The 57,671-nt window shown below is 34.9% G+C and carries 53 protein-coding genes; 28 read left to right on the top strand and 25 right to left on the bottom strand.

The annotated features are described in order from the left end of the window. Positions 1–94: 94 nt before the first annotated feature. Together WH188_RS15255 and rocD are read right to left on the bottom strand one after the other, a co-directional pair. Positions 95–1,063 (bottom strand): arginase, encoded by a 969-nt coding sequence (locus WH188_RS15255; protein WP_168126653.1) that lies wholly within the window; start codon positions 1,061–1,063, stop codon positions 95–97. Continuing rightward, the gene (rocD, locus tag WH188_RS15250; protein WP_339424287.1) at positions 1,060–2,328 is read right to left on the bottom strand and encodes an ornithine--oxo-acid transaminase; all 1,269 of its coding nucleotides are present in this window, start codon (positions 2,326–2,328) and stop codon (positions 1,060–1,062) included. The genes WH188_RS15255 and rocD overlap by 4 nt, the downstream gene beginning before the upstream one ends. A 131-nt stretch (positions 2,329–2,459) precedes the next feature. Between rocD and WH188_RS15245 the strand changes: the two genes are divergently transcribed. The 3 genes from WH188_RS15245 (at position 2,460) to WH188_RS15235 (ending at position 4,038) form a co-directional block, all read left to right on the top strand. Further along, entirely contained in the window at positions 2,460–2,912 is a 453-nt protein-coding gene (locus WH188_RS15245; RefSeq protein WP_132768379.1) for an Lrp/AsnC family transcriptional regulator, read from the top strand. A 21-nt stretch (positions 2,913–2,933) separates the two neighbouring features. Further along, positions 2,934–3,431, top strand: a complete 498-nt coding sequence (locus WH188_RS15240) for a GNAT family N-acetyltransferase (RefSeq protein ID WP_183912912.1) — start codon at positions 2,934–2,936, stop codon at positions 3,429–3,431. 76 nt (positions 3,432–3,507) lie between these two features. Next, on the top strand, positions 3,508–4,038 hold the full coding sequence (locus WH188_RS15235; RefSeq protein WP_021188339.1) for a DUF1697 domain-containing protein: 531 nt from the start codon (positions 3,508–3,510) through the stop codon (positions 4,036–4,038). 691 nt (positions 4,039–4,729) lie between these two features. Here the strand turns inward: WH188_RS15235 and WH188_RS15230 are convergent. From WH188_RS15230 to WH188_RS15180, 11 genes are all read right to left on the bottom strand, one after another. Beyond that, positions 4,730–5,176, bottom strand: a complete 447-nt coding sequence (locus WH188_RS15230) for a DUF1572 family protein (protein WP_021188340.1) — start codon at positions 5,174–5,176, stop codon at positions 4,730–4,732. Between the two features lie 79 nt (positions 5,177–5,255). Beyond that, a complete protein-coding gene (locus tag WH188_RS15225) occupies positions 5,256–5,762 on the bottom strand; it encodes a 4'-phosphopantetheinyl transferase superfamily protein (protein WP_021188341.1) in 507 nt (168 codons plus the stop codon). Further along, positions 5,759–6,013 (bottom strand): phosphopantetheine-binding protein, encoded by a 255-nt coding sequence (locus WH188_RS15220; RefSeq protein ID WP_031287231.1) that lies wholly within the window; start codon positions 6,011–6,013, stop codon positions 5,759–5,761. The genes WH188_RS15225 and WH188_RS15220 overlap by 4 nt, the downstream gene beginning before the upstream one ends. 4 nt (positions 6,014–6,017) lie before the next feature. Continuing rightward, positions 6,018–7,289 carry a beta-ketoacyl-[acyl-carrier-protein] synthase family protein gene (locus WH188_RS15215; RefSeq protein ID WP_021188343.1) on the bottom strand — a complete coding sequence of 424 codons (1,272 nt, stop codon included), beginning with the start codon at positions 7,287–7,289 and terminating at the stop codon, positions 6,018–6,020. Next, a complete protein-coding gene (locus WH188_RS15210; protein ID WP_168126650.1) occupies positions 7,286–7,720 on the bottom strand; it encodes a 3-hydroxyacyl-ACP dehydratase FabZ family protein in 435 nt (144 codons plus the stop codon). The genes WH188_RS15215 and WH188_RS15210 overlap by 4 nt, the downstream gene beginning before the upstream one ends. A gap of 6 nt (positions 7,721–7,726) precedes the next feature. Continuing rightward, complete coding sequence (locus WH188_RS15205) at positions 7,727–8,779, bottom strand: type III polyketide synthase (RefSeq protein ID WP_021188344.1); 1,053 nt, start codon at positions 8,777–8,779, stop codon at positions 7,727–7,729. Beyond that, a complete protein-coding gene (locus tag WH188_RS15200) occupies positions 8,776–9,489 on the bottom strand; it encodes a methyltransferase domain-containing protein (protein ID WP_021188345.1) in 714 nt (237 codons plus the stop codon). The genes WH188_RS15205 and WH188_RS15200 overlap by 4 nt, the downstream gene beginning before the upstream one ends. Then, positions 9,486–10,613 carry an NAD(P)/FAD-dependent oxidoreductase gene (locus WH188_RS15195; protein ID WP_021188346.1) on the bottom strand — a complete coding sequence of 376 codons (1,128 nt, stop codon included), beginning with the start codon at positions 10,611–10,613 and terminating at the stop codon, positions 9,486–9,488. Before WH188_RS15195 ends, WH188_RS15200 begins: the two co-directional genes overlap by 4 nt. Before the next feature lie 186 nt (positions 10,614–10,799). Continuing rightward, a complete protein-coding gene (locus tag WH188_RS15190; RefSeq protein ID WP_339424286.1) occupies positions 10,800–11,183 on the bottom strand; it encodes a hypothetical protein in 384 nt (127 codons plus the stop codon). A 598-nt stretch (positions 11,184–11,781) separates the two neighbouring features. Continuing rightward, positions 11,782–12,351 (bottom strand): xanthine phosphoribosyltransferase, encoded by a 570-nt coding sequence (gene xpt, locus WH188_RS15185; RefSeq protein ID WP_339424285.1) that lies wholly within the window; start codon positions 12,349–12,351, stop codon positions 11,782–11,784. A gap of 323 nt (positions 12,352–12,674) precedes the next feature. Next, positions 12,675–13,052 (bottom strand): hypothetical protein, encoded by a 378-nt coding sequence (locus WH188_RS15180; protein WP_021188350.1) that lies wholly within the window; start codon positions 13,050–13,052, stop codon positions 12,675–12,677. A 346-nt stretch (positions 13,053–13,398) separates the two neighbouring features. Here WH188_RS15180 and WH188_RS15175 point away from each other — a divergent pair, with 346 nt between their 5' ends. Beyond that, the gene (locus WH188_RS15175; RefSeq protein WP_339424284.1) at positions 13,399–14,343 is read left to right on the top strand and encodes an SGNH/GDSL hydrolase family protein; all 945 of its coding nucleotides are present in this window, start codon (positions 13,399–13,401) and stop codon (positions 14,341–14,343) included. Between the two features lie 70 nt (positions 14,344–14,413). Beyond that, on the top strand, positions 14,414–15,667 hold the full coding sequence (locus tag WH188_RS15170; RefSeq protein ID WP_339424283.1) for an MFS transporter: 1,254 nt from the start codon (positions 14,414–14,416) through the stop codon (positions 15,665–15,667). Between the two features lie 213 nt (positions 15,668–15,880). On the opposite strand, the gene WH188_RS15165 is transcribed toward WH188_RS15170, so the two are convergent. Further along, entirely contained in the window at positions 15,881–16,705 is an 825-nt protein-coding gene (locus tag WH188_RS15165) for an ATP-binding protein (RefSeq protein WP_339424282.1), read from the bottom strand. A gap of 101 nt (positions 16,706–16,806) precedes the next feature. Then, positions 16,807–18,219: an MFS transporter gene (locus tag WH188_RS15160; RefSeq protein WP_339424281.1), complete on the bottom strand. Its 1,413-nt coding sequence runs from the start codon at positions 18,217–18,219 to the stop codon at positions 16,807–16,809. Between the two features lie 119 nt (positions 18,220–18,338). Here WH188_RS15160 and WH188_RS15155 point away from each other — a divergent pair, with 119 nt between their 5' ends. Then, complete coding sequence (locus WH188_RS15155; RefSeq protein ID WP_021188358.1) at positions 18,339–18,671, top strand: winged helix-turn-helix transcriptional regulator; 333 nt, start codon at positions 18,339–18,341, stop codon at positions 18,669–18,671. A 67-nt stretch (positions 18,672–18,738) separates the two neighbouring features. Here the strand turns inward: WH188_RS15155 and WH188_RS15150 are convergent, their stop codons facing one another. Both WH188_RS15150 and WH188_RS15145 read right to left on the bottom strand, forming a co-directional pair. Beyond that, positions 18,739–19,026, bottom strand: a complete 288-nt coding sequence (locus WH188_RS15150; RefSeq protein WP_339424280.1) for a hypothetical protein — start codon at positions 19,024–19,026, stop codon at positions 18,739–18,741. A gap of 8 nt (positions 19,027–19,034) precedes the next feature. Beyond that, on the bottom strand, positions 19,035–19,829 hold the full coding sequence (locus WH188_RS15145) for a hypothetical protein (protein ID WP_339424279.1): 795 nt from the start codon (positions 19,827–19,829) through the stop codon (positions 19,035–19,037). Positions 19,830–19,930: 101 nt separating this feature from the next. On the opposite strand from WH188_RS15145, the gene WH188_RS15140 reads away from it, so the two are divergent. The 8 genes from WH188_RS15140 to WH188_RS15105 all read left to right on the top strand — a co-directional run bounded on the left by WH188_RS15140 (position 19,931) and on the right by WH188_RS15105 (position 33,750). Further along, positions 19,931–22,342 carry a TonB-dependent receptor gene (locus WH188_RS15140; protein ID WP_339424278.1) on the top strand — a complete coding sequence of 804 codons (2,412 nt, stop codon included), beginning with the start codon at positions 19,931–19,933 and terminating at the stop codon, positions 22,340–22,342. Positions 22,343–23,282: 940 nt separating this feature from the next. Then, positions 23,283–23,786: a hypothetical protein gene (locus WH188_RS15135; RefSeq protein ID WP_339424277.1), complete on the top strand. Its 504-nt coding sequence runs from the start codon at positions 23,283–23,285 to the stop codon at positions 23,784–23,786. Between the two features lie 464 nt (positions 23,787–24,250). Next, positions 24,251–25,642: an RtcB family protein gene (locus WH188_RS15130; RefSeq protein ID WP_168126640.1), complete on the top strand. Its 1,392-nt coding sequence runs from the start codon at positions 24,251–24,253 to the stop codon at positions 25,640–25,642. Between the two features lie 4 nt (positions 25,643–25,646). Beyond that, positions 25,647–26,270: a peptide chain release factor H gene (prfH, locus tag WH188_RS15125; protein WP_168126638.1), complete on the top strand. Its 624-nt coding sequence runs from the start codon at positions 25,647–25,649 to the stop codon at positions 26,268–26,270. Between the two features lie 342 nt (positions 26,271–26,612). After that, on the top strand, positions 26,613–27,155 hold the full coding sequence (locus tag WH188_RS15120; protein ID WP_021190001.1) for an RNA polymerase sigma factor: 543 nt from the start codon (positions 26,613–26,615) through the stop codon (positions 27,153–27,155). A gap of 53 nt (positions 27,156–27,208) precedes the next feature. Then, positions 27,209–28,306, top strand: coding sequence for a FecR family protein (locus WH188_RS15115; protein ID WP_132839727.1), 1,098 nt, complete (start codon positions 27,209–27,211; stop codon positions 28,304–28,306). 248 nt (positions 28,307–28,554) lie between these two features. Then, complete coding sequence (locus tag WH188_RS15110; protein ID WP_237682735.1) at positions 28,555–31,917, top strand: TonB-dependent receptor; 3,363 nt, start codon at positions 28,555–28,557, stop codon at positions 31,915–31,917. A 15-nt stretch (positions 31,918–31,932) separates the two neighbouring features. After that, on the top strand, positions 31,933–33,750 hold the full coding sequence (locus tag WH188_RS15105) for a RagB/SusD family nutrient uptake outer membrane protein (RefSeq protein ID WP_168126636.1): 1,818 nt from the start codon (positions 31,933–31,935) through the stop codon (positions 33,748–33,750). A 244-nt stretch (positions 33,751–33,994) separates the two neighbouring features. Here WH188_RS15105 and WH188_RS15100 read toward each other — a convergent pair whose 3' ends face one another. From WH188_RS15100 to WH188_RS15085, 4 genes are all read right to left on the bottom strand, one after another. Then, entirely contained in the window at positions 33,995–34,522 is a 528-nt protein-coding gene (locus WH188_RS15100; protein ID WP_132768334.1) for an STM3941 family protein, read from the bottom strand. A 120-nt stretch (positions 34,523–34,642) separates the two neighbouring features. Next, positions 34,643–35,113, bottom strand: coding sequence for an OsmC family protein (locus WH188_RS15095; protein WP_168126635.1), 471 nt, complete (start codon positions 35,111–35,113; stop codon positions 34,643–34,645). A 57-nt stretch (positions 35,114–35,170) separates the two neighbouring features. Next, positions 35,171–36,814 carry a serine hydrolase gene (locus WH188_RS15090; RefSeq protein ID WP_168126634.1) on the bottom strand — a complete coding sequence of 548 codons (1,644 nt, stop codon included), beginning with the start codon at positions 36,812–36,814 and terminating at the stop codon, positions 35,171–35,173. A 62-nt stretch (positions 36,815–36,876) separates the two neighbouring features. After that, complete coding sequence (locus WH188_RS15085; RefSeq protein ID WP_168126633.1) at positions 36,877–37,203, bottom strand: DUF6249 domain-containing protein; 327 nt, start codon at positions 37,201–37,203, stop codon at positions 36,877–36,879. Between the two features lie 123 nt (positions 37,204–37,326). Between WH188_RS15085 and WH188_RS15080 the strand changes: the two genes are divergently transcribed. Together WH188_RS15080 and WH188_RS15075 are read left to right on the top strand one after the other, a co-directional pair. Next, on the top strand, positions 37,327–37,914 hold the full coding sequence (locus tag WH188_RS15080) for an RNA polymerase sigma factor (protein ID WP_168126631.1): 588 nt from the start codon (positions 37,327–37,329) through the stop codon (positions 37,912–37,914). Further along, positions 37,911–38,276, top strand: a complete 366-nt coding sequence (locus tag WH188_RS15075) for a hypothetical protein (RefSeq protein ID WP_339424276.1) — start codon at positions 37,911–37,913, stop codon at positions 38,274–38,276. Before WH188_RS15080 ends, WH188_RS15075 begins: the two co-directional genes overlap by 4 nt. 132 nt (positions 38,277–38,408) lie before the next feature. Here the strand turns inward: WH188_RS15075 and WH188_RS15070 are convergent, their stop codons facing one another. The 3 genes from WH188_RS15070 to WH188_RS15060 form a co-directional block, all read right to left on the bottom strand. Continuing rightward, the gene (locus WH188_RS15070; RefSeq protein ID WP_206368289.1) at positions 38,409–39,035 is read right to left on the bottom strand and encodes a carbohydrate-binding family 9-like protein; all 627 of its coding nucleotides are present in this window, start codon (positions 39,033–39,035) and stop codon (positions 38,409–38,411) included. A gap of 191 nt (positions 39,036–39,226) precedes the next feature. After that, entirely contained in the window at positions 39,227–40,456 is a 1,230-nt protein-coding gene (locus tag WH188_RS15065; RefSeq protein ID WP_339424275.1) for a DUF5009 domain-containing protein, read from the bottom strand. Positions 40,457–40,500: 44 nt separating this feature from the next. Beyond that, on the bottom strand, positions 40,501–41,487 hold the full coding sequence (locus WH188_RS15060) for a glycoside hydrolase family 18 protein (RefSeq protein WP_317166815.1): 987 nt from the start codon (positions 41,485–41,487) through the stop codon (positions 40,501–40,503). Between the two features lie 306 nt (positions 41,488–41,793). Here WH188_RS15060 and WH188_RS15055 point away from each other — a divergent pair, with 306 nt between their 5' ends. From WH188_RS15055 to WH188_RS15030, 6 genes are all read left to right on the top strand, one after another. Continuing rightward, entirely contained in the window at positions 41,794–42,357 is a 564-nt protein-coding gene (locus WH188_RS15055; protein WP_339424274.1) for a sigma-70 family RNA polymerase sigma factor, read from the top strand. 9 nt (positions 42,358–42,366) lie between these two features. Continuing rightward, complete coding sequence (locus tag WH188_RS15050) at positions 42,367–42,639, top strand: hypothetical protein (RefSeq protein ID WP_031288290.1); 273 nt, start codon at positions 42,367–42,369, stop codon at positions 42,637–42,639. A 76-nt stretch (positions 42,640–42,715) separates the two neighbouring features. Further along, positions 42,716–43,165, top strand: a complete 450-nt coding sequence (locus WH188_RS15045; protein WP_132839737.1) for a DUF417 family protein — start codon at positions 42,716–42,718, stop codon at positions 43,163–43,165. Positions 43,166–43,176: 11 nt separating this feature from the next. After that, the gene (gene msrB / locus WH188_RS15040) at positions 43,177–44,283 is read left to right on the top strand and encodes a peptide-methionine (R)-S-oxide reductase MsrB (protein ID WP_339424273.1); all 1,107 of its coding nucleotides are present in this window, start codon (positions 43,177–43,179) and stop codon (positions 44,281–44,283) included. A gap of 488 nt (positions 44,284–44,771) precedes the next feature. Continuing rightward, positions 44,772–45,209, top strand: a complete 438-nt coding sequence (locus WH188_RS15035; RefSeq protein ID WP_132768317.1) for a nuclear transport factor 2 family protein — start codon at positions 44,772–44,774, stop codon at positions 45,207–45,209. Positions 45,210–45,416: 207 nt separating this feature from the next. Continuing rightward, positions 45,417–46,361, top strand: a complete 945-nt coding sequence (locus WH188_RS15030; protein WP_132768315.1) for an aldo/keto reductase — start codon at positions 45,417–45,419, stop codon at positions 46,359–46,361. A 334-nt stretch (positions 46,362–46,695) separates the two neighbouring features. Here the strand turns inward: WH188_RS15030 and WH188_RS15025 are convergent, their stop codons facing one another. Beyond that, positions 46,696–47,460: a response regulator transcription factor gene (locus tag WH188_RS15025; RefSeq protein ID WP_168126622.1), complete on the bottom strand. Its 765-nt coding sequence runs from the start codon at positions 47,458–47,460 to the stop codon at positions 46,696–46,698. Between the two features lie 95 nt (positions 47,461–47,555). Here WH188_RS15025 and WH188_RS15020 point away from each other — a divergent pair, with 95 nt between their 5' ends. The 6 genes from WH188_RS15020 to WH188_RS14995 all read left to right on the top strand — a co-directional run bounded on the left by WH188_RS15020 (position 47,556) and on the right by WH188_RS14995 (position 57,398). Beyond that, entirely contained in the window at positions 47,556–48,206 is a 651-nt protein-coding gene (locus WH188_RS15020) for a DUF1349 domain-containing protein (protein ID WP_132839746.1), read from the top strand. Between the two features lie 573 nt (positions 48,207–48,779). Further along, on the top strand, positions 48,780–51,836 hold the full coding sequence (locus tag WH188_RS15015; RefSeq protein WP_339424272.1) for a SusC/RagA family TonB-linked outer membrane protein: 3,057 nt from the start codon (positions 48,780–48,782) through the stop codon (positions 51,834–51,836). Positions 51,837–51,847: 11 nt separating this feature from the next. After that, on the top strand, positions 51,848–53,314 hold the full coding sequence (locus WH188_RS15010; protein WP_315395357.1) for a RagB/SusD family nutrient uptake outer membrane protein: 1,467 nt from the start codon (positions 51,848–51,850) through the stop codon (positions 53,312–53,314). A 32-nt stretch (positions 53,315–53,346) separates the two neighbouring features. Continuing rightward, positions 53,347–54,939 carry an arylsulfatase gene (locus WH188_RS15005; RefSeq protein ID WP_031287920.1) on the top strand — a complete coding sequence of 531 codons (1,593 nt, stop codon included), beginning with the start codon at positions 53,347–53,349 and terminating at the stop codon, positions 54,937–54,939. A gap of 21 nt (positions 54,940–54,960) precedes the next feature. Continuing rightward, positions 54,961–56,586, top strand: coding sequence for an arylsulfatase (locus WH188_RS15000; protein WP_339424271.1), 1,626 nt, complete (start codon positions 54,961–54,963; stop codon positions 56,584–56,586). A gap of 71 nt (positions 56,587–56,657) precedes the next feature. After that, entirely contained in the window at positions 56,658–57,398 is a 741-nt protein-coding gene (locus WH188_RS14995) for a thioredoxin domain-containing protein (protein WP_339424270.1), read from the top strand. Positions 57,399–57,671 lie beyond the last annotated feature (273 nt).

Here is a 57,671-nt window from a genome sequence, read left to right as displayed (position 1 = left end):
TGCGAATTCTCTGCATAACAATAATTGAACAATTGAAATTAGAAACTAATAATTCTTATTTTCAATTGTTCAATTCCAAGAAATCATATCGAAATTACGATACTGATTTTAAAGTTTCAATAGATGCTGTCACTTGGTCTAAAATTTCGAACGCAACCTCTGCCATTCTATTCCCTTGACTGTCTAAAAGGGGATTTACCTCTACAAATTCTAAGCAAACCACTTTATTAGATGCAATAATTTCTTGAAGCAATGATGTTATTTCCGTTTGATTAAATCCTTTGGGTACTGGTGTACCAGTACCGTTAGAAATTAGCTCGCTGTCCATACTGTCAACGTCAAATGAAACATAAATATGGTCACATCCTTCCAATTGCTGAAGGGTGCTCTGAACACAGGATTTAATTCCCATATCACGTAATTGCTCTACTTGGTATTTTTTTATATTCAGTTCCGCAATTAGATTTTCTTCTGGTAATTCGGTATCGCGAACACCAAAGTAGATCAGGTGTTCTGCTATTATTTTAGCTTGGGAAGTTCCTATTGTTTTTAATTTATTCCAATATTGTTTGGTTTCTGCATCAACATTATTAATTTGATTTTCTAAATTGTCCGTACCTAATACCGCCGCTAAAGGCATTCCATGTAAATTACCAGAAGGTGTGGTATAGGGTGAATGTAAATCAGCATGGGCATCTATCCATATTACTCCTAATGTTTTTTCTGGATATGCCGACTTTATACCACTAATGGTACCAATTGCAGATGAATGGTCTCCTGAAAAAACCAGGGGAAACTGTTCTTCTAGTAAGCTATCTTCAACAGCTATTGCCAATAATTTGCACTGCTGTAAGACCTGCTTTATTCTCTTACCAAATGGATTAACAAGCGGATCATAAACTGTGTTATTGCGCGTTTGTATATCTATAAAATTATAGTTATTGAAGTATTGACTTCCTTTATTAATTGCAGCAATTTCGATAGCGTCAATCCCTAGGTCGGAACCGCGGGTACCTGCTCCAATATCCGATCTATTTTTAATTAATTTAATCGATCTATTCATATTTTTTGTGCAAATTGATGAAGTGATTTTTCTATAATTGATAGACTTTCCGTAATTTGATCTTCTGTAATTACTAATGGGGGAGCTAATCTAATTTTATTACCGTGAGTAGGTTTGGCTAATAATCCATTTTCCTTAAATTTTAGACAAATTTCCCAAGCAGTATTATCTTCTTCTTTGCTATCTATTACAATTGCATTTAATAATCCTTTTCCTCTGACTTCTTTAATTATGGGACATCTTATCATCATTTCTTGAAGGCCTTCTCTGAATATTTTACCCATTTTTTCAGCATTTAATGCTAAATCCTCATCTATGATCACTTGAAGAGCTTCCATGGATACTGCACAGGCTAGGGGATTCCCACCATATGTTGAACCATGTTCTCCAGCTTTTATAGTCAGCATAATATAATCGTCTGCTAGAACAGCAGAAACCGGAAGTACACCTGCAGAAAGTGCTTTTCCTAAAATTAAAACATCAGGCTTTGTATTTGAATTGGTATCTTTAATATCAAAAGAGGCTAGCATATTTCCTGTTCTTGCAATACCAGTTTGAATTTCATCGACTATAAATAATACGTTGTAGTCTTTGCAAAGTGCTTTTATACGAGAAAGATAATCATCACTTGGAACGATAATTCCAGCTTCGCCCTGAATGGGTTCAACAATAAATCCAGCAATGTTCGTATCATTTTTTAGTAATTCTTCAAATGCTTGAACGTCGTTATAAGGCACTTGTGTAACCCCATCTAAGAAAGGTCCAAAATCTTTTCTTGCCGAATCATCATTTGAAGCAGAAATTACGGATATGGTTCTACCATGGAAGTTACCACTAGCGAAGACTATTTTGGCTTGATTTGCAGGAAGCCCTTTAACTAAGTAAGCCCATTTACGGCATAACTTCATGGCTGTTTCTACGGCTTCAACACCGGAATTCATAATTAAAGCTTTATCATAACCAAACAGATTACAAAGATACTCTTCAAAATCACCTAATTTATCACTATAAAATGCTCTTGAAGTTAAGGTAAGCTTTTCAGCTTGTTGGGTTAAGGCTTTAATAATCCTTGGATGACAATGTCCCTGGTTTACCGCTGAGTATGCTGAAAGAAAATCAAAGTATCGGTTTTCTTCAACATCCCACACAAATACTCCTTTTCCTTTTGCTAAAACCACAGGTAAGGGATGATAATTGTGGGCACCATATTTATTTTCCTTTGCAATGAATGCATTGCTTTTTGCTAAATTTGTTAAGTCTGCCATATTATTTGTAATTGGAATTATGAAATAAATGTACGATATTTAATTTTAATAGCCTAATATGGATTTAAATTCACTCAATTAGTAGCTTATTAAATTTAATTTAACTCTAAACTTAATAATTAAAAATAACCATGAATCATTTGGATGATTTTGATATACAGATTTTGAAACAGCTCGAAGCAGACGGACGCATGGCGTATTCTGCTATAGCTACAGAGCTAGGAGTTTCCAATACAATGGTCCATCAGCGTATTACACGCCTTATGGATCAAGGTATTCTTACGGGAATTAAGCCTGTTTTGGACGAAAAAAAATTGGGTTACGATTGGGGAGCTTTTACTGGAATATCTCTTGAAAAAGATCATGATTCAAAAAGAATAATTGAGGAGCTTCATAAAATTCCTGAGGTAACAGAATGTTACTATATTACTGGAAACTATACGCTATATTTAAAGATCATCGCTAAAGATCATGAGCATATGAGACAATTATTGTATGAGAAAATAGACAGTATTGCAGGTATTGCCAAAACGGAGACTATTATCGAGCTGGGGTGTGCTTTTAGACGTAATATTGTTTTATAAATCACTTTATCATAGAAGATAATGAAAATAAACTTACAGAAGTATGGACCGGAAGATTTTAACTCTTTCAAAACACTTGTTTGTGAAGATGATTTAATGAAATATATTTCTGGAAATGGATTGAATGAAAATCAGGCTAGAGCAAAGTTCGATCGTATTCTTGAAATCAATAGTAAGGAACGTGAATTAGGATATTTTAAGGTTCTTACTGAAGAAAATGAATTTGTGGGAGATTGCAAGTTGGAGCGATATAAGCATGATGAGAGCATTCTTGAAATAGGTTATATTATAAAAAAGAATTTTTGGAGAAATGGAATAGGATCTTTAATCTGTCGAAAATTACTAGATGTAGCGCATAATTTATATCCTGATTTAGCGGTTATTGGAATTATTGATCCAGAAAATATGGCTTCTAAAAAATTACTTGAAAAATTTGGATTTGAAAGTTATTTTATTGGGATTGAAGATGATTTACCAACTGAGAAATTAATATTGAAGAAATTGCAAGTTGATGAATGAGTCCTATTTGTAAATAAACGTATAATGATATATCGTATGTATTTTGACTTAATTTTAATCTAATTTTTTAAGAATTATGAAGTACTGTGCTTTTCTGAGGGGTGTAAATGTCAAAGGAACCAACATGAAGATGACTGATGTATGTCAGGTTTTTAGGGATGCAGGAATGCAGGATGTTAGGTCCATAATCGCATCTGGTAATATTGTTTTTTCATCAGATAAAAACGAGATCGAATTAAAGTTAATTTTGGAAAAGTCCATGTCAGCTTATTTTTCTTACGACGCTGTTTTATTTATAAAGTCGGAGCGTGATACGGTATTATATTGGGAAAGTGTTCCTTTTGAAAAGACTACGGATTTTCATATCTATGCATTTGTCGGAGATACTGGAATAGAAACAGTTTTAATGGCTGAATTTCAGGACGCGACACAAAATACCAATGAGAGCGCAGAAATAGTTAATCATATTTTCTACTGGCAGGTCCCTAAAGGAAACACGCTTGATTCAGCATTTGGAAAGATTTTGGGTAAAAAGACACTTAGAGATCAATTTACAAGTAGAAATATTAATACTTTTGAAAAGGTTCTAAAGAAGATGAATTCGTAATGTGGTTAAGAACTATTTGAAAGGAAATCCCTTGTAATGGCCTTATAAGTTATAATAATAACAGTATGACTTACAAGGTTAATAGAAAAGAGATTATTAACTTTAAAGAATAGTAGTCAATTTTTATATATTTTAGACTTAAACACATTCCGGTAAAAACAATTATTCCTCCGATAATCTAATACGATAAATTACTGCGTTTTTTATTTGTAAGCTTTACTGAAACATTTTTATGCAAAACAATAATTATTTTTTAATAGATAGCTTCTTTGGTCCCATTTTTGCTATTAAACAACCTGCGCATTTACAGTGTTTAGAAGGAGCGTAATTCGACCTCGTTTTAAATTATATTAAGAATGTTGGATTATGATGGGATCGATCTGGAAATTGAAATAAATCTACCTTTATTTACATAAATAGTAAAGCCATTCTTTTTAAGAATGGCTTTTTTTAATATTCTAAAATTACCCTAATTTGATAATATTAATCAAGTTGTCATATTCATCTGCCTCTCCCAAACTTTTACAAGTTATTAGAATCAAACCTATTGTGACTAAAAGTATCCAACTTAACCTTGCAGGAAAATAATCAGCAACAGTTAGCCGGATTTTTATTTTTGGTCTTTCTGTTATTAAATTGCTAATTTTTATTTGGGATTTTTGATATTGAAATTCAACTTATTTAATTTTTTTTAGCTTTCGATTAAACGTCTATGATAATTTATTTGTCCGAGATGATAAGCGAGATGGGTTGTCAGGTGAATTAAAAAAAACTCTGTTGAAGTCTTTTTCGAAAACACTAAAATGGGATATTCGCTATCTAATTCTTCATCTGCTATTTGGCTTAGTGCAAGTCTAATAGTTTCAATTGTATCTTCTATTTTCGTAATTAGATCTTTTCTCGGAACATTTTTTTCTAAAAATTCAAGATCTCTATTTCTTACATAGTTAGTTTTCCCGATCTCTTTACCTATATAAGTGTTTAAGTTACCAATTAAATGGAGGGTTAAATTTCCCGCTGAATTCAAGATCTTTTTCTCAATCCGCCAAATATTGGATTCATTTTCATAAAGTTCTATTTCAGTTATTAATTTTTTAAGATCTCTTTCAAAAAGGGATACTAATGTATTAGTGAGCATATTTAATTATCATTAAAGTTTTTCCTTGTCTAAAAATGGTTTCAGCAACTTTCGCAATTAAACTGATCCTGATTTAGAATTATTTACTTTTAATTGTCACTGTCTTTTCAAAGCGACCATGGTTGCTATTTGAAGCTGCTTTATATTGATTTGAGTTTGTAATACATAACCAAGGTATTCCATTTATATCTTTTAGCATTTCTTTTTTGTCTATTTCCACTACGAGATCTAGATCTTCTAAGTCATTAACAGCAATAGTATGGATAAAATCATCAGCTAAAAAAGTTCTTGTATGATAGATATTTCCGATATAAAATACTTGACCAGTTGCACTAAAACAGGTTTGTGATAATATTTTACAAATCAGTTTCTTAGGAATGAATTCTCTTTTTTTTGTCTGTCTATTTAGGATTTTGTACGCAGCTTCTTTCATGCTCCACATCAGCCATACTATAATTTCTGGATCAGAACTATTGGCTATAAAGCACTGTTCTTCTTCTGTAAATAGTTTTTCCAGAAACCCATGTCGTTTCCAATTACTTTCTTGACGGGATTTCTGTATATCTATGATATCATTACCAATCACTTCTGCGCTAATTTGATTTCTATAATTTCGACGGCTGTTCTCACGTTTAACATACGTTCCATATCAGTATTATCGATGACAACATCAAATATTTGTTCAATATCGAGTACAATATCTACCAGATTTGCAGAATTGATGTTAAGATCATTAATAAAATCGGTGTCTTCATTTAGGTTTTCGTATGCTTCTAAATTCGTGGTATAAGGTTTTATGATTTCCTTTAACTTACCTATCAACATTTCTTTATTCATAAGATTAAATTTCAAATTTTTTAAATATTACACAAGCATTCACATCACCAAATCCAAAGCTAGCTTTGGCTATTACATTTAAATTAATGTTAAAAGATTTTGTCGGTATTTTTGAGGCATCAATATGAGTTGCTATTTCTGGATGTAGATCATCGCAATTTGTATTTCCAAATAAAAACCCATGATGAAGTTGCAGCACTGTAGCTACACTTTCAATGCTTCCTGCAGCACTGAGGCAATGTCCTATCAAGCTCTTTAATGAATTGACGTAGGGAAAATCAACATGACTTCTGCCCAATGCCTTTGTCCAGTTCTCTATTTCAATACTATCTTTAGCAGTTGCTGTAAGATGACCGTTGATTGCGTCAATATCATTTGCTGAAATAGCTGCGTTTTTGAGAGCATCAATAATGCATCTTTGAACAGCTTTGCTATTTGGAGCAGTCATCGTACCATTTCCCCGCTGTCCCCCACAGTTTACACTACCACCTAGAATTTCTGCGTAAACATTTGCCCCTCGTTTTAGCGCACTTTCTAAGTCCTCAATAATTAGTGCTCCTGCACCGGATGCAGGTACAAATCCTGCTGCTGTTGCACTCATAGGACGGGAGCCTGCTTCAGGATTGTCATTATATTTAGAACTGCAAACTCTTAAAGCATCAAATCCAGCCCAAATGTAGGGGCCGCTATCTGAAGTGCTGCCGGCTAATATGCGTTTTGCTTTTCCTGATCTTATACGGTCATAGGCCATTATGATTGCTTCGGTCCCTGTTGCGCATGCAGAAGAATTCGTGGTTACCTGATTTCCTAGTCCTAATTTTCCGCCCAGATATGCACTTATACCACTATTCATAGTTTGAGCAACAACACTGCTACCAAGTTTACGCGTCTGCAAATCATCAATTTTATAGATACTTTCGCGCAATTTATCAATGCCTGATGTTCCTGATCCAAATATAGTTCCACTGTCCCAATCAGGCTCATTATTATTTTCTATCGGAAGTCCGGCATTTTTCCAAGCTTCAACACCTGCAATGACGCCATATAGTATTCCGCTACTGTTAAAACCTCTAAGTTCAAGATCGGTAAAATACGCTGACTTTATTTCATCTGTAATTTGGGGTTTTCCTGCTATCTGACAAGAAAACTGCAATTGCTGTAATTGTTCATCCTGGCGTATTCCAGATATACCATTTTTAATAGCATCGGTAAAAGCAGGTACGCCAACTCCATTTGGAGCAACGACCCCTAATCCCGTTATTACAACTCGGTTCATAGCTCAGTGGTTAACATTCCTGAAAATATACCTTGACTAACAATCTGTTCGGCTTCGTTTTTCATACTGATGTTACACTTGAGTTTGCCGAATCTAAAATATATTTTTTGAGAAATTACAGTAACTTTTTCATTTGGATATACAGGTTTTAAAAACTGCATTTCGACAGATGTAAATGCAATTGAAGTATTTTTTAGCTCATTATTAAGAAGGTAAATGCCGAGACAAACAAGACCTATCTGCGCCATAGTTTCTGTTAAAATCACTCCAGGAGTAACCGGTTTTTCTTTAAAATGTCCCTTATAGAAATCTAGATTTTCATCGAAGGTATATGTACCCATACTTCCATTTTCATCAATATGAAGCAACTCATCGACGAATAAAAATGGTTTACTATAGGGTAATTTTGCTATAATATCTTTTACGTTCATTGTACATTACCATTTTAATAAAAGCCCTTGGGCAGAAAATCCTGGACCAAAACTTAACATCAACCCTAATTCTCCCTGTATGGGATTTTTATCCATGACGCACTCTAGGACATAAAGAACAGTTGCACTTGACATATTGCCATATTGCAATAATATTTCTTTTGTGTGATCAATATTTTTACCCCACTCTGAAAATAGTTTTTCGACCGTCATTACGATTTTTTTTCCTCCGGGATGAAATATCATATGGTCTATGTCTCTGATCTCTAAATTATTTTTCTTTAAGAATGGATGTATAATATCACCAAAATGTTGTGCTATGGTATCCGGAACTTCAGTGCCAAGTATCATTTTCAAACCACTATTGGTCAGTTTAAATCCCATAATATGCTCCGTATTAAAGAAGTGATACATCTGTTCATCAAGTATGGTGGGACCATAATCTTCTTCATAAGAAGAAAGTAGACAACAAGCTGCCCCATCACCAAAAATAGCCGCGCTTACAATATTTGACATTGAAAAATCATCCAGTTGAAATGTAGCAGTCGGAGCTTCAATCGCTATTACTGCGGCTCGTTTGTTAGGATTGCCTTTGAGGAAGTTTTTGGCATATAACAAACCCGATACTCCTGCTACACAGCCCATCTCTGTAACTGGCAATCTGACGATATCCTGTCGTAGTTTCAGTTTATTTATAAGATACGCATCTAAAGAAGGGATGATAATACCGGTGCAACTTACAGTAATAATATAGTCTAAGGTGCTTGGATCCCATCCCGCTTTTTTAAGTGCTTTCTCAAGCACTTGTTCACCAAGGATAATAACTTCACGGCTGTAAATGTTATTTTTATCTTCAAAAGAAGTTGCTGTAAATACTTCAATAGGATCCATAATTGAATACCGTGTATTTACTGCCGCACCTTCAAATATTTTTTTTACTTTTTTTATAAAACGTGTTTCTTGTCCATAAAGCCAAGTATCTAGCATAGGAAGTATTTCAACTGTATCGCTTGAATATTTCGGTAGTTGTTTTGCAACAGTTACGATCTTTACACTCATATTTTAGGTATAATCCATTGGTAACGAAAGGCCCATTTCCATTGGATGGTATAATTCTTTAAATTTAGTTTTCTTGCAAAACTTTGCAGTTCATTTCTTTTAAATCCTCTCAATATCGATGTACATCCATCTTCTTGCAACATCCTGTTTAATCTAAAAACAAAACATACCATTTGGTAAAGTCTATAAGCAAATTTGCTGCGCTGTAAATCGTTTATAACTATTCCTACAGAGGCATTATGACTAAAGATAGTGATTAAATCTATTATTTTTTCATTAGTAAAATGATGAATAGTTAAGGTGCAAAGTGCAATATCATATTTTAATGTCTTGAAATTTTCTTCAAATATATCAGTGCATACATAGTCAATATTAGCGTAGCTTGTTGATAATTTTCGAGCATAGTTGATCGTATATTCATTTGCATCTATACCGATCATTTTAAAGTTAATATTGTTCTTAATACCGTATTCGGCTAACATACGTAACATATCACCGTTACCGCAACCTATATCTGCGACAGTGATATGTTTAGATCGATCAACCTGTGTTAATAATTGCTTTACGCCATTAAGTGTAGTACTATTGCCTCCAAGAAATTGATTGATGCGTGCAATTTTATCTAGAGCTTCTCGTAATTCTTCACCTTGGAGTGAAAAATCATCCATTAATTCGGTTTTTTCTGTCCTATTATCGGTATTTATTCTCATTTGATTGTTATTGCTTTACCGTGTGTTTGCTTTATTATCAAAGGAAGAAGAGAGGGGAACATCGTTGCGATCCTGATCAATACTGTTGTGATGGTTTGATGTTGAAGTGCTTTCGATAATAGGTTTCCGATTAAGAGTCTCTTTTCGAAATTTTGTTTCCATTGTTGTGTGAATTTTTTTTCTAATAATTTTCGGGATACGATTTTACCTGTGTAATAGTCGACGATTAGCTCTGACGAAATTTTAGCACTGTGCATAGCCATGGCCATGCCATTGCCACAGAGGGGATGGATAAGGCCGGCAGTATCACCGATCATTAATATATGGTTTTCGATGATCGGTTTTTTATCAAATGATATTTGACTTATTGTAAGTGGTTTATCAAAAAGTAATGTGCTATTTTCAAAAAAGTATTTGATGTGTTTATTCTTGTAAAGAATATTTTGCTCAAATTCTGTAATATTCTTGTGCTTTTTAAATGATTTTAAATCAGCTAGGTAGCACATATTTATAATATTGTCTTCAACTTTTGTAATACCACAATAACCACCCTTAAAGTTATGTAGTGCTACTACATCATCAGGAAATTCTCCGGAATAATGTCCTTTTACGGCTAGCCACGGGGCAGTTTTATTCATAAAATTACGTTTTAGTACCTGATCCACGTTCGATCGTTTCCCGAATGCTCCCAATACGATTTCTGCTATTAAAATCTGATTTTCGGTCATCACTGTGAATGCATTTTCATTAAATGTTACATTTGTTACTGTAGCTTTAATAACGGTACATCCCATTTTTACTGCTTGTAGATATAGAGAATTATCCAGCGAATACCTACTGATGCCAAGGCCTCCCAACGGTAAGTCTGCTTTTGCAGTTTTACCATTTTGATGTGTAAATATAAGTGTGTTAATATTTGTTGGATATACTTGTAAAATGTCTGAGTTCAACCAATTCAAATAAGGTAATATTTCTTTTGAAAGATATTCCCCGCAGACTTTATGACGAGGATAACTATATTTTTCAATTAACGTGACATTTAATCCTTTTTTTGTTAAATGTAATGCAGCTGTTAAACCTGCAAGGCCACCACCAATAATAATAACATCAGCATTTTTCTTCATATATATTTAGCTATAAAACAGGAATATCATAAATTTTGGAGTGTTTAGTGAATAGGTGAAAGTTTTTAAGGACGATGAAAGGAACTGATATTGATTTTATTTACCTTTTAGACATCATACAAGAGGGGGAGTTCAGTGCTGATCAAGTTTTGTCTCCCCTCAGATGTTTTAAGAATCTGTTCAATATTAATTAGTGGTGAAATATGTTCGTACAAAAGCGTATTGCTGATTTTCGGTCATTTTATCAGCAGGTTTTATTCCGATTTTAATTTTAGCATATGCTAGACCATCTTTAATAGTATTGTATAGCTCAATTTTTGCATCAGTTGGACCAAAAATGAGTACTTCATCATACTGTTTGATTATTTTAGCTATTTCTTTATAATATTCGGATAGCTCATTCTGTTTTTTATTATGCATGACACTTTCACTACGTTTTAGTGCCTCTTCCTTATCCTCATGGGTAAAGTTGCATTCAATAGTTTTAGTCTGCATAGGATTTGTTGAATAATCCATCAAGTTGGCAAATGAATGGTCCATCCAGATACCAATTTTTGTTTTTTCTATCATATTCATATCGTTTAATTACTGGTTACGATCTATTATAACCTGATTTCATGACAAATTACTTCATAATTATTATACAGATCTCTTATCTTTCAGCATAAAATCGCTCTTTAGCCATCTGTAATCATCATCATATAAGCCATTTAATAAAAATGCAGATTATAGGAGTTTACGTCTTATCAACAATTTTGAAGGGGATTTTGTTTCATTTAAAAAGAAGTATTTATTTGTAAATTATTGATAGACTAGAATCAGGAGATATCAAAACCGGTTTGTACAATTTACAATAATTTATTTTGATATTGATTTACAGAAATGTAAAATATTGGATAAAAGTATACATATGATAAGCTTTGAAAGTATCATATAAACAATTTAGGATTTTAATATTAAGTATGACTAGAAATACTTTTGATTGTTTAAAACAAAGATGTAATGAATTTCCGCTTCATGAGAAGAAGGACTAAAATGATTTTCACAAGCTTAAAAATGAGGCGATAGTGTTAAAACTAAAGCCTCTTAGTATTAATGATGAATGTTGATCCCCATAACCGGATGTTATAGCGTTATGCCAGAAGATTAAATTAGATTGAAGTAATTTTTAGTCTTCAAACTCGATAAGATTATCACCTAATGTTTTAATACGTGCGAGAGATTCTATTTGAATATTTAATTCCTGTAGGCGCTCATTTCCCTTTTGAAAAGATTTTTCAATAATAAATCCCATACCCAGCATGGTGGCTCCAGCTTTCTTTACCAGTTCATAAACTCCAATAGAAGCATTTCCGTTGGCTAAGAAATCGTCGATAAAAACTACCTGGTCAGTTTTAGTTAAGAAGTCAGTACTTACACATATATCATATGTTTTATCTTTGGTGTAAGAATAAACCGAGGCCGTTAACATATTATTCATTGTTTTCGGAACAGCTTTTTTGACAAATACCACGGGAAGTTCTAATAAATATCCAAGCATTATTGCAGGAGCAATGCCACTTGCTTCAATCGTTATAATTTTATTCATTGGTAGATTCCCAAAGCGACGGACAAACTCTACACCTATAGATTTCATAAGAATAGGGTCCATCTGATGGTTTATAAAACTATCAACTTTTAATATTCCGCCTTCAAAGCTTTTACCATCCTTTAAGATTCGGTCTTTTAGTAATTTCATGTTAAAATAATAATGCAAAGCAAAGATAGTTGAACAAAATGAAAACAAAGCCACTTTTAGATTCATCTTTGTTTTCTGTTTTAGCTCTCTTTTTTACAGATACTATTTAAATAGAACTCATTTTTAGAATTGCTATAAGTAATATTTCATCTTCTTTAATTGCATTAAAATTTAATAATGCATATGTCCTTTTATAAAAATAGCTGGAAATTAATTATTAGTCTCAGTGGAGATATCTGAAATATTGGGACTTCATGTTGTTTCAAGAATGCTTCAAATGTAGCGGTGCTTTTTTTGCAAAGCATCTTAATTTACGTGTTTAGTTATAAATCACAGTCAGTTATATTGTTATTTTCTTTATGCCAGTCGTGAAAACAAAAACGGCATTGCTTTGCTGTTGGTGTCCGGGCTAGCTTGTGGCATTTTGGACAATAATTGAAAACGATATCCAGGTGATGGTCTCGCAATATGCGGGTTGCCGTATTTTCATTGAATTTTTCTAAACCATTGTTAAGAAGACCCAATACGGTTTGATCCTTTGTAAGCCATCCGGTCTTCAGGTATATTCGTTGCATTTTCTCTAAATTTTCACTGCCATCTAGTTTTAGCGTGGAATGAGCATGTTTATATGCAAGCTTCTCTTCGGGCGACATCAGATCCAGATAGTAGGTAATAATATAATCCTGAATTTCCTTGTTCATAATAGTAAGTTAAATATGCGATTTGACAATCGCAAAATCAACATTAAATTTTTCTGTTTTAAGCCCTGGTCTAAACCGAGGATATTTTTAAGAGCAAAAGCTCATTTGGTTAATTCCATCAAACTTTTCAAAAGTACTAAATGGTGATTACTATTGTTTTTTTAACTTCAAAAATTCGAGGATTTTAATCAAAAATAGTTTATTTATTACCAGCCAATACATTATATTTAGTCTCTGGAGATAGAATTATCAGATCATATTCGTTAAATTATATAAACATCATAATTTTAATTTGAAAATAGCAAAAATTTTTAACTTGCAAAGTTCCCTGATAAATATACCACTTATGAAAAATTATACTCTTTTAATAATTATTAGTTTTTTTTGTTCGATTTTAGTTGCGCAACAAAAATCTAATTCTCTCTTGCATTTGAATCGAGCCGAAAAGATTTTATTTCTTGGAAATAGCATCACCTATGATGGTCGATATGTCGCGATGATAGAAAGTGTTCTTCTAAGTAGTCATTTTATAAAAGGTACTGCAATAATCAATCTTGGGCTTCCAAGTGAGACTGTTTCTGGGCTTAGTGAGGACAATCATGCGAACGGTGAATTTGCAAGACCATGTTTATTCGATCGGTTGGAAAGTGTATTGCAGAAGATCAAACCTGATGTTGTTTTTGCATGTTACGGAATGAATGATGGTATTTATCTCCCTTTTGAAAGTGTGCGTTTCAAAGCTTATCAGGACGGTATAGAAAACTTATATACGGAGGTGCTTAAAAGTGGTGTAAAACGGATTGTATTGATTACACCGCCCGTTCATGATGATCCAGATCTTGGTCTTGACGGATATAATCAAGTATTGGATCGATATTCAACTTGGCTATTAGAACAGCGGAAGAATGAAAAGTGGGAAGTTATAGATCTTCATTTTCCCATGAAAAAATACTTAGAATCCATAACACGGATTGATCCAACGTATAAGCTGGCTCCGGATGGTATACATCCAGAGCAGGAAGGACACTGGTTAATGGCCAGGTCAATTATTTCCTATCTTAATCCTACATTTCCGCAAGTGATCAAGTGGGATGAGTACGTTGCTAACCATACTTATTTACCCAAGTTGTATGAGACTGTTCTTAAGAAACAAGAACTAATGAAACTAGCCTTGCTGCGTTATACTAAGCATAAAAGACCTGGCATTCCCTCTGGCTTGACCATGGAACAGGCTAATCAGCAAAATAAGCATTTAGAAAAACAAATTTCATCATTGATTGCACATCATTAATTATTTAATATAATTAATAGAATACTGCGCCTTAAAATTTCTTAACTTTGATATAGGTAAAAATAGTAAAATGGGACTAAGCAAAGTAGCGTCAACCACCAGATTATATGTTATAGCATGGGTATTTGGACTTTTATTCTATTTTTTAGATTATGTAATCCGTTCATCTCCTGCAGTCATGCTACCCCAACTGGCTGAGCAATTTAACGTAACACCGGTTAATCTCATTACTATTATAGGCACTTACTATTATACCTATTCTATTGTTAGTTTACTGGCGGGTCTTGCTCTTGATAAATTTGGAGCAAAATATTCTTTGTTTACAGGTACATTGATTTTAGGTATTGGCTGCCTGCTTTTTGTACTTTCTAGTTCTTTCGCTGGCAATACCGGTCGGTTATTACAAGGCGCAGGCTGTGCATTTGCCTTTCCTGGATGTGTGTACCTCGCTTCGAAAGGGTTTTCTGCAAAGTCATTGGCTACAGCCATAGGATTTACACAATGTGTAGGTATGCTTGCCGGCTCTGCGGGGCAGTTTGTTGTTGGCCCATGGGTTGAACAAGGGTTAAAAATTAACCATTTTTGGTTAGGGGCTGGTTTGATCACTATTCTAGTGGCTTTTGGCTTATTACTTATCATACCGAAAAATGAAGATAAAAACCAAGCTGTGAAAACCACAGATTCAAAAGGTATTTTATGGCCCTACAAGGTTGTTTTCTCTAATGCTCAGTCCTGGTTATGTGGTTTGATATCAGGGTTATTGTTTGCTCCTACAACCATATTTGCCATGACATGGGGTGTTGCCTTTTTTCAGCAGGATAAAGATTTTAGTTTTCATGCAGCAACAATCGCAAGTGCCATGATTCCTATGGGATGGGTGCTGGGTTGTCCACTTTTGGGTTATATAACGGATAAAATTGGTGTGCGCAAGCCAGTTCTTTTAGTAGGTGCTCTGGTTATGATTTTAGCAATTGGCCAGATTCTTTTTCTTCCAGATCTGATATCTGTATATACTACTAATTTTATATTTGGTGTTGCTTCCGGAGCTGCAATGATTCCTTATTCAGTTATTAAAGAGTCTAATCCTGATGAGGTTAAAGGTAGCGCTACCGGAGCGATGAACTTTATAACTTTTGGTGTAACTACGCTGTTAAATCCTATATTTAGTAAGTTTTTCGGACAAACGCTGTCTTTAGGAATAAACAAATCATCTCATTTCCAGTCAACTGGATTATTCTGGATAGGGGGTATAATACTAGCTATTATATTAACGTTTTTTCTTAACGAAACTGGACAAAGAAAAGTCACGAAGTCATCGTTATAAATTGTAAAACTTAACATATCTAGTGCAGCTTGTGCACTTATAGCGTATTTTTTTTATAAAGAACTTAAATCGACGATAGATCTTTATTGGATGTATTTTTCATATATTTTATCTAGGCAAAATTATTTTATTGATCAAAAAAAAGAAACTATAGTTGTTTTAAGTAGTTGCAAACAACTATAGTATTATTAAAAAAGGTGTAATTAAATTATGTTATTTTAGTTGATAAGCAGCAACACTCTTTTTGAAAAAGGTAGGGACATAGATGATTTTCTTAATAGGATCGTAACCGATATCTGCTGTGTTTTTCTTTTCTCCTGTGCTATCTAAAAGTAATTCTGATTTTCCATTTGCATGTACGTAATAGATATAGCCACCCCAGCATGAGTATATAAAATCTCCATTGCCGATCGGTTCGATACCGTCACCGCCACAGGGTAGGTCTGCAATTGTCGTTAGCTCCTTTTTTTCATTAGCTTTAAGTAACTGTTTATTTCCTCCGGCGATATATAGATCTTTTCCTATTGCCTTCAATCCGTTGACACCGTCTATATTCTCAAGATACAGCTCAGCTTTATTATTGATGATCTTGTGAATTTTTTTAGTTCTGGTATCTGAGACATAGACTACACCCTTGTCACTTACAGTGATATCATTTAAGAATGCAGATCCGGTTATTGGAATTTTATGAAGCACTTTGCTTGAGGGTATATCGATAATAACAACATCGGTTATATCTGCGGCATAAAGCGTGTTGTCATGCTTGGCAAGTCCTTTTGGTGCATTAAGACCATTAATCCACTCCAGATCGATAACCTTACCATTCATATCCAACTTACCGATACCGCCGATACTATCTTTCTGATCTGAACTGTTACCCATGATTGACACATATAAAATACCTGCTTTGGTATCCGGTAGTACGGATTCAGGCAGATTGATGATACTATCTGTTTCCCATATTTTATCAAGTTTGTGTTGGGCCTGAACAGATAGCCCTAATAGTGATGCTAGTGCTAGACTGAGTGATTTTTTCATAATTACTTTTGTTTTAAGATGGTTCAAATGTTGAAAATAAATAAAAAAATGTAGATTATGAAGTATTAATTTATTCTGTATAGTTATTGAAGATAACTTCTTCATTTTACAGTTCCTGTTTTTCGAATAGGTAAAAGTGTTATAAAAAGACCAGCAACTACCAATAATATAATAGAAATAACAGAAGAAATACCGTAAGCATGATTCAGATTTTCCATGCTTAAAAATACACTATTCTGATCGTGAAAATAAATACCCACTACCAGTGCTATACCCATACAGATAGAAAGTTGCTGAATGGTGAGGTAAATCCCGGACGCAGTACCGATCAAATCTGTCTTGATATCTTTTATTGCCATTGTCATAAGGGAAGGTAGTACGGTACCACACCCTAGGCCATAATAGAAAAATAGGACATGTACCTGATGGATGACAACTGCGGGTTGATTATAAACGTATAGATGTGCGATTAAACCACTGATCATAATGGTTAACCCATATAAAATGACTGATTTTCCATTTCTTTGTACAAGTTTGCTGACTACAATACTGGCAATGACATAGCCGATGCCCTGATAAACAAATGCAACACCGGTCATAGTAGGTGTAAAGTTTTTGTATAGCTGGAGGTAATTGGAGTTGATAATGAAATACGCATCCTGTACCATGTAATAAGCAAATGCCGCTGCCAAACCTAAATTAAAGATTTTATTGTCGAATAATGAGAAATTGATCAGAGATAAAAGACTATTCTGTTCGCGTTTTTTTTGTTGCTTCAGGAATATAAATAAAAGTAAAAGAGAACCTATTAAAAGTAGTATGCTCCATAATGGCCAATGCAATTCTGGACCCAGAATTAAAGGGCAAACCAAACCGATCAATAAACCAAATAATTGGAACATAGGTAGGTAACTAATTTTTGCGTTGACATCAGGTTCGATGCGGGGAATAAGACTATATACCGATATAAGGGCAACGATACCGACAGGAATATTGACTAAAAAAATCAACCTCCAGCTTTCATTGATCCAGGATTGATCGGGCAGGATACCGCCCAACAATTGCCCGAGTACGGATGCTATACCAGCTATACTTCCATAAATACCAAGTGCTAGCGTTCTTTTTTCTTGTTGCTTGAAGAGCGAAGTTATCAGAGCAATACCTTGTGGAACCATCAGTCCTGAGCTGACACCCTGCAAAAGTCTGCCAAAAAGCAGGATATATATATGTTCGGAAACACCGCAGATGACCGAGGAAATCGTGAACCCCAACATGCCTATGAGGTACATTTTTTTTCTGCCATAGTAATTCCCTGCATTTCCAGAACTTATAAGTAGACTGGCATAACCGATGACGTAGAGAATAATGATCCACTGAGTTTCGCTGGTGCTGAGTTGCAGTGATTGCTGCATGGAGGGTAAAGAAACATTAATAATGAACAGATCTGTCACAAATAAAAATATTCCGGCAGAGAGCACGGAAACTTTGAGCAGATCAGTAATTTGGAAACGCATATGGATAGTTTTTAGTAATTTTATCCATCAAATTTAAGCGTGTTAATTGTCGTTATCAAGTAGTTATAAGAAGCATACTTAGTATCGTTTTATGTACTAATGCTCAGTATAAAGGTTTTATGGAAGAAAAAAAAATCAAAAATTCGGAAAGCTGTTGCGATGTCAACGGCATTTTCAAGATTATTGGGGGGAAATGGAAAGCATTACTGATTAAGACCATTGCACAGCAGTGTCCAAAACGTTTCGGTGAGTTACGAAGAGATATGGAAGATATGGCACAGACGACATTAACGTTACAATTGCGCGAGCTGGAACGTGATGGGATTATCTGCAGACAAGTGTACATGGAATCGCCACCTCGAGTGGAATATAAATTGAGTGAAATGGGAAAAACGCTTCTGCCAGTTATCGATATGCTTGATGAATGGTGGGATGCCTATAAAATGAGATAAGCAGGTAACCGAGGGGTTACCTGCTTGGAATGTTATTTTTGCCAATAATATAGTATGGGTTTTCAGTTTACTCTCCAGCTGACATAACCAAAGTAAGATCCGTGGTAAACTCCAAATCTGTAGTTGTATGGGCTTTAACTAAAATCTTATAACTTCCAGCTTGCAATGACTCGCTTTTCTGTACTAAAACTGCACCTGTATCGGTATTGACCGAAAATGTACCCGCAGTATTGTCATATCTATTTCCATCTTTAGCTACGGATACAAGTGTAAAACTTGCTTTATATTTTTCGGGATATAGCGTCGGTGAAGCAGAACGATAACCGTTAGACACTGCTATGTTGATAAGGTTCAAGTTTAAAGTCAGATTAAGATCTGGATAATATGTTCCATAGAAAAACTTGATATGTGGAATAAATACAACTCTAAATACAGTTGACGCGATCTGAAAGCCATTTTTTGCAAAATAGGAGTGAGGTCGTATGCATGTTCTTCCTTTTGTGCTGGATCACCCGCCGAATTACTGATCAGGATACGCGATCCTTCGATCTTTACCATGTTCTCATTCCCAGAAGCCGTTGGCATGTACCAATTAGTCCCTGCCGTTGGTGTAGCCAGAGCGTCAAGTTCGAAACTTGCGCCCTTATCGCTATAGAGCATATAGGAATATGGTAGTTCATCTTTTTTTTCCAATCCTTTTATAGCGATTTTACCTGGAGCGATTTTAAAATTTAAACTTTCTTTTCCAATCTGTGCATCATCTGATGACTTTGCTATAACCGTAATATTATAGTTGTCTGGAATGCGTAGACCGGAAATTGATGGTGCGCCACTGGGGTAAAGAAGGGTCGTGTTGATTATAATCTGATTTTTTTCAGCATCAACAGTAATGCCGGCAATGAGTTTGTCGTGAAGTCTGCTAGCTGAGCCTATTGCTAGATTTGGCGTTTGGGAAAAATCTAAACTTAGCGATAATGCGTCTAAATTCTTTAAATTTTCAGGTAGATTGATTTTGTAAGTTTCGCCATACACAAGATTCAGGTTTTGAGGGAGCTGGAAATGAATTGTTTCCACGGGCTCCTCAATTTGTTTTTTACAAGAGGTTACAACGGAAAGCAATAATGCCGCGAAAGCGGTTAGGGCAAGAAATCTGTTCATGTAATTCATTTTGATTGATAAATTTTGTTGAAGGTAATAATTGTTTGTTGCAAATGCAATCTTGTTGCATTAATGATATTGTTTTATACCTTTGCAACAAAATGTATGTAAAACAAGGTATGATGACTTCAAATAAAACTATTGCTTATCCGCTTTTCGTCGCTTTATTACTGTTGTGTGAAGAAAGTTCTGGACAAAGTAGGACACCTCTCGACACTTTGAAAAATATAAAACTTCCAAGTGCACAGGTTATAGGCATAAAAACAAACAATATTCGTCGCGTAGAAATTAATAGACAAAAGCTAGATCAGATCCAGACACAAACTTTGAGTGCGAGTCTCAGTCATATTTCTGGTGTGCAAAATGCTTCTTTTGGACCAAATTCTGGAAGCGTTATGATTCGGAGCTTAAGCGGTAATAGAGTAAAAATACTTAGCAATGGAATTTCCATGCATGACCTTTCTGGGATGAGTCCTAATTTGAATGTCAATCTGGATATGGATAATTTAAGTGGTATTGATATTTATAAAGGTTCTGCAAGTGTACGATATGGTGGCAAGGCAATAGGTGGAGCTGTTGATCTCAAGGATAATACCGTTCCACAGTCATTACTTTCAAAAAAATCGTCAGGAAGAGCAATTGTTGAAATTGGAACCAATAGTGGTAATCGCCAGGCCTTACAAATTGCCGGCAATCTTGGGAAACACTGGGTTTGGAATATAGGAGGAATGAATCAGAGTCATAAAAACCTGAAGATTCCCGCAAATACAAAAGCTCCTATTGCGTACGACCCGACTATCGATCACTTGACAGAAACAATGGCACAGGTACACGTAGATAGGGAAACTATCCGCAATCTATCCTTATATCCGTATATTAGTCAATTTGTAAAAGACCATATGAATGACTCCGATTGGGGATTGTCCGAGGCCGATCTTTATACTTTTCAGCAATACTCGTTTATTGGTGGTAAGCAGGTTCCTAATCCTACTAATGACCAATACATTGCTGGACAGGACCCAGCAACAGCCCTTTACACACAAGTTGTTCACGGTATAACAGATTATGTTCCGGTTACTCGTGGAATTATGCCTAATAGTCATGCTGAAAGCCGCTCGGTTAATATTGGAAGTAGCTTTATTAAAGAAAACTACAGCGTCGGAATTGGTTACCGGGCTCTAGAAGGTTATTATGGTGTGCCAGGATTTGCACAAGCGGCAAAACCAAAACATAGTCATGATGTTGTTTTGCCAGCTCCAATATATGAACCCGTCAATACCCGTGCTTGGTCACATATCCTATCAATGGAAAGCGCTATTAAACCATCTATTTCACAAATCACGGAAATAAAATTTAATTATTCGATGCAATTTGCTGATGATCGTGAACTTGTCGGTATTTATCAGGTGAACAAATTTAATACACGTAGACATACGACAAGATCGGAGCTACTTCATCAGTTCAGTAAAGATTGGACAGCTATAAGTGGTTTAGATTTTTCATTTATACGGATGGATGGGGTAGGGGAACAGAAATATCTTCCCAACAATCTAAGTAGAGAATTGGGAGCTTTTGTATTGCAGAAATATGAACATAATTTATTTACAGTCAATTTCGGTTATCGTCATGACTGGGTGGCTAGACGTGTTCTTTCTGATAACAGTTACACACCCAGTAGAGGCATGGCCGGTGGAAAATTGACACCAAGAGATTTTGATCTGAATCAGTTTTCTGGTGATATTCGTTATCATCTATTAAATATTGCTTATGTTCAGGCGTCATATTCTCATGCTGAGCGTGCTCCAGAGGTCAACGAACTGTATGCGGGAAATGACCATTTTGCAATTTTGGTAGAGGAAAATGGAGATGATCGTTTGAGTAAAGAAACGGCAAGATCTTATGAGCTTGGTACGGGATTAAATTTAGGTGGATTCCATCTGGCAGCAACATACTTCAGTAGCAATTATGATAATTATATTTACCTCGGTCACACCGGTATATCTCGTTCTGGCGGTTTTCTGGTGAAAGAGTGGCGTGCTTCTGATACAGAAATCAAAGGATGGGAATTGGAAGCTTCCTATAATTTTAAATGGAAAGATAAACACAGTTTTGAGTTAAATACTTTTGCAGATCTTGTCAAAAATAAAAATACTGCTGATGATAAAATGCGTACTTGGGCGGAGGGTGACTACATGCCCAATTTGCCAACAAGTAGATATGGCGTATCTACAACGATGACTTTGAACAGTTTTTACTGGAATACAACTTTTGATCATTATTTAAAGCAACGCTACCTTGGGAAAAATATAAATCTTGAGCCAGCGATGCCATCTTATTCATTACTCGCCGCACAAGTTGGTTATTCTTTTAAAATTAGGGAGTATGTTTTTACATATTACTTATCGGGTCATAATTTGCTAAATGTAGAAGCACGCCCTCAAAACTCATTGTTGAAATACCTCGCGCCGCTTCCTGGGCGTAATATTTCATTAGGTATCAAAATACAGTTATAGTCTAGGTATATTTTTTTTTGATTACGATATTATGTTGTTTTAAACCCTCTGACGCTACTTGTTATGTTTGCGACAAAAACATCGAAAATATAATTATAAGCTTTCCTGTGACCTGTGTTGAGGTTGAAAAAAAAGGACTTTAAATTTTTCAAATGGAATTTACTTGCATCAGAGGGTAAAATATTTTTATAGCGGAGTAGATGGTGATAGGTGAAGTACTGGCAAAGTATCTAAATTAAATGGATGAACTTGTCTTTCGACCACATATTTTTTTGTTCAAAATGACATTGGCAAATCTTCTTATTATAGATGTTTTAAATATGGATTTTAAAGGGGATTCATAGCGCTTTTAATAACATGACTTAAAAATAAAACACAAGTATTTTTGATTGTATCTTACTGAAAATAAGTTAATTTATCAATTAAACTAAAAATGTTAGCTATTTTATTTTCTCTTTTTAATCTCATTTCTGAGAGAAAGTGAGATCTCGAATACTAAATAAATTAGTCTAATTTTTGAATGCAAAAATCATTATAAAATTAATTTTAAAAATGAAATAAAACTAAAATAATTAGCATTAAATTGAGTTGTGAATTTGTCTTTTTTAACCGCAATGCAGTTGCTATATATTTTAGTATTCGTTTATTAATGGATTTATGTTCATGAATTTTATAGAAATTATTAAATCTAGGATAATTACATATAATGATGAAAATATAGGAAGATAATAGAATTGTAGCTTGGTCTCGATGTCGTGTAGTAGACTTGTAAATTGGACTTTAAAAAATTTTCTAAGTAAAAATACATTTAAAGGTGGTAAACTCTTTATTTATTATTATAAATACCTGTTTTAATGATAATTGTCAAAAGAAAGCACATTTATTGCTTCCATTATACTAAAATAGTGACAACCCAATATTTATCAGTAATTCAAATCGTATGCAAGCATATTCAAAAACATACTCAATTATCATAACTATATTTTTACTTTTTCAAAGTTCGGCTGTTATTTCGCAGGATTATAAAGATGAGCATATACTGCGAGACATTGTTTTTATGAGAACTGAGGGGCTGGTGATGACACAGTTGATGGAAAAACACAGTAAGAATAAGGATATACTTGTATTATGCAAACAGATCAGAAATTATTATAAAAATACACAACCGATATTGGTCGACATTATCAAGGGTAAAACCATTGATCTAGATCAAAATCAGTTTGAGCAGATCTGGAAAGCAGGAGAGAAATCTTTTTTATATTACAGTGATGAGTCCGAAAGTAAGTGGAACAAGTTATTTTTGGAACATATTAATGCAAGTGTAAATGCTTATACCAAACTTCTTCGGGAAAGACAAGATGATGATATCGCTTATTTTACTTTCAGAGCTTTACCAGAACTAGTCAATCTTGCAAAAGCATATCAGACTTTAGACAATAATTGATCAATTTGTAATAAATCTATTTAGTGAAAAATTTCGGAAAGTGATTTTAGCATTTTTTCTATTAAAATATAAATTGTAATAGTGTATATCAAGCACTTTTTTAGAATATTTTGAAGAAGAAAGCATTGCCGTATTATTTTTTTTAAAATAATTTTTACTTAATTCAAAATAAATAATATATTTGTCACGATAAATAATAATAACCCTTTAAACGGAGAACACAAAAATGTCTATAGTTACTATAACATCCATTAACATTACTGCAAAAGATGCGGTCATGGTTCTTCGTGCCCAGATATAAAGGATTCTATCAAATCATTATATTAAAAGCCCGAAGATAATTCGGGCTTTTTTGTTTATTCTATATTTTACATGCAAATTTTCCCGAATTGACAATTATTGGAACTTGTTTCCAAATATTCACTGTGTTTTTTTAACACATTTTTCAATTTTATAATACAATCATGGGAAGTAAAATCTCAGGGAAAGACCTCATAAAATTAGGTTTTCCTCAAAATAATACAATAAATATTGGTTTAAATCAAATACAACGTTATAGAAAGCGTGAGAAGAAAGAAGCTGTCTTACAAGAATTAAGTGCGGTATTGTCTAACCCTAGCATCTTTCATCATCATGGGATTTGGGGCAAGTTAGCAGAGGGTTTGATCAAGCCTGTTGAAGTGAAAATGCAGGAGTTATTGAAACAGCGCGCTCCATTTTCCATTTTTGGAGAAGATGTGATTGATGAAAAGGCTAAATTTCAACTCTATGATGCTTTAAAACTTCCTGTTGCAGTGGCGGGCGCATTAATGCCCGATGCACATTCGGGATATGGTCTACCTATTGGGGGCGTTTTAGCTACACATCAGGCTGTTATTCCTTATGGTGTTGGTGTAGATATTGGATGTCGTATGAGTATGTCTATTTTTAATTTGCCAGCCTCGTTCATAAAAGGGAAAGATGCGATGCTTTTAAATATCTTATCAGAACACACCAAATTTGGAATGTATGAAACGCATAAGAACAAAAGTGACCATGAGCTATTCTATCGATCCGAATTTCAGGACATCCCGCTTTTAAAAAGTTTGAGAGACAAAGCTTATAAGCAACTGGGAACCTCAGGTGGTGGAAATCACTTCGTTGAATTTGGAATTATTGAGCTTACACACCCCAAACCTGAATGGAAACTTGTTGCTGGTGAATACTTAGCCGTATTGTCACACAGTGGTTCTCGTGGATTGGGAGCAAATATTGCAAAACATTATACATATCTGGCTAAAAAGCAATGTCCTTTACCACGTCAAGTACAGCACCTTGCTTGGTTAGACCTAAATACACATGATGGGCAGGAATATTGGTTAGCAATGAATTTGGCAGGAGACTATGCAAAAGCATGTCATGAAAATATCCATCAGCGGATTGCTAAGGCCTTGGGTAAGCGTATTGTAGTGACAATCGAAAATCATCACAATTTTGCATGGAAGGAAATGGTCGGTGGTCAGGAATGTATTGTACATCGTAAAGGTGCGACGCCGGCAGGTAAAGGTGTTTTGGGAATTATCCCCGGATCGATGACCGCACCAGGCTACTTAGTAGAAGGCTTGGGACATGTGGGAAGTTTAAATTCCGCTTCACATGGTGCGGGACGATTATATTCGAGAGCTGATGCAAAATCCCTTTTTACCAAAACAGCAATGAGTAAAAAATTAGCCGATGCTGGTGTTCAAGTTATCGGAGGCAGTATGGACGAATCACCGATGGCCTATAAGGATATTGAAAAAGTGATGAGTTATCAAAAAGAATTAGTAACAGTTTTGGGAATTTTCAAACCAAAATTTGTCCGTATGGAAAGTTAATAAAATGGAAGTATATATTCAATTAAGTTCAGGAAAAGGACCCAAGGAGTGTGACTTTTTCCTTACAAAGGTGTTAAGTATTTTTAAAAGAGAAGCATTAGAAAAGCAGATATTGGTGACTATTGTGAGTCAAGAGCAGAGTGAGGGGGAGTTAATAAGATCTGCAATTTGTAAATTAACAGGACACGATATCGATATATTTCTTCAATCGTGGACAGGTTCTTTGCAATGGACTTGTACAAGTCCATTTCGTACTTTTCATAAAAGAAAAAATTGGTTCATTGCTTTGTTTATTGTTAATGAGAAGAATGAGGTAGCAATTTCGGAAGATGATATTCTTTATCAAATGATACGAAGTTCGGGACCTGGTGGACAACATGTAAATAAAGTTAGTTCTGCTGTTCGCGCACTTCATATGCCGACAGGGTTAATGGTCGTAGCGATGGATACAAGATCCCAATTACAAAATAAAAAATTAGCAACAGAACGTCTTGCGTTAAAGATCATGAATATGCAGGATCTGACTGTTAAGCAAGAAAAAGACCTCCAATGGCATAATCATGCTGAAATAGAGCGTGGTAACCCCATCCGGGTTTTTAAAGGTATCAAATTTAAATGTTCATTATAAATTTGATAGATGGAGATGAATCACTGTTCAAAAGCCCTATGTTTAAATACCTAGGGCTTTTGTACTATAATTAGAATTTGCATTTATATGTGGAGGTACTAATTTATCTAAATAAGCAGTCTTAGACCGAAATTATTTCATTTTTATGTAAAACCGTAGCATCGATAGATCACTACATTTTAGTTGATTAATGAAAATTTTTAATAAAAACCAGATTAAAAATGTGATTTGTTTTTTGTTAAATATTATATTAACGCTATCTTAACACACCAATTATAACTTTGCAACTGAAGAAATGTAAAGTTCTAGTATGCAATTTAAATTGATCAAGAGTAAGAAATCATGAAGACGTGGTCTGATAGCGAATTGTTTGAGGAATTAAAGAAGGACAATAAAATGGCCTTTTCAATTTTATTCGATCGATATTCGGATATTCTTTTTCGTTTTATCCAAAAGCGGATTGAATCTGTTCCAGATGTCGAAGATATAATACAGGAAGTTTTTATTTCTATGTGGAATAGACGAAGCAAAATTGAAGTGAGTGATTCCATTTATCCTTACTTATTTAAAGCTGCCAAATATGAGATGATTGATTGGCTTATTAAAAGTGAAAAAAGAAATCGTCATCTTGATTATCTTGAGATTAATAAAGATCAATATCTTATCGGCACTACCAGTGAAGATGAACTGATCGCTAAAGAACTTGCAAGGCTTCTAGAAAATGAAATGTCTCGTATGCCTGATACTATGCGTTCTGTTTTTAGACTCAGCAGGAGTGAAGATATGTCAATAAAAGACATTGCCAATCAACTTTCTTTATCTGAGCAGACTGTCAAAAATAATGTTTCTATGGCGCTGAATAGACTCAAATTTAAACTCAAATAATTATTTTACTTTTTTTCGGTACTTATTCACCCAAAGTCGGGTTATAAGGATGTATGAAGGAAAATAAACCCATAGATTCTCAAAAACAATTACTTCAGAAATATCTGGATGGTCAATGTACACCTGAAGAACATAGACTGCTTTTGAATTGGTTTTATTCAATTGAAGATGACCAGTCTCAAGAGACTTCGGATACCGAACGGATTCAATCATTAGGTAGATCAAAATCTATCGTAATGGATCAGCTAGATGTTACTTCTGATTCAAATCCAGTGAGAAAGATGTTTGACTGGAAAAGATTTTCCGTAGCGGCCGCTGTTATAGTGCTCGTGAGTATTGCTACATTATACTTCGTGAAAAATAATATTCAATTAAAGGAAGTCCATTTGGCAGCACAAATACCAGATTCTACTGGAACTTATAAAAATGATATCCTGCCTGGGTCTTCTTATGCTTATCTATCTTATAAGGGTAAAAAAAGTGAAATAAAAGACCATCAACTAAATAAGAGTAATGTCCCGCATTCCAGCAACTATTTTATAGAAGTACCCAATGCTGGCACATATAAATTGGAATTAGAGGATGGTACATTGGTTTGGTTAAATTCTTCTTCTACACTAGATTATCCGGATGCTTTTGGTGTAAAAGAGCGTCGGGTAAAGCTCACAGGTGAAGCTTATTTTGAAGTGAAAAAGGATAAGAATAGGCCCTTCCGCATTGAAGTCGAGGGTAGTACTGTTGAAGTTCTAGGTACAAGTTTTAATATTAATGCTTATGCAGATCAAGTGAATACAACTCTTGTTGAAGGTAAAGTAAAGATTCTAAAAGGAAATCACGAACATGAGTTGCTTCCGGGAGAAGAGGCTTTGATAAAAGGTGATGAAATTAAAATTCAACAAACAGATGTTTCAAAACATATAGCTTGGCAACGAGGAGAGTTTTATTTTGACGGCAACAATCTTCAAGATATTTTATCACAGATTGCGCGATGGTATGATGTTGAAATTATTAATGCTGAAGCTTTGACCTTAAATTCATCTTATAAAGGCTCTTTAAGTCGTGAATTGAAACTTTCCGAAATTCTGAATTCATTGGCATATGTGACTAAGAAAAAATTTGAAATTGATGGACGAAAAGTAATTATAAAATAACAGAATTATAAACCTTAAAATTTGAATGATATGATCGAAACCTAACAAATACTAGTTTACGGCCAGATCCATAAAAAAAGGGAGTGTTGACGCACTCCCAAATGGAAAAAGGCAATTTATTGAAATGTGAATTCTATAGATTAATCAACCTTTAACTATTCAAAGTTATGAATTTTTTTTCTCCTATAATAATCCGGGATGATCGGAGGAGTCGACCCTATGCCTATGTTTTTAAAATCCTGCTAATTATGAAGTTAATTTGTATGCTGGTTGTGTTGTTTACACTCGGGGCCCAAGCATCGGGATATGCTCAGAATGTAAATATTTCGATGAAGAATGCGAAAATAGAGCATGTGCTGAAAGAGATATCTAAGCAGACTAAATTGCGTTTTTTTTACGATGAAAAATTACTCGAGCAGACCGGTCTTGTAGATGTGTCTGTTTCTAAATCAGATGTTCGCACCGTCTTAAATCGGGCACTAAAAGGTCAAAATCTTGCATTTGAGATAATGGGGGGGACAATCGTTATTGCTGAAAGAAATAAAACAGATATTGAAATATCTGGTATAGTGCGTGATTCTATTGGGGTTATGCGGGGTGTAACTGTATCCGTTTTGGGAGTATCTGGCCTTTCGACAAAGACAGATGCAGATGGACGGTTTTCTCTTCGTGTACCAGAAAATGGCATTTTACTTTTCCGTTTTTTAGGCTACAAAGATCAAGAGGTTCAGGTTGCAAATCAAAAGGTGATCAATATCCGAATGGAAAGCGCAGAGTCGCACTTGGATGAAGTTATTGTCGTGGGTTATGGAACTCAAAAAAGAGTCAATTTATCTGGTGCTGTTGACCAGATCAGTGAAAAGTTTTTGGATAGCAGACCGATTACTAATGTTGGCACTGGGCTACAGGGAGCTATGGCTAATCTAAACATAACGCCTACGAGTGGTAGAGCAAATAGTTCACCTGGGATTAATGTAAGGGGGTATACATCATTATCTGGCGGTGGACCATTAATTGTGATTGATGGCGTTCCGGCCACAAATGATGAATTAAACAGAATGAATCCCATTGATATTTCTAGTGTTACGGTTTTAAAAGATGCCGCATCTGCAGCAATCTATGGTAGCCGGGCTGCTTTTGGTGTGGTCTTAGTAACGACAAAAACAGGAACAAGTAAAGAGATAAAGGTAGCCGCCAATTCAATTTTTGCAGCTAAAGCAATAACTAGAACGGTCGACATTGAAGATAATCCATATGAAGTCATGAAGTATAGGAATATCATGGGTGCTCCTTGGTATAATCTTTATGATGAAAGGATGCTCGAATATGGTAAAGCTTTAAATGATGATCCTTCATTACCACGTGTGATTGTGGATCCAAAAAATCCTAATGCTTATATCTATTTAGGTTCAACAGACTGGTTCAAAGAAGTATATAAAGATATTCAGCCTTCTTACACGAACAACATCAATATATCTCAAAAAAATGAAAAGTCTTCATTTTATCTTTCTGGAGAGTATTATAGACAAAATGGTATGCTCAGAATCAGTCCAGATACCTATGATCGCTACAATTTTAGAGCTAAGGGAGATTATAAATTAACTGATTGGTTTACATTATCTAATAATACAACCTATACTGCAGATAAATATGACCAACCATCTGCTATTGATCAAGGTTATCTTTATTGGCATAATGTTAACCGCCAGCCCTCATTAAATACGGTACGCAATCCTGACGGAACCTATACAGAAGCCGGTGTAAGTATGATCGGTGCTGTTGCCGATGGAGGAAGAAGTGTTCGCAGAGTCAATGATTTTCAAAGCAGTTTTGGAGCTAAGATCGATCTACTAAAAAATGTCTGGACTTTAAATGGTGATGCAACATTTAGAAGGGTATCCGGTAAAAGTCATTATTTTGTGGTGCCACTGGAATTTAGTACAGGTCCAGGTGTTATCAAACGCCAAGCTTTCAATAGCTCAGCTTCAAATGGAAGTGATGAAACCCGCTATAATGTATATAATCTGTATTCCCAGTACCAACAGACATTAAAGGATCACTATTTTTCATTAATGGTTGGTTTTAATCAGGAAGAACGTATTTATGAGTCGTTTTCTGCCTCACGTGATCAATTGATCGCCAATTCTTTGCCTACTATTGGACTAGCCACAGGAGAAACACCTTCAGTTGGTGCATCTGACTATGCATGGTCGGTCAGAGGTGCATTTGCTAGAATTAACTACAGTTATAAAGAGCGATATATTTTTGAATCAAATCTGAGATATGACGGTTCTTCAAGATTTCCTAAAAAAGATCGATTTGCATTTAACCCATCAGTTTCTGGGGCTTGGGTGATTTCAAAGGAGAACTTTTTTGCTCCGCTAAGTGCGTCTGTTTCAAATTTGAAGTTACGCGGATCCTATGGGTCATTGGCTAATCAAGATCTGCGTGATAACTATTATCCATATATCGCAAATATGGGAAAAGGTACAAGTATTGTGTTAGATGGTAAACGCCCTGCTTATGTAACAAGTCCTGGTTTGGTCTCGCCTACGTTAACTTGGGAAACAGTTACACAATCAAATTTCGGAATAGATATCGGCCTTTTTGGTAATCAATTTTTTGGATCATTTGATTTGTATCAACGTATGACAAAAGATATGCTGACTGCGGGTCGTACGTTACCTATTGTTCTCGGTACCGGAGTACCATTAGAAAATGCAGCAGATTTAAAGACAAAAGGTTGGGAGTTAACCCTTGGTTTTAATAAAGAGTTTATGGTCGGTTCTAAACCTCTTTCCTTTGCAACTCGATTTAATCTTGCTGACAGCCGTGCTTACATAGAAAAATTTAGCAATCCTAAAAATAACTTAAATGATTACTATGTAGGACAGGAGATCGGTGAAATGTGGGGATTGACCACATTAGGTTTTTTTCAGTCAGCAGCAGAAATAGAGGCACATGCTGATCAGAATGATGTTACTTCTTATCCGGGTACAAGAGGCCTCGAGCCAGGTGATCTTAAATTTGCGGACATAAACGGAGATGGAAAGATCAATAACGGTGATTGGACATTAGCAAATCATGGTGATTATAAAGTGATCGGTAACTCAAGACAGCGATACACTTATGGCCTTGATTTAACATCGGCATGGAATGGTATAGACCTTCGTATATTTTTGCAAGGTGTCGGTAAGAGAAATTATTATCCTCCTGGAGGCGACCATTACTTTTGGGGTATCTATGCTCAACCTTGGGCGAGTTTGACAAAATTTAATTTAGATCACTGGACGCCAGATAATCCAAATGGATACTTGCCTAGACCTAAATCTTATGTAGCTGAGCAAAGTGGAATCGAATTGGCAGCTACACAAACTAAATATTTACAAAATGCGGGCTATTTAAGGGTTAAAAATATTACGGTCGGTTATACTTTTCCAAAATCGTTGACAGATCGTTGGGGAGTGGATCGCGTTCGTTTATTTGCCAGCGGCGAAAATCTTTTTGAATTTACGAAATTGATGGATTATTTAGATCCAGAGATTGTAGGGGATAGAACTGCTTATCCATTTCAAAGAACATATTCTTTGGGCTTGAATTTTAATTTTTAAATAATGAAATGTATCATGAAAAATATAAATAGATGGATAATCGTCGGGGGTACATTAATGAGTATGTTTGCCCTAGTCACAAGTTGTAATGATGATTTTATGGATCGATATCCTACTACATCAGTTACTGAAGAAGTTTTTTTCAATAATATTACAGATTTAAAAACATATACAAATAGTTTTTACAATACTTTAAGTTCACCGATCGCAGATATCGGAACGGATAACTTGGCCCATCATAATTCAGGAAGCGCTATAGATGAAATGATGAGGGGAGGTATAACACCTCAAAATGCGAGTGTTTGGAGCTGGTCCACTTTGCGTGGGATCAACTTTTTTCTAGAAAATTATGGACGCGTTAAGAATGCCAGTGCAGAGGAAGTGAATCATTATGTCGGCATAGCCAAATTTTTCCGTGCACGGTTCTATATTGAAAAAGTCAATATGTATAATGATGTACCTTGGTATGGACACACTTTGAATACCGCAGATATTGAACCGCTACATAAGAAGCAAGATAGTAGAGCTTTGGTGGTTGATTCTATTATGGCTGACCTAGAATTTGCAGCAGCCCATATAAAACCTGACGGACACAAATCGACTGTAACTAAATGGGCAGCTTTAGCACAGCTGGCACAGTTTGCACTGCAAGAAGGTACATACCGTAAATATCATACCTACTTAGGTTTGGCTGCTAGTTCTAAAACGTTTCTAGAAAGAGCAGTATCTGCTTCGGAGAAAATCATAAATGAGGGTGGCTTTCAGATCAGTAAAGCCGGTGGTGTAGATAGAGCTTACAGAGACTTGTTTATCAGTCAAAATCTTCAGGCAAATCCGGAAACTATTATGTTTATCGATTACGATAAAGATTTGAATATGAGACGGAATACGCATACGGTATTGGATTATGAATGGGCTTTAAGCCAGACACTGATGGAAAGCTATTTGATGAAAGATGGGACTAGATTTACAAATCAACCAAATTATAAGACAAAAAATGTCAATGAAGTATTTGCAAATCGAGATCCACGTTTTGAGCAAACATTCATGAAGCCTGGATTTCAATCGATTGACGCAACGACACCACATCGTTTGAAGCCAACTTTAGGTGGGTATAATCAGATTAAATTTTATCCGGAAGTTACCGAAATGATTAGCTGGGAAGCTTCTTACACGGATGCATTTGTATTTAGATATGCTGAAGTCCTATTAATTTATGCAGAAGCTAAAGCAGAACTTGGAACTTTGAATAGTCAAGCAGATCTGGATAAGTCGATCAACCAACTAAGAGCGCGTGTTGCTATGCCTCCTATGATTTTAAGTGAAGCGATGGGTGCTGTAGATCCTATATTACAACAATACTATCCTAATGTAAAAGGAAATGTTGGACTAATTTTAGAAGTTAGAAGAGAAAGACGGGTTGAATTAGCATGTGAAGGCCAGCGCTATCGTGATATTTTTAGATGGGAAGTTGGTGAACGTCTTGCAGATCAACAGCAAGGTATGTATGTAAAGGCGTTAGGTGCAATGGATGTCACCGGTGACGGGAATCCCGATATAGCTATATTAGAATCGGCGAAAGATACAGGTCCTATTGCTGGGTTTACTCCAGAACAACTGAAGAACATTACACTTTACTACCTCAAAGATGCAAATGGTAATAATAATAGCATTTACCTAGAGAATGGAAGTAATGGACATATTATGTTTACTGTTGCTAGGGATAATAAGAAAAACTTTATTAAAAATAAGCACTACTATTATCCTATCGCCAATAGTCAAATGGTGTTAAGTGGAAGTAACTTAGTGCAAACATTAGGTTGGGAACAATAGTAGGAAATAATCGATCTTACATAACCCTAAGAGAAGATTAAGAAGGTAGTTAAGAGAAGGCTTATCTGTGATGGGATAAGCCTTCTCTATTTTTGTATTTTTCTTAAATTTGGAAATTTATTAGATCGACCTTAATTAAATAATAGTGCCATAAAAGTCTTTTCGCAGAATCGGAAATGAAGGTTTCTATTATAGTATGATGGTTTTACAGGAGACCATTCATATTATTATCGAAAATGAATAACTATGCAACTTGTTGTTTCCAGTAAGATACAAACAAGTCATAGAGTTCATTTATGCTCATATCAATTTCGGAAGCAGAATACATGATCTGTAATTCTTGAGATTGTTTATCAAAAGCCATATTCCAAAACATCTTGGAAAGTTTTGTTTGGTAATATGCTACATTTGTTAAGTATACAACCACCAAAGTATCGCCACCAACTTTTTGAACTTCTAAACCAGTAACATCTTTCCAGTTAATTGCTCCAATACCTCTTGATAGAGGTGAGGTTTTTCCGCTTACAGTGTTTTCATTCAATTCAAAAATTGCAGACTTATCATTCATATTTATGATACTCTTTATCACGAAAATCAGCATAATCAAAAATACAGCCCCACTAGCCACTGCTACCTTTGCTTTAAAAATATCGTCAAAAGTGCCTAATCCATAAATAAATACAATGCCCAGGACTAGACAGATCGCTCCAGAACTGATTAATAACTTTCTGCTTTTAGCTGTATCTCTAAAGATTTTAATTTCTTTGTTCATATATCATGTATGTATTAATGAACAGCGAAAGTAAAGAATTTTATCATATACCCAAGAAAATTGCGAAGTTATATGCGTTATTTATATACCTGTCTTTTATGGAAAGTACCTATTATATTTTTATTCTGCGAGGCATGTCGGCATATGCATTACAGGAAAATTGCACGAATTGGCTATAAAACAAAGTTGATTAGCTTTTTTGTGCAAATCTAACGCTAATGCAATTTGCTCCGGATTTAAAATAACCACTGCAGGTTTTAGTATTATCTCCACAAAATGGCCACTAGCATCTGAATTAACTTCTAATATAGCTTCTGCATGGTCTGTGTAAGAGATGACCTCAATGTTGTTTTGATCACAAAGATAAAGATAAGACATCATGTGGCATGAAACTAAGCTACTCAGCAAGAGATCTTCTGGATTGTATAGACTTGGATCCCCTTTGAAAGCTTTAGCTGCAGAGATTGCCAGATCACTTTTCCCTTCAATAGAAATGTGATGGCTTTTACTATAAACTTTAGATTTAGGAGAAGCTACCTTCTCTGTTGAAAACCAACTTAGTGCTACTTTAAAGATGTGCTTGAACGCCATTTTTTATTTCAAATTTAACTCCATTATACTAGATATCCAATATTAACACTAATTTGGCTACAATTTATGTGCTTTCATTTCACTATTCTGAATTTTGTTTAAACCAATGATTTTGTTTTTGGAATCAATCTGAAAGATAAGGGAAGCATCTAGGTCTCGCGCGAAGAATTTATGCTTTGCAAAGGGTACAAGTTCTTTTTTATCATGACCAACCTGTCCATAAAGTTTATTATGCTCTAGGGTTACTTTAAATACAGGTCCTGGATTAAATTGATAACTACCCACATATTCTTGCAATAACTTTAAAGGTAGTTTAATGCTGTTATATAATGTTATCTCATTGTTTTCCCGATAGCCATTGACCGATATTCCTGTACTCTTCATTATAAAGTTAGCTTCCTTAGATCGTCCTTTTCCAATAAAATCTAAAATGATTAAACTATTTCCTAAAGTAAATTGATCTTTTGCAATTGGAATTAATCGAGTTTTTGTTCCTCCAAGAGTATAGTACATCAGACAACCATCTTCTAATCGGATAATGTATTTTGTGTCATTATCGAGTTTATAAACTCCTTGATAAGTAGCTAATTGCTTAGCTGTTAAAATAACTTCATGAGCTGTATATGGTTTTCCTAAACTTATAGCGAGCATTTTTGACCCCAGTAGATCTAGATCTACTGGGCTATCACTATTTCTAAATATAGATATGGCTATTTGCTCTTCTGGTAAATAAGCGACATAAGTATAAAAGCCATTGATTACTCCCACATGCTTAACACTGAGAGTTCCTTGTACATTACCGATTTCCCAACCGTACCCATATCCAGTTAACCTTCCATTCGTTAGTTTAAAAGACGTAAAGGCTTTTTTAATCGTTTCAGGTTTCAGAAGTAAGCCATTAGACAGCGCTTTATACCAAATTTGTATATCTCTGGGAGTGGAAGCTAATGATCCTGCTGCATACGGCAATGTCATGCTTAAGAAATTCGTATTTTGATAACTTCCATTTCTTTGTGAATAGCCAGATACCCGCCCTTTAATAATTTTAACAGGATCGTCGAAGTAAGAGTGTACCATTCCTAATGGTTTAAAAATATTCTCTTCAATATATGTTGCATAAGATTGACCCGTAATTTTTTCAATGATATTGCCCAATAATACATAACCAGAATTAGAATACTTATAATTGGTTCCTGGTTCGTATTCAAGGGGCTCATCCTTAAAAAGATTAATTAGTGCTGTTGGCGTTAAATCTTTCCTTTTTAATTCTTCAGTAAAGCTACTCAGACCTGTATAATTTTTTATTCCAGCAGTGTGCGTAAGAAGAGCCTCAATAGAGATTATTTTATTTTTCGTCGGAAATTCCGGAATGTATTTTCGAATATCATCTTGGAGCGATAATTTACCTTGTTCTAGAAGCTTTAAGATCGCACAGGCTGTAAACTGTTTGGAAATTGAACCTAAGCGAAATACATGGTCTAATCCCATGTCAATATCCAGTTCTATATTAGCTTTTCCGGATGTATTCTTGTAAAGAATTTGATTACCTTTTGTGAGGCATATAACAGTGCCAGGTGCATTATTAGGAAGCTCACTTTTGACGATTGAGTCAAATAAGATAACATTTTGTTGCGCAATACTTATGCTAGGTGAAAGAATGGAAAATCCAAGGCATAGCAATGCCATAAATGATAGTTTCATTTTAAAAAATTTAGGTAAATATTAAATTAGATTGATATGAGTAATTGTGCTAATCCTTCTGCTTATTTCTTTTTGAGTAAATAGAAAGAGGTAATTAGAGCTACACCCAATCCAAGAAAAATACATGTCATCATCAATGTCAGTTTTTGTAGAGGGAATAGTACACTTAACATAGTGCCACTAACAATTCCCAATGAAATTCCAATACTGATAATACCTATTACTAATAATAGTGGTCTGAAATCTGATTGACCTTTGAAGTAATCCGGTTTCAATCCTCTTTCCAGAATTTCCATTCGCTCTTTGTGTCTAGTGGTGAAATAGTAATAACTGATTCCAAATACAACGAGAGAAATAGATATAAATAGTGCTGCTGATGTGCTTTGCATGTCAAATTATTTATTGTTTATTTCTTAATGAGACTGAAAATTTTTATCATTGGTCACCAATGTGACCAATTTTTTTTAAACGAGTCTAAGCATTAGTATAAGAAAATTAATCTAGCCACAAGTATGCTGTTTGGACAACCCCGTAAGAAAGAAGATTATTATTTGCAAAAGGCGATTCAGGGTGAAAGAGAAGGGTTTGAATATCTTGTGGCTACGTATAGAAACTTAGCATATACACTTGCTCTTAAAATTTGTGGTAATAGTGAAAATGCTGAAGAAGTAGTGCAGGATGCCTTTATGAAGGCCTTCAGTGGATTAGCACATTTTCGTAACGCGGCAAAATTTTCAACATGGCTTTATAAAATTGTGTATTACACTGCATTAACTAAAAAAAGAAATCAACGTAATGACACACAGGAGCTTAATGAAAACTCAGATGCAACTGCTTATATATCGGATGAAAAAAAAGAATTTAATAATTTAGTAGTTGCTGATCGACAGAAGTACATCAATTTGGCCCTCAACCAGCTTGGAGAAGAGGAGAGGATTGTAATCACTCTTCACTATCTGGGCGAAAAAAGTATTTCCGAGATCTCAGAAATACTTGACCTTGGAAAATCAGCAATTAAAATGAAACTGCTACGTGCAAGAAAAAAGTTAGAAAAAGCTCTTAAGGGCTTACTTAATGACGAATTAAAGGATATATTATGAAAGATAGAATATTAAAAGAAAATGATCCATTAGCTAACTTGCTCAACCGAGAATTAATGGATGTTTCTTCTTCTGAGTTTTCAGATAAATTACTCCATTCTTCAATAGCGAGTTATAAAGTCAGTTATCGGATAAAATATCTGAAGCAAGAACGTTTGGGCAAGATCATTATGCTTGTGCTTATTTTTTTTAATTTAATGATGTTACATATTTTGAACCCTCTAAAGCTGAGTACCATCGTTTCATTCTTTTTTCTAGTAACAGCCGTTTCCATTGGATTATTATGTCTATGGATACTATTGAAATCAGCTCATAAGACCACAAATAAAATAGAATTAAAATTGCATTCGCAAAATAATTAATCAAATATTACAGGCTAAGAAAATTTGATCATATCAGTGCTTAAACCTGAAAACTACATCAGAATTAGGTTTTATAAAGTTCTTGCTAAGAAAATAGGATGAGAGACATAATACGAAAGATCTAACTCATCTTTATTGAAAGTTTATATTTCCAAAAAAATCTATAGCATGAAACTGTGGATGCGGTAAATGAATAGGAGACCAAGATAAATAATGAGGCTGTTCCAATTTATCACCGCATTTATAAAAGTTCCCTTTAAACTTTTGATTAGCAAATGAATCCATTGGATTTAAATAGAAAGCAGTTAATGGTATGATGACAGCTAGTTGCCAAGAGGTTGTTTGATTTTGAATATTGATAGGATCGCTACCTAAAGATGACCATCGCTTGATACTGTTTAATATAGGTTCTGTGGCCAATGCACGTTTTCCAGGCTTACCTGCCTGCAATAATAACTTTCCGATACAGTTGAATTCAAAATTATAATAGGTTAAATCAGAGGCCTGAGGTTGGACAAAAAATTCAACACATGCATCTTGAAATACTTTCCCGTTATCATGATTAGTAACAGCCCGTACATGTTTCTCCTCCACTAGGTAATGAATTAATAAGGCCTTATCGGTATATGCAATAGCAAAACTAACCCGCGGTTTATAGGGATATGTAGCCCAATTCACCTGATCAATAGCTTGATAGGTAATAGCCGCTTTATTAAAAAAAAGAGGGATATCTTTAGGATCAGCTATATCCGTTTTCAATCTCACTACTGTTAAAGACTTTGACCTGTTATGCACTTGGGCAGTTAAGTTACATGTTGTAAATACCGCGAAAAAAAGAAGTACAGCTCGAATCGAATTTCTCATTATAGATATAAGGTAAATATTTAAGTCAGCTATGGTGCTGGTATCAAAGCTTATTTAGAACACAACATAATCATATTTTCTATGTTTTATAGCCGTAGTTTTATATTCATTTTTTCAAAAAGGCCAGCTGTCCAGATTACTAAAATAGCAAAAAGAAAGCAATTAAGAAGACCTGGCAACCCAGAGGTTAATTGATCGGGTAATGTAATTAAGGTTAAACTAGAGGCTGCATAATACAAATAAGGTATACAATAAGTAGTAAGTGTACTTGTACCAGCTGGTTTGATCCATTTAAACCATCCTGTCAAGTTATAATAGGTTAAGATATCCATTAAAGTATATGTCAAGAGAGAAATACATAAGACATAAAATAACCAAGGTAATGTCGCCGAGATTTTATTTACAATCCAATATTGATGACAGAAATATCCCATCGCTAAACTGATCAACCCAGATAAAATGATATAGAACCATTGCATGCTTTTAGATAATTTTTCCATTTTAGCAAGTGACATACTGAGTATTACACCACCCATGGTGAAAGCTGTTAATACGCCATTGCCGATATGAAATAGTGCAATGAATCCGTCAATAAAATTACCTTTTGGTAGATTTAAGATTGAAGTTCCACCAAACTCTGCTTTTAATGGCGTTTTAAGAATTGCGATCAAAATAAGGATGACAGCACTGTAAAATAGGTATTTCTGTCGATCAGAAAATAGTAAATAAACAGTCGCACAAAAGAAATAAGAAAAACTAATCATCCCAAGAATACCCCAATTCGAAGAAAATACAGATCCATTTGCTCCTCTAAAGCTAATTGCTAAATAGAGAAGTATGAGTACACCTATTATTTTGAAGATGGGGATCAGGCCTTGTATTCGATGATTCGTAACCTTTGAATAGTCGTTCCAGATGGCAACAAAAGCTAGGATCATCAGTACCCAATAGATAGCGATTGAATAAGGAGTGTCTGCCGCTAGCCCAGCTTCGGAATTTCCGATAAAAACTCCAGTAATCAAAAGTGCAAATGTACGGGACAAAATATGTTTTATTGTCGATAGCGATTCATATCCTTTAGTATACCGTATCTCGATTGCATAAGGTATGGATAAACCGACAGAGAAAAGAAAGCATGGAAATATAACATCTGCTAGCCCCATAAAATCTTCTCCATAAGCAGCATGCTCAAGATAATGGGGAACGTCATGAATTTTCCAAAAATCATTAACAAAGATCATAATCAACATGGTCAGTGCCCGCATCATATCAATTGCTGGATTCCGCTTATGATAAAATAAACTTTGCTTTTCCATTCTTTCACAATAAGGTTATTCCTGTACTTATGTTCAATTGTTGATTACTCGAATATTCCTGAATAAACTGTACTTCGAAGTATTCCATCTTCTGTATCACCAGCATATTCCCAATACATAGCTCCTAATAAACCTTTTGCTCTTATAAAATCGCACTTGAGCCTGATGGATTCGGGGCTTTCATAGGACAAAACAAATTCTCCTTGTTGATTGACCATGTAATTCGCTTTTGCAACATCATCCCATTTTTTTTCCAATCCTTGTAGCTTTAATAAGTCTTTGTAATCGATAAAACTTTTAACTTCTTCCTTATTTCCTCTTCCATAAAAGGGTATTCCTAAAACAAATTTGTGAGCAGGCATCCCCGCGGTAATATGTGCTGCTACTGCTTCTTCACATGTTGTATTACCAGACAATGCTGATCGGTATAGGCTCGCATGGTGGTAAGGAGGATTACCGGAATCGTAGGTCATGATATTGACAAAATTTAGATAAGGTGCAACTATATCGAACGCCACATATTTACCACTTGCCACAGAAGCCATAGTTAGCAATTTTTTAGTGCCAATAGCTTTTCTAATCGCTTTCATCAATAAACTAAAATTATGGGTATCATTAATATGGGAAGATATACCTGCGGCCGAACTAGTAGGGTATTCCCAGTCAATATCAATACCATCTAAATGAAATTGTTTGACAGCTCGAGCGCAATCTTTGGCAAATTGCTCTCTTTTAGTGTTATCTGAGGCCATCTCACTAAATCGGCCACTTCCCCAACCACCGATCGACAATAATACCTTAAGATGAGCATATTTTTTCTTCAGATCGACAATCGATTGTAACCGTGTTTCATTATCGATACGAATACCATTAAAAGCATCATTAACATGACCAAATGCGTAATTAATATGTGTAATCTGTGTTGGATCGGGTATATCTGATGTCCAGGAAGTTACATAGGCGACTATAACCTTACTAGGTTTCTTTTTCGCAAAAATGGGTGAGACAGTAGATATTAGCAGTATTAACACAATAATAAGCTGAAAGGAAAAAAACGCTATACACGATTTCTCATTCTTTTTAATTAGCATAAGTTTCAATATATTAGATCTTTTTTTTAATGTTAGGTTAGTCCTATCTGTAAATATAATATATTATTTGTTGATAATCAATTCGTTCTATATCTTTTTTCTAACAAGATAAATTGTCTGAACTAAAATGAAAAGTATATTTAAACATCCTTTTATCTAGCATTAACCTACCCAATCTGCTTACATCGTCCGGTTAATGTTGATAGAAGTCAGAAGTTTATTCTTTAACTTTATAAACCAGTATATTTGAATTGCAGCATGAATGAAAAGATAGAGACAATTAATAGGTGGATTGACCAATACAGTGTGCCCTTATTAAAAAGAGCAATGTATTTAGTGTCTGATAAAGAAGATGCCGAGGATTTGGTACAAGATGTTTTTATAAATGCCTTTGAGTCATATACTAACTTCAAGGGTAATAGTAGTCCCTTAACTTGGCTCATGCGTATCTTAAAGAATAAAGTTGCTGATTTCTATCGTAAAAAGTACCGTCATAACGATCAGATCAGTTTGGATTATTTTTTTGATGAATCAGGATCATGGAAAAGTGATGATATACTATATGAGTGGAACGAAGAACAAAATCTGCTGGATGACAAAGAGTTCCATATTGCTTTGGAGGAGTGTTTAGAAGGTCTTCCTTTAAAGTGGAAAATCCCTGTAAAGCTTTATTATCTCGAAGAAAAAAAGGCAGCTATAGTTTGTCAGGAAACCGGAATTACAACGACTAACCTTTGGAAAATACTTCAGAGAAGTCGTTTACAATTACGGGCCTGTTTGGAAAATAATTGGTTTAATACTCAAAATTAAAACATTACTATGTTAAAAAGAACCATACACTTTTTACTGCTCTCTTGTTCTGAGACGACTTTGTTAATTGAACTGCAAAATGCTGACGAATTATCATTAATTCAAAGACTAAGATTAAAGGGACATCTTTCTATTTGTAAATGGTGCCGCGCTTATGAGAGAAAGTTTATTTTTATGGATACACTTTTGCGCAACAATCTGAATAAAGGGCATAATCAGGTTATTCATGAAAATGATATACAGGAGTTTAAAAGTAAAATAAAAAGTAAAATTAAAACTTAATCTTTTTTGTCAGGATTTGAAAGTATCAGCGACTATTGATGTAAAGAAACATCACTGAACTTTAAAATCAATCAAAATGCATGCAAAAAACAAAAATAATGATCCAAATATAGGGTCTTCGTTAGGTTACTATATTTCGTTTGGAGGAGCAGTTCTTATTTTACTTTGGATAGGAATATTTAAGTTTACACCTACGGAGGCAAATGCGATTAAACCACTGATAGAAAATCATCCACTATCGGCTTGGATGTATACCATATTGAGTGTGCAAACCGTATCGAATATAGTTGGTGTAGTGGAAATTTTGGTAGCAATTTTACTGATTCTGACATTAAAATTTGACGAACTGAAAAAATATGCAGGATTTGCAATGTGCGTCATATTCCTGATGACATTGAGTTACTTATTCACCACACCAAATATGTGGAAGATTATAGATGGCGTACCCTATACAGATTTTTTTATACTTAAAGATCTGATGTATCTAGGATTTGGTATGCATTTGGTAAGTTATAAGACAGTTTAAAACATAAAACAATGAAAAATACATTAATAATATTGATATGTTCTATTGGAGTTGTCACATTGATGGCAATGGGTCTTGCTTTAAAGAAAAAGACAATAGAGCCACTAAATAAAATACCAACCGACATGAATCGTAAAACAAAAGAAATTTATTTTGCAGGAGGATGCTTTTGGGGTACAGAGCATTTTTTTAAACAAGTAAGAGGTGTTACTGCTACAGAAGTAGGATATGCGAATGGAACAGTTGTAAAACCAACTTATGAGGCAGTTTCTAAAGGTGTAACAGGAGCTGCAGAGACCGTTAAAGTTGTCTATGACCCCGAAGAAATTGATTTAGAACTGTTAATTGACTTGTTTTTCAAAACGATCGATCCAACACTTTTAAATCAACAAGGGAATGATATAGGAACCCAATACCGGACAGGTATTTTTTTCTCCAATAAAGAAGATGAAAGTTTAGTACATCAAAAAATTGAGGAATTAGGAAGGGCTTATCCGCAAAAGAAAATAGTGGTAGAATTTGGACCTGTAAAGAGTTTTTATGATGCAGAAATATATCATCAAGATTATTTGGACAAGAATCCTGGAGGCTATTGTCATATAGGGGCAGATTTATTTGAATTAGCAAAGAAGGCAAATCCTGTCAAAGTGGGGGAATATAAAAAAAAGGATAAAGAAACCCTAAAAAAAGAACTTACGGATATACAGTACAATGTAACGCAAAAAAACGCTACCGAAAGAGCTTTTGATAATGAGTACTGGAATGAATTTAGAGAAGGGATCTATGTTGATGTGACTACAGGCGAACCATTGTTTATATCTTCAGATAAGTTTGAGTCGGATTGTGGATGGCCAAGTTTTTCAAAACCGATTAGTGAGAAAATAGTGAAGGAACTATCGGATAATTCATACGGAATGGAACGTACTGAGGTGCGCAGTAAGACAGGCGATGCACATTTAGGACATATTTTTAATGATGGTCCAGCAGATAAAGGAGGTTTAAGATATTGTATCAATAGTGCATCTATCAAATTTATTCCTAAAGATGAAATGGCTACGAAAGGTTATGCTAAGTATATCGCATTGTTAGAGAAAAAAGATCAGAAGTCAATTAAATAACATGTTGTTAGGTAGTTCTTTATTTTATAATCATTTTCGAATTATCAGGATGGAAATTTATACATAAGATCATCCGTACATGATAAAGTTATTTATATAAGTGTTATCATTAAATAGGCGATGTGTTAAAATTATTATAGACAATCTCAGAGAGAGTAAGATATTTTAAAGATGAACTTACTCTCTTTTTTTATCTATTTATTTTTCCCTCGAACCGCTTAAAATATCTATTCATATACATTTAACAGGGCCGTAATTTATAACATGCATTCACGCGACGTCATTTACTTTAATAATGATGGATTGTCTATTCACCTTCAGTATACTGTTTTTTAGCGAGTTTAATATATTGTTAATCTAAATGTAATAAACAATATACGTTGTTTGTCTTAATTTTGAATCAGAAAGTTAAAGGAAATTATTAAGGGAAAAATTATCCAAAAATCTACTCATTTAAAGCACAACAAACGAGTACTAAAAAATAAAACATGATGACAACGTTAGTAAAAACATTCGCAGCGGTAGCATTAGTAACTTTAGGTAGCATTACTATGGCGGCAGATAAACCAGAAAAAAGTATGGTTAATCTTTCTACAGCTAACTTAGCAATTGGTCAATATATAGAAATCATTACCGAAGGACAATCAATAGGATTAGAGCAGTTGTTTGCAAGCGATTTTAATCAGAAAGTCCAAGGGACACATGCAAAAACAAATAGTCGATCAGAACTTATTAACTTCTTTAAAAAGCAAAAAGGAGAGCGATTAAACTGTAAGACTACTACACAGATTTTAGAAACCTCCAAAGACTACGCTATTGCCAAAGTGATCATGCAATTCGATAGCTTTACCAAGATTGACATCGTAACTTTAATCAATGATAAGGGGACTTGGAAAATAACGGACTCCGTCACCTCATATAAATAGAAAATTTCACTGAAAAATATAGGTTTTATATCAGGCCATATCGTTAGATATGGCTTTTTCTATTAGACATACATTTCTATAATATTACTCTTTTTGTTCTAAGATATTATAACTTTATTAGAACTAAAGAGTCAACATCTTGACAAACTGATGAATTTATTAAAATGTGAATAAGTTATTTTTACTGAAATATTTATTTGAATAAACATGAAAAAAGTAACAATTAAAAATACAGATTTAGAAATTGCTCCGATCAATTTTGGAGGTAATGTTTTTGGATGGACCTTAGATGAAAAAGAATCATTTGATATTTTAGACGCGTTTGTAGATGAAGGTTTTAATTTTGTGGATACTGCAGATACATATTCTTGGTGGGTGAATGGAGTAGGAGGCCAGTCTGAGACTATCATTGGAAAATGGATGACGCTACGTAATAACAGAGAAAATATTGTCATTGCAACAAAAGTGGGATCTGAAACAAAAGAACATCCTGTTGATATCAGTAAAAAACATATCTTGAAATCCGTTGATGAATCTTTACAGCGTTTAGGTACAGACCATATCGATCTGTATTATACGCATTTTGATGATCAAATAACTCCAATTGAGGAAACATTATCTGCGTATGACGAAATTATTAAGGCTGGTAAAGTTCGTTATATTGCAGCTTCTAATCTATCCCCTAAGCGATTGATAGAATCTTTTGATGTTGCTGAGAAGAACAATTTTCCGAAATATGTAGCGCTTCAACCACATTATAATTTGATGGAACGCACTACTTTTGAAAAGGATTACGCACCTTTAGTTGAAAAATATGATTTAAGTACTTTTTCATACTGGTCATTAGCCGCCGGATTTCTAACAGGAAAATATAGAAATGAATCAGATCTTAACAAGAGTGCGCGTGGTGAAGGAGTGCGGAAATATTTAAATGCTGAGGGATTAAATGTGCTGTCAGCTCTTGATAAAATCGCATTGAAATATCATACACAACCAGCAACAATAGCCTTAGCGTGGCTACTGGCCAATCCATTAATTACAGCACCAATAGTAAGCGCAACGAGTAATAATCAATTGAAAACGCTATTTGATGCTCCTAAAATCACTTTAGATCAGGAAGATTTAGCATTATTGAATGAGGTCAGTAAATAATTGAGATTTTGGTACTAATGGTAAGAATATTATTTATAATGGTATAAATTACGGATGTTTAAAAAATAAAGGATCTGTCTAATTATTTTTTAAGTAGCTTTATGATAACACACTGTGTTGCTCAATACATAAATATGAAGACCATACTACTTATACTGCTCATTATAGTCGCTTTATTGATGATTTACTTTGGAATTAGAGGAAATCTATTACCCCCCATATTAACTGGATTAGGATTTATTATTATAGCAATCTTATTTAAAATCGGCGTCAAGAAATAATTTGACGCCGATTTTAAATTATATCGATTGGGAAAATAGGTGATCTATATCAACTATTTAAACAAGTTTAAAGAAGATGCGATCCGGCATGCTTCAATTGAATTCGTAACTCGAAGTTTTTCAAGAATATTTTGTCGGTGTCGATTGACAGTATTAATACTGATGGAGAGGTCATCAGCAATTTCTTTACTGCGTCTGCCAATTTTTATTAAACTAAGAATTTCTATCTCTCGCTTGGATAATAAATTGCTATTTTCCTGTTTTTCAGGTTGAATAATTTGCCCTGTAACACTGTTCACAATAAAGCCCTCGTAAGACTCTGTGTTATCGGACAAATGAGCAAAATTGTATAAACATAGGGCTAACCAAATACTGCCATTAGGTGAATTCTGAACATAATACATGCGATGGGATATCCATATATACTGACCTTCCTGATTGTACATCCTGATCTTACTAATGACATGAAAATTGTGACGGTCAGTAAGAGGTATATGTTTTATAAAATGAAAATATTGCAATTCAAGGATATGCTTCCGTAGTAGATCATCAGGGTGAATAAGCTTGAAAATTGCATCTTCCCATATGGAATCAATCTCTGAATCATGATCTGATAATCCTAGTGTTTGGGCAAGCCCCCCGTTGTAGATATAGCTTTTGTCATTTTTAAGATCACTCAAAACCGCTATCGCATTTTCAATATGAGCATAAAATTGTGCAATATATTGACATTGCTGAAGCAGTTTGTGAGGATTTGGCTCTTGCTCAAATACTTGCTCTAAAAGCTTTTCGTTAAGAACTCCTGCAATGTTATTCATATCTTAAAAAATGGTTATTTATCAGTATTGATAATCTTTAAACACTCGTATACCTTTGCTAAAGTAAAAAATTATAAGATTATTTGAATACAGAGATGAAGAAATTAATACTACTTATGATGACTGTCCTTTGCCAACAGTTGACAATGGCACAAAATCTAACGAAAATGCAGTGGTTTAATGAACCGGCAAAGTGGGAGGTAAAAGACCAAACGCTGAGTATGTTCGTAACACCCCAGAGTGATTATTGGCGTATATCGCATTATGGATTTACTGTTGACGATGCTCCATTTTATTATGGAACTTATGGTGGTGAGTTTGAGACAAAAGTAAAAATTTCTGCTGACTATAAAGCGAGATTTGATCAGATGGGATTGATGCTTCGTATTGATAAAGAAAATTATATTAAAGCAGGAATCGAGTTTGTTGATGGAAAATACAATTTAAGTACTGTCGTGACACACCGCACCAGTGATTGGAGTATCATCAGTCTAGAAAAAGCCATTCCATACGTATGGATAAAAGCTGTAAGGAGGTTGGATGCTGTAGAGATATTTTACTCTTTTGATGATAAAAATTATACTTTAATGCGTAATGCCTATTTACAAGATAATACACCTGTTATGGTGGGCTTAATGGCGGCATGTCCTGATGGTAATGGTTTTAATGCAACATTTGAGCATTTCGAAGTGAAACATCTTGCTGATCAAAGACGCTTAGAATGGTTAAAAAATCATGCAAACTAAATGGTACATGTTCATGCACCAATAAAAAAAATAGTAGTACCCCTGTATTTTTAGTGAAAATTTAATAACTGAATCGGATAATAGCTACAGATTAGCTTTATCCGATTTTTCATTTCCTTTTTTGATGTTAATGCATTGGTATTGTTGCCAATATAAAAATTTGTTTGACAGATAATATGATTAATAAACGATGCTATATGGTGCTTTAGTTCAGGTTTTAAAAATAATTACATTAAATCTACTTAGTTAGTAGACTTTATTAAATTTATTTTTATATTTGCCTTATCGTTACTCAATTGGCGTTGGCAAACGAAACCGAAATTAATATTCATTATTTAACAAAGTTTATGAAAAACAACCTTACTAACCCATCTACAAGAGCAGTCTCCGTGACTGATTATGTTTCCTTTAATTTACCTTCCTGCTGGATGCGAATGTGCATCTAATTTCAAAAAATCTTCTTTAAAAAAATAGGGGAAGCTTTAATGCTCCCCCAAGTTTGGATATAATGAACCACAAGTCTTCAATTGGCGTTGGCACTTGTAAGTATTCACTATTAAACACCGTAAAACTATGAAAAAATTAGGAGTACTTCGGTATTCTATACTTATTTTGTTCTTAATACACAGCCTGAATTCGCTGTATGCTCAAATAGAACCTAAACCGATAATAAATGCCTCCTTAGTTGGTACAGTTATCGATGCTTCCAGTAAAGAACCCATTGAAGGTGTCACTGTGCAATTGGAAGCAGTAACACATAGTGTAAAAACAGATGGAAATGGGCGGTTTCAATTTGTCACAGGTCAAAAACTCCCTTTTACGCTGATTGTATCTTTTGTCGGGTATGAAAAGAAAAAGATTGTTATCAATACATCACCTACTGTAATTGAATTAAGCCCTACTACGGAAGATCTTGATGAAGTCGTAGTGGTAGGCTATGGTACGCAGAAACGCCGCGATTTGACGGGATCAGTTGCTTCCTTAAATGAGTCTTTATTGAAACAGAATGTATCATCGCTAGATCAGACTTTGAAAGGTGGTATATCAGGGGTGCAGGTTACGCAAACTTCTGGGCAGCCGGGCGGTGGTGTCAGTATCCGTATTCGTGGAGGCGCATCTATTCAGGGGGGAAATGAACCCTTATATGTTATTGATGGTTTTCCCATATATAATCAAACAGAGAGTACTGGAGTAGGTAGTGGAACTCCTGTCAATCCCATGTCGAGCATCAATCCAAGTGATGTCGAAAGTATTGAAGTTTTAAAAGATGCTGCTGCAACAGCAATCTACGGTTCTCGTGGTGCTAACGGTGTAATATTGGTGACAACTAAGAAAGGTAAAGCAGGTCGTGTACAACTGAGCTATGATGGTAGTATAGGACAACAGCAGGTGTTAAAAAAAATAGATGTCCTAACAGCTCCAGATTTTGCTATTCTTCGCAATGAGGCCTTATATGATGCCTATCCCAATCTAGGAAAATTTCAGTACCTCACACAAGACAAAATCGATCAATTAGGTTCAGGAACAAATTGGCAAAAAGAAGCTTTCCAAAATGCACAGATAACGAATCATCAATTATCTTTATCAGGTGGAGCTGAACAGGTGCAATATTTTATTGGAGCCAATTATTTTGACCAAGATGGAGTAATTAAAAATACAGATTTTAAGCGTTTAGGTTTCCGTTCCAATATCAATGCTAATCCTTTTAAGCGCTTAAATGTTGGCGCTAATTTTTCAATTAACAGAACAACATCTCAAATTGCACCATCAGGAATTGTCAATGCATTATTGATAATGCCTCCAACCGCAACCATATATGATGCCGATGGATCTTACACATTAAGAAATCCGTTTGAAAACATTTTTGCAAATCCTATTGCAACATTAAAAGAAACCACCAATACATCAAACGCATTACGCATTTTGGGAACTTCATTTGCTCAATATGATATTATAGAAGGGCTTCAAGCGAAAGTGCTATTAGGTGTAGATTTAAACAATAGGATCGATAAATTTTATTTGCCTTCTTACATCTACGAGGGGGCAGGTAACAATGGAAAAGCAAATTTAGGTAATCTAGATTCATATTCATGGCTGAATGAAAATACGTTAAACTATACCACTTCTTTTCAAGATCATCATTTAAATGCTTTAGTTGGATTTACGCAACAGGAAGCGAAGAATGAGACCTTCAACGCGGGAGCTGAAAATTTCGTAACGGATGATCTTTTGTATAACAGTCTGCAAAGTGGATCAACCCTTGTCCGTCCAAATTCCGATGCTTATTCTTGGATACTGCATTCTTATCTGGCTCGTGTAAATTATAATTATGCCAATAAATATTATTTATCAGCCAGTATCAGGCGCGACGGTAGCTCTAGATTTGGAGCTGATAATAAATGGGGAAATTTTCCTTCATTAGCTTTTTCATGGAGAGCTAGCAACGAAAGCTTTTTTAAAGAAACGTTCAGTGCGGTCAATGATTTAAAAATCCGAGCTAGTTTTGGAACTACGGGCAACCAGGAGATCGGTCAGTATCAGTCGCTTTCGACATTATATAACTTAAATTATTTATTTGGCAATAAAATAGTAACCGGTTTTGCTTCGCAACGTATACCAAATAAAAATTTAGGTTGGGAAACGACCTATCAGTATGATGGAGGATTTGATATTGCGCTATTTAACAGTAAACTACAGTTTACCTTAGACTACTACTACAAAAAAACCACCGATTTATTACTTAATGTTGAAATTCCATGGACATCAGGTTATGCATCTTCTTTACAGAATTTTGGTTCAGTTTCCAACAAAGGATTTGAATTTGGCTTGAAAACCAGGAACCTAAATGGAAAATTTGTGTGGAATACAGATGTGAACTTTTCATTCAATCGAAATCAAGTATTAACCATCGGTACAGGAGCACAATCTTATATTTCTGGAAATTATATCATTAAAGTTGGTGAACCTCTCGGAACTTTTTATGGCACACAGATCGATGGAATTTTACAAAAAGGAGAGGAATCAACTAAAGGTTTATTTACTGGAAATGCCATACCAAAAGCTGGGGATCGTCTTTACAAAGATATCGACGGTGACGGTAAATTTACAACAGCAAATGACCGTGGCATCATTGGAAATGCACAACCAGATTTTATTTTTGGACTAACCAATACGCTTTCTTATCGCGGCTTTGATCTTACTTTTTTAATACAAGGAACAGTTGGCAATGAGTTACTTAATATCAATCGTCAAAACTTGGAAATGTTTACGGGACAACAAAATGCATCAACAGATGCTTTAGACAGATGGACTGAAACAAATACCAGTCAAAGCTATCCTAGAGCGAAATTAGATCCTGCTCCAATTTTTTCAGATCAGTTTGTTGAGAATGGTTCATTTGTCAGATTAAAGTCTTTTCAATTTGGCTATACCATTCCTAAACATGTATTAAATGCTACTCGAATATCCAATTTGAATGTATACCTATCTGGACAAAATTTACTTACCTGGAGTAAGTACAAAGGTTTTGATCCTGAAGTGACATCAGGTAGTAACGTACAGATAGGGACAGATTCTGGAATTTATCCAGCTTCACGCTCCCTCACAGTAGGTCTTTCTTTAACATTTTAATCCAGAGGCACATGAAAATTACAAATATATTATTCGCATCCACATTATTGATTGGAATCGTATCATGCTCAAAATTAGATGAGAAACCGGAAAGTCTACTGGTTTCTGAGCAATTTTATCTGAATGAAAATCAAGCTGTTTCTGCTGTTAACGGAACATATCGCAAACTATATGAAAGCGGACAGTCCATCTATAATAGTCTTTTTCAAATTGGAGTAGAAATGGCGACTGATGATTATGAAGCCGGACCAAGAGCGCGGAATGCACATGTACGTGCGATCAGTAACTTGACACACGATGCATCGAATGACCGTATGGAACAATTGTGGAAACAAAGTTACGACGCTATAAATGCTTCAAATCAAAATATTGAATACATCGCTTTGATATCACCTGAAAAGATTAATGACGCAATCCGTAAGCGTTTAATTAATGAAGCCAAGTTTTTAAGAGCACTGCATTATTTTAATTTAGTTCGTTGGTTTGGTCCCGTTCCTTTAGTTCTAAAACCTGTAACATCACTTAGCACGGAAGAGCTTTATGTGACCAAGGCTTCTGAAAAAGAAGTCTATAACCAAATTATTGCAGATCTTAAAGATGCAGAAAATCTACCCAATTATAAATCTTACGGTGACAACGATAAAGGAAGAGCTTCATCAGGAGCTGCCAAAAGTATACTGGCAAAGGTATATTTAACACAACAAGATTGGTCAAATGCAAAATTAAAAGCACAGGATGTAATTGATAAAGAGGGATATGATTTGTTTCCCGAATTTACGGATGTATTCAATATCGATAAGAAAAACGGTATTGAACATATTTTCTCTGCACAATTCAAAGGGAACAGCGGATATCAGGGAAATTCGCTTGCAAGTAGATCTGCACCTGCGGATATTCCGGGTATTAATGGTGACTATGCGGATGCTTGGCATGCTGAAGGTGGTTTATATGGTACTTTTTCTAAACAGGATAAACGTTTAAATATCACATTTACTACAGGGATGATTTCTCCGGTCGATGGTAAGTATTATGCACTTGCAAAACCTCAATTTAATAAATATTATGATGAGAGTGTAGTAGGCAACCAAAGTCAATCTTCTAAAAATTTACCTATTATTCGTTATGCTGAAGTATTGCTCATATTGGCAGAAGCTGAAAATGAACTCAATGGATCAAGTTCACTAGCACAGACTTTTCTAAATAAAGTTAGAGTCCGTGCAGCAACAGGTGATATCGAAAAAAATTTAAGTAAAGATGATTTTAGAGAAGCAGTATTTGAAGAGAGAAGGAAGGAGTTAACTTTTGAATATCAAAGGTGGTTTGACTTAGCGCGCAGAGGGGCAACCTATTATGTTGCAAAACTAAAGGCCGCAGGTAAAACAAATGCGGCTCCAAGACATATTCATTTTCCCACGCCTCAACGCGAACTGAATTTAAATCCAAATCTTAAACAGCATCCAGATTGGGTTAATAATTAAAATCAATTCACATTCATTAAAAATTTCACATAATGAAAAGAAACTATTATTTATTGACGCTCTTAATGACTTTAAGCAGCCTCGCTGGATGGTCCCAGGACAAACGTCCAAATGTGATCTTGATCTTGGTCGATGATCTCGGTTTTTCAGATATTGAACCATATGGTGCATCTGATATCCATACGCCAAATCTAACAGAATTGGCATCTCAAGGAACTCGTTTTCAAGAATTTTATAACAACTCGATCTGTGCTCCAACAAGAGCATCTTTATTGACAGGGCAATATGCCCATAAGGCAGGACTAGGTTATTTCAATGTAAACCTTGGACTTCCTGCATATCAAGGTTTCTTGAATAAAGAATCGCCAACGTTGGCAGAAGTCTTAAAAAAGGCAGGTTATTCCACTATTATATCAGGCAAATGGCATGTTGGGGACGATTACGATCAGTGGCCAGCACAACGAGGATTTGAACGGTCGTTCAATTTTGTAGGAGGTGCGTCTAATTTTTATGAAATCAGCGATTCTACTCAAGCGACAGTGCCTTTGTACAAGAATAATAAACCCTTCTATTTACCTAAAGATCGATATCTGACCGATGAAATTACCGATCAGGCAATTGGATTTTTGAAAGAGCAACATCAAGATAAAAAGCCATTCTTTCTATACCTAGCCTTTAATGCACCACACTGGCCTCTACAGGCACCAGAAGAAGAAACGCAAAAGTATCAGGAGACTTATACTATTGGTTGGGATAGTTTACGCACAAAACGATATGAAAACGCTATTAAACAAGGCGTATTCCCTGCGAAGCAGAAAATAAGTGCTAAAGATACATTAACGCAAGAATGGAATAAATTAACCTATGATGAGCAACAATACTGGAAAAGAAGACAACAAGTATTTGCAGGTATGATTGATCGTGTGGATCAAAGTATCGGTAAGATTCGTCAGACCCTAAAAGAGTTAAAAGTTGATGACAATACAATCATTATATTTTTGTCTGACAATGGTGCACAAGGTGGTGATCGAGTCCGTATTTATACAAGCAGAAACACGGGTACTGTTGGTTCTGCAGGATCTTATGATGTGCAAAATAGCAATTGGTCACAAACGGGAAATTCACCATTAAGAAGTTACAAGGATAACCCATACGAGGGCGGTATTGGCGCTCCTTTTATTGTTTGGTACCCTAAGGAAGTAAAAGCCAACACCATTAAAAGAGGAACTGGACATCTAATTGATATTGCTCCAACATTATATGATTATGCCCAAACAAAGTACCCAAATACGAATTATGGGACCGCTACCAATACACTTCCCGGAGTCAGCCTTAGAAAACTGTTAAATACTGATCTGGCACAGGTAGAGCGTAATCAAGCTTTATTTTGGGAACGTGCCGGCAATCGAGCTGTCCGTTTCGGAAAATGGAAACTGGTGTCTACCTATCGTAACGGGAATAATGTAGAGTTATATGACATCGATACAGATAGAGGAGAGAATCATAATGTCGCGTCTCAGAATCCTCAAGTTGTAAAACAGCTTGAAGAACTGTATCGAAAATGGGCAAAAGAAAACGACGTTGTCAATTATGACCGAATCAAAGGACAATCCTCATTTCGCTAACATTTAAAATCAAACATTACCATGAAAAAAATATTTTCCATATTATATTTAACTGCAAGCCTAACGACATTTGGTGTAGCACAGCAAAAAAAGCCTAACATCGTGCTAATCTTAGCCGATGATTTGGGTTATTCAGATCTTGGCGCATACGGAGGTGAGATTGAAACCCCCAACTTAGATCGGCTTGCATCAGAAGGATTGCGGTTACGCGAGTTCTATAATAATTCTATTTGTGCACCCACTCGTGCGTCTTTATTGACAGGGCAGTATCAGCATAAAGCTGGAGTAGGCTATTTTTCTAATGACCTCGGATTACCTGCTTATCAAGGATATATTAATCAAGAATCACTAACCCTTGCTGAAGTATTGAAGGAAAACGGTTATAACACCATCACATCCGGTAAATGGCATGTATCTGGCAAAGGGACAAGCCTTCCTTGGCAGCGTGGTTTTGATCTCGTATTTCCAAAGGATGAAAAGAGTTCTGATTCAGGTGCGCCGGGTTTTAAAGGTGAAACAGATGAACAAGGATATCCACTTCCTGAAAACTATGCTACCAATGTAATCAATCAACATGCTTTATCATTTTTGGATCAAGTAAAAGATGATAAAAAACCCTTTTTCCTCTATTTAGCTCATACAGCTCCACACTGGCCTTTAATAGCGCTACCTCAAGATATTGCAAAATATAAGGGGAAATACGATAAAGGCTGGGAAGCAATTCGTCAAGAAAGATTTAAACGTCAGAAGGAGTTAGGTTTAATTACACCTGATACCAAATTATCAATACGTGATGAAGATATTTACGATTGGGACCGACTATCTTTTGATCAACGTCAATTGTGGGCAAAGAAAATGGAAATATATGCCGCTATGGTCGACCGCTTAGATCAGAGTATTGGTCACCTTATCCAGAAATTGAAAGACAATAATCAACTGGATAATACACTCATTGTTTTTTTATCCGACAATGGAGCTCCAGCTGAAGATTTAGTGAAGTGGCATCATGGCGCAAGAATAAACTCAGGGCCTGTAGGCACTACAGGTTCGTATGAATCACAGAGTAAAAACTGGTCATACGCTTCCAACACACCTTATAAAGCATTTAAAGATTACACATATGAAGGTGGTATTAATACACCATTTATAGCTTGGTTTCCTAATCGAATAAAGGCAAATACCATTAAAAATGGGACGGGACATATTATTGATTTAGCACCAACATTCTACGCTTTAGCAGGAGCGACATATCCAAAAACATACAAGGGTTTAAAAACCAATGATTTAAAAGGTAAAAATCTGTTGCCTGTTATTTTTGATGATAAGAATAAAATTGACAGACCTGAAGGACTTTTCTGGGAACGTGCCGGTAATCGCGCGGCTCGAATAGGCAAATGGAAGTTGATCTCAACTTGGCCCTCTTATAAATGGGAATTGTATAATTTAGAAAACGACCCTACTGAAATAAAAGATGTTGCTAGCCAAAATCATGATGTGGTATCCCAATTATCTCAAGCATATTTCAAATGGGCTAAAATAAACGGTGTTGTTGATTTCGCCGAACTTGAGGATCGTGAACCGGTATCTATGAAAGAATTTAGAAAAAGTAAGACACAAGAAATAGCAGCACCCGCTTTCCGTTTTTAGTGAATTATCTTTTCTAAAAAATGAACTCGTAACAATTTAAGAAAATTCGACATTTATATCGTGTTTAACAAATGAAAAAACAGATTACATTAATCCTAATTTTATTGGTCATCACAGTGTTTGATGGCAAAGGACAAAACCAATCATCTCCGATAGAGAAGGAGAAGAGAGAACAAAAAGATTTTCGCGTAAAAGCGGCGTTATTTCATGAAAAAATAAGCCAACAGGATAAGCCTCAGATTTTAGATGCTCGCAGTGCTGAAGAATATGAACAGGCACATTTACCACAAGCTCGTCAGATCGATCCTGCCGTTAAAGGTTATGAACAGCAATTGGGTCGATTAATTAAAAGTCAACCAGTCTTTATCTATTCTATCCAAACCGGGCGATCTACAAAAATCGCTAATTTACTCGCAGAACGTGGATTTACAAAGATCTATGTTTTGGCACCTGGTATTTCAGCTTGGATCGGAGCAGGATATCCAGTAGAGGTAGCAACTGTAAATAAAAATAGAATTTTATTGGCTGATTTTAAAACAGCATTGAAATCTCAGGAATATGTTCTCGTTGACTTCGGATCAAACTATTGCCCGCCTTGTAAAAAAGTAATACCAATATTAGATTCAATCAACAGCAAGGCGGAAAATAATATCAAAACAATTTTAGTAGAAATAGATGCAAATCCTGAAATAATTAAAGATTTTAAAATAACTTCCATACCAACATTAATTCTTTATAAGAATGGTGAACCTATATGGAAAAAAACAGGTATTCCCTCCGTTGCAGAAATTGTAGCTGCAAGTGTCAAGTAGTGGTCTTGACCTGCTATAAGCGTTATGATTTTAAAAGCTAATCTGTATTGTACAGATTAGCTATTTTTGTATCCTAGTTCTGTCTTGTTTTTCCAAAATCAGGTTTTAGTGACTTAAATTCCCATGTATTCATAGTATATGTAAATTTCCCTTTCTCCATCTGCCTTACACCTATTGCAATTCGATTCTCCCAGATATTGATGAAATATAATTTCAGAATGATAGCATTACCCTTGTTCAAGTCATCCATTTAACTGCATAAATCTTATTTTG

Origin of the sequence: Sphingobacterium sp. MYb388, from assembly GCF_037479535.1 — a bacterium.
GTDB classification, from domain to species: domain Bacteria; phylum Bacteroidota; class Bacteroidia; order Sphingobacteriales; family Sphingobacteriaceae; genus Sphingobacterium; species Sphingobacterium anhuiense.
Note: the sequence above shows the minus strand (reverse complement) of the source record. Positions and strands in the feature narration are given on the sequence as shown.

Excerpts from the sequence above, each read along its gene's own strand:
- WH188_RS15255 (WP_168126653.1), bottom strand. The coding sequence starts at position 1,063 with ATGAATAGATCGATTAAATTAATTAAAAATAGATCGGATATTGGAGCA.
- rocD (WP_339424287.1), bottom strand. The coding sequence starts at position 2,328 with ATGGCAGACTTAACAAATTTAGCAAAAAGCAATGCATTCATTGCAAAG.
- WH188_RS15245 (WP_132768379.1), top strand. The coding sequence starts at position 2,460 with ATGAATCATTTGGATGATTTTGATATACAGATTTTGAAACAGCTCGAA.
- WH188_RS15240 (WP_183912912.1), top strand. The coding sequence starts at position 2,934 with ATGAAAATAAACTTACAGAAGTATGGACCGGAAGATTTTAACTCTTTC.
- WH188_RS15235 (WP_021188339.1), top strand. The coding sequence starts at position 3,508 with ATGAAGTACTGTGCTTTTCTGAGGGGTGTAAATGTCAAAGGAACCAAC.
- WH188_RS15230 (WP_021188340.1), bottom strand. The coding sequence starts at position 5,176 with ATGCTCACTAATACATTAGTATCCCTTTTTGAAAGAGATCTTAAAAAA.
- WH188_RS15220 (WP_031287231.1), bottom strand. The coding sequence starts at position 6,013 with ATGAATAAAGAAATGTTGATAGGTAAGTTAAAGGAAATCATAAAACCT.
- WH188_RS15215 (WP_021188343.1), bottom strand. The coding sequence starts at position 7,289 with ATGAACCGAGTTGTAATAACGGGATTAGGGGTCGTTGCTCCAAATGGA.
- WH188_RS15210 (WP_168126650.1), bottom strand. The coding sequence starts at position 7,720 with ATGAACGTAAAAGATATTATAGCAAAATTACCCTATAGTAAACCATTT.
- WH188_RS15205 (WP_021188344.1), bottom strand. The coding sequence starts at position 8,779 with ATGAGTGTAAAGATCGTAACTGTTGCAAAACAACTACCGAAATATTCA.
- WH188_RS15200 (WP_021188345.1), bottom strand. The coding sequence starts at position 9,489 with ATGAGAATAAATACCGATAATAGGACAGAAAAAACCGAATTAATGGAT.
- WH188_RS15195 (WP_021188346.1), bottom strand. The coding sequence starts at position 10,613 with ATGAAGAAAAATGCTGATGTTATTATTATTGGTGGTGGCCTTGCAGGT.
- WH188_RS15190 (WP_339424286.1), bottom strand. The coding sequence starts at position 11,183 with ATGATAGAAAAAACAAAAATTGGTATCTGGATGGACCATTCATTTGCC.
- xpt (WP_339424285.1), bottom strand. The coding sequence starts at position 12,351 with ATGAAATTACTAAAAGACCGAATCTTAAAGGATGGTAAAAGCTTTGAA.
- WH188_RS15180 (WP_021188350.1), bottom strand. The coding sequence starts at position 13,052 with ATGAACAAGGAAATTCAGGATTATATTATTACCTACTATCTGGATCTG.
- WH188_RS15175 (WP_339424284.1), top strand. The coding sequence starts at position 13,399 with ATGAAAAATTATACTCTTTTAATAATTATTAGTTTTTTTTGTTCGATT.
- WH188_RS15170 (WP_339424283.1), top strand. The coding sequence starts at position 14,414 with ATGGGACTAAGCAAAGTAGCGTCAACCACCAGATTATATGTTATAGCA.
- WH188_RS15165 (WP_339424282.1), bottom strand. The coding sequence starts at position 16,705 with ATGAAAAAATCACTCAGTCTAGCACTAGCATCACTATTAGGGCTATCT.
- WH188_RS15160 (WP_339424281.1), bottom strand. The coding sequence starts at position 18,219 with ATGCGTTTCCAAATTACTGATCTGCTCAAAGTTTCCGTGCTCTCTGCC.
- WH188_RS15155 (WP_021188358.1), top strand. The coding sequence starts at position 18,339 with ATGGAAGAAAAAAAAATCAAAAATTCGGAAAGCTGTTGCGATGTCAAC.
- WH188_RS15145 (WP_339424279.1), bottom strand. The coding sequence starts at position 19,829 with ATGAACAGATTTCTTGCCCTAACCGCTTTCGCGGCATTATTGCTTTCC.
- WH188_RS15140 (WP_339424278.1), top strand. The coding sequence starts at position 19,931 with ATGTATGTAAAACAAGGTATGATGACTTCAAATAAAACTATTGCTTAT.
- WH188_RS15135 (WP_339424277.1), top strand. The coding sequence starts at position 23,283 with ATGCAAGCATATTCAAAAACATACTCAATTATCATAACTATATTTTTA.
- WH188_RS15130 (WP_168126640.1), top strand. The coding sequence starts at position 24,251 with ATGGGAAGTAAAATCTCAGGGAAAGACCTCATAAAATTAGGTTTTCCT.
- prfH (WP_168126638.1), top strand. The coding sequence starts at position 25,647 with ATGGAAGTATATATTCAATTAAGTTCAGGAAAAGGACCCAAGGAGTGT.
- WH188_RS15120 (WP_021190001.1), top strand. The coding sequence starts at position 26,613 with ATGAAGACGTGGTCTGATAGCGAATTGTTTGAGGAATTAAAGAAGGAC.
- WH188_RS15115 (WP_132839727.1), top strand. The coding sequence starts at position 27,209 with ATGAAGGAAAATAAACCCATAGATTCTCAAAAACAATTACTTCAGAAA.
- WH188_RS15110 (WP_237682735.1), top strand. The coding sequence starts at position 28,555 with ATGAAGTTAATTTGTATGCTGGTTGTGTTGTTTACACTCGGGGCCCAA.
- WH188_RS15105 (WP_168126636.1), top strand. The coding sequence starts at position 31,933 with ATGAAAAATATAAATAGATGGATAATCGTCGGGGGTACATTAATGAGT.
- WH188_RS15100 (WP_132768334.1), bottom strand. The coding sequence starts at position 34,522 with ATGAACAAAGAAATTAAAATCTTTAGAGATACAGCTAAAAGCAGAAAG.
- WH188_RS15095 (WP_168126635.1), bottom strand. The coding sequence starts at position 35,113 with ATGGCGTTCAAGCACATCTTTAAAGTAGCACTAAGTTGGTTTTCAACA.
- WH188_RS15090 (WP_168126634.1), bottom strand. The coding sequence starts at position 36,814 with ATGAAACTATCATTTATGGCATTGCTATGCCTTGGATTTTCCATTCTT.
- WH188_RS15085 (WP_168126633.1), bottom strand. The coding sequence starts at position 37,203 with ATGCAAAGCACATCAGCAGCACTATTTATATCTATTTCTCTCGTTGTA.
- WH188_RS15080 (WP_168126631.1), top strand. The coding sequence starts at position 37,327 with ATGCTGTTTGGACAACCCCGTAAGAAAGAAGATTATTATTTGCAAAAG.
- WH188_RS15075 (WP_339424276.1), top strand. The coding sequence starts at position 37,911 with ATGAAAGATAGAATATTAAAAGAAAATGATCCATTAGCTAACTTGCTC.
- WH188_RS15065 (WP_339424275.1), bottom strand. The coding sequence starts at position 40,456 with ATGGAAAAGCAAAGTTTATTTTATCATAAGCGGAATCCAGCAATTGAT.
- WH188_RS15050 (WP_031288290.1), top strand. The coding sequence starts at position 42,367 with ATGTTAAAAAGAACCATACACTTTTTACTGCTCTCTTGTTCTGAGACG.
- WH188_RS15045 (WP_132839737.1), top strand. The coding sequence starts at position 42,716 with ATGCATGCAAAAAACAAAAATAATGATCCAAATATAGGGTCTTCGTTA.
- msrB (WP_339424273.1), top strand. The coding sequence starts at position 43,177 with ATGAAAAATACATTAATAATATTGATATGTTCTATTGGAGTTGTCACA.
- WH188_RS15035 (WP_132768317.1), top strand. The coding sequence starts at position 44,772 with ATGATGACAACGTTAGTAAAAACATTCGCAGCGGTAGCATTAGTAACT.
- WH188_RS15030 (WP_132768315.1), top strand. The coding sequence starts at position 45,417 with ATGAAAAAAGTAACAATTAAAAATACAGATTTAGAAATTGCTCCGATC.
- WH188_RS15025 (WP_168126622.1), bottom strand. The coding sequence starts at position 47,460 with ATGAATAACATTGCAGGAGTTCTTAACGAAAAGCTTTTAGAGCAAGTA.
- WH188_RS15020 (WP_132839746.1), top strand. The coding sequence starts at position 47,556 with ATGAAGAAATTAATACTACTTATGATGACTGTCCTTTGCCAACAGTTG.
- WH188_RS15015 (WP_339424272.1), top strand. The coding sequence starts at position 48,780 with ATGAAAAAATTAGGAGTACTTCGGTATTCTATACTTATTTTGTTCTTA.
- WH188_RS15010 (WP_315395357.1), top strand. The coding sequence starts at position 51,848 with ATGAAAATTACAAATATATTATTCGCATCCACATTATTGATTGGAATC.
- WH188_RS15005 (WP_031287920.1), top strand. The coding sequence starts at position 53,347 with ATGAAAAGAAACTATTATTTATTGACGCTCTTAATGACTTTAAGCAGC.
- WH188_RS15000 (WP_339424271.1), top strand. The coding sequence starts at position 54,961 with ATGAAAAAAATATTTTCCATATTATATTTAACTGCAAGCCTAACGACA.
- WH188_RS14995 (WP_339424270.1), top strand. The coding sequence starts at position 56,658 with ATGAAAAAACAGATTACATTAATCCTAATTTTATTGGTCATCACAGTG.